The 56,884-nt window shown below is 72.1% G+C and carries 47 protein-coding genes and 1 pseudogene (1 of these 48 cut by a window edge); 29 read left to right on the forward strand and 19 right to left on the reverse strand.

The window, feature by feature from the left end; translation table 11 throughout:
• Positions 1-99: 99 nt before the first annotated feature.
• Positions 100-930 (forward strand): annotated as a pseudogene (locus GXW74_RS22680) (amino acid ABC transporter substrate-binding protein); the annotation flags it as partial.
• A gap of 239 nt (positions 931-1,169) precedes the next feature.
• On the opposite strand, the gene serA reads toward GXW74_RS22680, so the two are convergent.
• A complete protein-coding gene (gene serA / locus GXW74_RS22685) occupies positions 1,170-2,420 on the reverse strand; it encodes a phosphoglycerate dehydrogenase (protein ID WP_211848876.1) in 1,251 nt (416 codons plus the stop codon).
• 141 nt (positions 2,421-2,561) lie between these two features.
• Between serA and GXW74_RS22690 the strand changes: the two genes are divergently transcribed.
• The 5 genes from GXW74_RS22690 (at position 2,562) to uraH (ending at position 6,903) form a co-directional block, all read left to right on the forward strand.
• The gene (locus GXW74_RS22690; RefSeq protein ID WP_211848877.1) at positions 2,562-3,743 is read left to right on the forward strand and encodes a urate hydroxylase PuuD; all 1,182 of its coding nucleotides are present in this window, start codon (positions 2,562-2,564) and stop codon (positions 3,741-3,743) included.
• Between the two features lie 175 nt (positions 3,744-3,918).
• Entirely contained in the window at positions 3,919-4,728 is an 810-nt protein-coding gene (locus GXW74_RS22695; protein ID WP_211848878.1) for a hypothetical protein, read from the forward strand.
• Positions 4,725-5,411 (forward strand): hypothetical protein, encoded by a 687-nt coding sequence (locus GXW74_RS22700; protein ID WP_211848879.1) that lies wholly within the window; start codon positions 4,725-4,727, stop codon positions 5,409-5,411. The genes GXW74_RS22695 and GXW74_RS22700 overlap by 4 nt, the downstream gene beginning before the upstream one ends.
• 8 nt (positions 5,412-5,419) lie before the next feature.
• Positions 5,420-6,427, forward strand: coding sequence for a hypothetical protein (locus GXW74_RS22705; protein ID WP_211848880.1), 1,008 nt, complete (start codon positions 5,420-5,422; stop codon positions 6,425-6,427).
• A gap of 113 nt (positions 6,428-6,540) precedes the next feature.
• Positions 6,541-6,903: a hydroxyisourate hydrolase gene (gene uraH / locus GXW74_RS22710; RefSeq protein ID WP_211848881.1), complete on the forward strand. Its 363-nt coding sequence runs from the start codon at positions 6,541-6,543 to the stop codon at positions 6,901-6,903.
• A 172-nt stretch (positions 6,904-7,075) separates the two neighbouring features.
• Here the strand turns inward: uraH and GXW74_RS22715 are convergent, their stop codons facing one another.
• The 3 genes from GXW74_RS22715 to GXW74_RS22725 form a co-directional block, all read right to left on the reverse strand.
• Positions 7,076-7,744, reverse strand: coding sequence for a hypothetical protein (locus tag GXW74_RS22715; protein WP_211848882.1), 669 nt, complete (start codon positions 7,742-7,744; stop codon positions 7,076-7,078).
• A 64-nt stretch (positions 7,745-7,808) separates the two neighbouring features.
• Complete coding sequence (locus GXW74_RS22720) at positions 7,809-9,011, reverse strand: DUF1501 domain-containing protein (RefSeq protein ID WP_211848883.1); 1,203 nt, start codon at positions 9,009-9,011, stop codon at positions 7,809-7,811.
• Entirely contained in the window at positions 9,008-10,306 is a 1,299-nt protein-coding gene (locus tag GXW74_RS22725; RefSeq protein WP_211848884.1) for a DUF1800 domain-containing protein, read from the reverse strand. The genes GXW74_RS22720 and GXW74_RS22725 overlap by 4 nt, the downstream gene beginning before the upstream one ends.
• Before the next feature lie 230 nt (positions 10,307-10,536).
• On the opposite strand from GXW74_RS22725, the gene fusA reads away from it, so the two are divergent.
• Entirely contained in the window at positions 10,537-12,618 is a 2,082-nt protein-coding gene (fusA, locus tag GXW74_RS22730; protein WP_211848885.1) for an elongation factor G, read from the forward strand.
• Between the two features lie 137 nt (positions 12,619-12,755).
• Positions 12,756-13,001, forward strand: coding sequence for a hypothetical protein (locus tag GXW74_RS22735; protein WP_211848886.1), 246 nt, complete (start codon positions 12,756-12,758; stop codon positions 12,999-13,001).
• 335 nt (positions 13,002-13,336) lie between these two features.
• On the opposite strand, the gene GXW74_RS22740 is transcribed toward GXW74_RS22735, so the two are convergent.
• Together GXW74_RS22740 and GXW74_RS22745 are read right to left on the reverse strand one after the other, a co-directional pair.
• Complete coding sequence (locus GXW74_RS22740; RefSeq protein WP_211848887.1) at positions 13,337-13,783, reverse strand: MaoC/PaaZ C-terminal domain-containing protein; 447 nt, start codon at positions 13,781-13,783, stop codon at positions 13,337-13,339.
• A 372-nt stretch (positions 13,784-14,155) separates the two neighbouring features.
• A complete protein-coding gene (locus GXW74_RS22745; RefSeq protein ID WP_246523915.1) occupies positions 14,156-14,938 on the reverse strand; it encodes an SDR family oxidoreductase in 783 nt (260 codons plus the stop codon).
• 104 nt (positions 14,939-15,042) lie between these two features.
• Between GXW74_RS22745 and GXW74_RS22750 the strand changes: the two genes are divergently transcribed.
• The 4 genes from GXW74_RS22750 to GXW74_RS22765 all read left to right on the forward strand — a co-directional run bounded on the left by GXW74_RS22750 (position 15,043) and on the right by GXW74_RS22765 (position 17,390).
• Positions 15,043-16,047, forward strand: a complete 1,005-nt coding sequence (locus GXW74_RS22750) for an SPFH domain-containing protein (protein WP_211848888.1) — start codon at positions 15,043-15,045, stop codon at positions 16,045-16,047.
• A complete protein-coding gene (locus GXW74_RS22755) occupies positions 16,032-16,457 on the forward strand; it encodes an NfeD family protein (protein WP_211848889.1) in 426 nt (141 codons plus the stop codon). Before GXW74_RS22750 ends, GXW74_RS22755 begins: the two co-directional genes overlap by 16 nt.
• An 82-nt stretch (positions 16,458-16,539) precedes the next feature.
• Positions 16,540-17,031, forward strand: a complete 492-nt coding sequence (locus tag GXW74_RS22760; RefSeq protein ID WP_211848890.1) for a host attachment protein — start codon at positions 16,540-16,542, stop codon at positions 17,029-17,031.
• Between the two features lie 44 nt (positions 17,032-17,075).
• The gene (locus GXW74_RS22765) at positions 17,076-17,390 is read left to right on the forward strand and encodes a hypothetical protein (RefSeq protein ID WP_211848891.1); all 315 of its coding nucleotides are present in this window, start codon (positions 17,076-17,078) and stop codon (positions 17,388-17,390) included.
• Positions 17,391-17,776: 386 nt separating this feature from the next.
• On the opposite strand, the gene GXW74_RS22770 is transcribed toward GXW74_RS22765, so the two are convergent.
• Both GXW74_RS22770 and GXW74_RS22775 read right to left on the reverse strand, forming a co-directional pair.
• The gene (locus tag GXW74_RS22770; RefSeq protein ID WP_211848892.1) at positions 17,777-18,829 is read right to left on the reverse strand and encodes an LLM class flavin-dependent oxidoreductase; all 1,053 of its coding nucleotides are present in this window, start codon (positions 18,827-18,829) and stop codon (positions 17,777-17,779) included.
• 58 nt (positions 18,830-18,887) lie between these two features.
• Complete coding sequence (locus tag GXW74_RS22775) at positions 18,888-19,139, reverse strand: hypothetical protein (protein ID WP_211848893.1); 252 nt, start codon at positions 19,137-19,139, stop codon at positions 18,888-18,890.
• A 420-nt stretch (positions 19,140-19,559) separates the two neighbouring features.
• Here GXW74_RS22775 and GXW74_RS22780 point away from each other — a divergent pair, with 420 nt between their 5' ends.
• From GXW74_RS22780 to GXW74_RS22790, 3 genes are read left to right on the forward strand one after another with little or no spacing between them, the layout of a single operon-like run.
• A complete protein-coding gene (locus GXW74_RS22780) occupies positions 19,560-20,027 on the forward strand; it encodes a nucleoside deaminase (protein ID WP_211848894.1) in 468 nt (155 codons plus the stop codon).
• Between the two features lie 14 nt (positions 20,028-20,041).
• Entirely contained in the window at positions 20,042-20,605 is a 564-nt protein-coding gene (locus tag GXW74_RS22785; RefSeq protein ID WP_211848895.1) for a hypothetical protein, read from the forward strand.
• The gene (locus tag GXW74_RS22790) at positions 20,602-21,117 is read left to right on the forward strand and encodes a hypothetical protein (protein ID WP_211848896.1); all 516 of its coding nucleotides are present in this window, start codon (positions 20,602-20,604) and stop codon (positions 21,115-21,117) included. Before GXW74_RS22785 ends, GXW74_RS22790 begins: the two co-directional genes overlap by 4 nt.
• A gap of 207 nt (positions 21,118-21,324) precedes the next feature.
• On the opposite strand, the gene GXW74_RS22795 is transcribed toward GXW74_RS22790, so the two are convergent.
• A complete protein-coding gene (locus tag GXW74_RS22795) occupies positions 21,325-23,301 on the reverse strand; it encodes a TonB-dependent receptor domain-containing protein (RefSeq protein WP_211848897.1) in 1,977 nt (658 codons plus the stop codon).
• 931 nt (positions 23,302-24,232) lie between these two features.
• Positions 24,233-25,513: a DUF445 domain-containing protein gene (locus tag GXW74_RS22800; protein WP_211848898.1), complete on the reverse strand. Its 1,281-nt coding sequence runs from the start codon at positions 25,511-25,513 to the stop codon at positions 24,233-24,235.
• 182 nt (positions 25,514-25,695) lie between these two features.
• On the opposite strand from GXW74_RS22800, the gene GXW74_RS22805 reads away from it, so the two are divergent.
• The 4 genes from GXW74_RS22805 to GXW74_RS22820 all read left to right on the forward strand — a co-directional run bounded on the left by GXW74_RS22805 (position 25,696) and on the right by GXW74_RS22820 (position 30,237).
• Positions 25,696-26,445, forward strand: coding sequence for a metal ABC transporter ATP-binding protein (locus tag GXW74_RS22805; RefSeq protein ID WP_211848899.1), 750 nt, complete (start codon positions 25,696-25,698; stop codon positions 26,443-26,445).
• Between the two features lie 152 nt (positions 26,446-26,597).
• Complete coding sequence (locus GXW74_RS22810; RefSeq protein ID WP_211848900.1) at positions 26,598-27,467, forward strand: metal ABC transporter permease; 870 nt, start codon at positions 26,598-26,600, stop codon at positions 27,465-27,467.
• 51 nt (positions 27,468-27,518) lie between these two features.
• The gene (locus tag GXW74_RS22815; RefSeq protein ID WP_211848901.1) at positions 27,519-28,673 is read left to right on the forward strand and encodes an NADH:flavin oxidoreductase/NADH oxidase; all 1,155 of its coding nucleotides are present in this window, start codon (positions 27,519-27,521) and stop codon (positions 28,671-28,673) included.
• Positions 28,674-28,737: 64 nt separating this feature from the next.
• Positions 28,738-30,237 (forward strand): DASS family sodium-coupled anion symporter, encoded by a 1,500-nt coding sequence (locus GXW74_RS22820; RefSeq protein ID WP_211848902.1) that lies wholly within the window; start codon positions 28,738-28,740, stop codon positions 30,235-30,237.
• Between the two features lie 144 nt (positions 30,238-30,381).
• Here the strand turns inward: GXW74_RS22820 and GXW74_RS22825 are convergent, their stop codons facing one another.
• Complete coding sequence (locus GXW74_RS22825) at positions 30,382-34,185, reverse strand: translocation/assembly module TamB domain-containing protein (RefSeq protein WP_211848903.1); 3,804 nt, start codon at positions 34,183-34,185, stop codon at positions 30,382-30,384.
• Position 34,186: 1 nt separating this feature from the next.
• Positions 34,187-36,064 carry an autotransporter assembly complex protein TamA gene (locus GXW74_RS22830; RefSeq protein ID WP_211848904.1) on the reverse strand — a complete coding sequence of 626 codons (1,878 nt, stop codon included), beginning with the start codon at positions 36,062-36,064 and terminating at the stop codon, positions 34,187-34,189.
• Here GXW74_RS22830 and GXW74_RS22835 point away from each other — a divergent pair.
• Positions 36,063-37,214 carry an amidohydrolase gene (locus GXW74_RS22835; RefSeq protein WP_211848905.1) on the forward strand — a complete coding sequence of 384 codons (1,152 nt, stop codon included), beginning with the start codon at positions 36,063-36,065 and terminating at the stop codon, positions 37,212-37,214. The genes GXW74_RS22830 and GXW74_RS22835 overlap by 2 nt on opposite strands.
• Before the next feature lie 13 nt (positions 37,215-37,227).
• Here GXW74_RS22835 and GXW74_RS22840 read toward each other — a convergent pair whose 3' ends face one another.
• Together GXW74_RS22840 and GXW74_RS22845 are read right to left on the reverse strand one after the other, a co-directional pair.
• Positions 37,228-37,695, reverse strand: a complete 468-nt coding sequence (locus GXW74_RS22840) for a nuclear transport factor 2 family protein (protein WP_211848906.1) — start codon at positions 37,693-37,695, stop codon at positions 37,228-37,230.
• Positions 37,696-38,150: 455 nt separating this feature from the next.
• Positions 38,151-39,104, reverse strand: coding sequence for an alpha/beta hydrolase (locus tag GXW74_RS22845; protein WP_211848907.1), 954 nt, complete (start codon positions 39,102-39,104; stop codon positions 38,151-38,153).
• 119 nt (positions 39,105-39,223) lie between these two features.
• Here GXW74_RS22845 and GXW74_RS22850 point away from each other — a divergent pair, with 119 nt between their 5' ends.
• Positions 39,224-41,872: a bifunctional acetate--CoA ligase family protein/GNAT family N-acetyltransferase gene (locus GXW74_RS22850; RefSeq protein WP_246523919.1), complete on the forward strand. Its 2,649-nt coding sequence runs from the start codon at positions 39,224-39,226 to the stop codon at positions 41,870-41,872.
• Positions 41,873-42,470: 598 nt separating this feature from the next.
• Here GXW74_RS22850 and GXW74_RS22855 read toward each other — a convergent pair.
• Both GXW74_RS22855 and GXW74_RS22860 read right to left on the reverse strand, forming a co-directional pair.
• Entirely contained in the window at positions 42,471-43,349 is an 879-nt protein-coding gene (locus GXW74_RS22855) for a helix-turn-helix domain-containing protein (protein ID WP_211848908.1), read from the reverse strand.
• 151 nt (positions 43,350-43,500) lie between these two features.
• The gene (locus GXW74_RS22860; protein ID WP_211848909.1) at positions 43,501-44,385 is read right to left on the reverse strand and encodes a 2-hydroxy-3-oxopropionate reductase; all 885 of its coding nucleotides are present in this window, start codon (positions 44,383-44,385) and stop codon (positions 43,501-43,503) included.
• Between the two features lie 411 nt (positions 44,386-44,796).
• Between GXW74_RS22860 and GXW74_RS22865 the strand changes: the two genes are divergently transcribed.
• Positions 44,797-45,258, forward strand: a complete 462-nt coding sequence (locus GXW74_RS22865; RefSeq protein ID WP_211848910.1) for a hypothetical protein — start codon at positions 44,797-44,799, stop codon at positions 45,256-45,258.
• Here the strand turns inward: GXW74_RS22865 and otnI are convergent.
• On the reverse strand, positions 45,246-46,025 hold the full coding sequence (gene otnI, locus GXW74_RS22870) for a 2-oxo-tetronate isomerase (protein WP_211848911.1): 780 nt from the start codon (positions 46,023-46,025) through the stop codon (positions 45,246-45,248). The two genes, GXW74_RS22865 and otnI, sit on opposite strands and share 13 nt — an antisense overlap.
• Positions 46,026-46,243: 218 nt before the next feature.
• Between otnI and GXW74_RS22875 the strand changes: the two genes are divergently transcribed.
• The 6 genes from GXW74_RS22875 to GXW74_RS22900 all read left to right on the forward strand — a co-directional run bounded on the left by GXW74_RS22875 (position 46,244) and on the right by GXW74_RS22900 (position 52,947).
• Complete coding sequence (locus GXW74_RS22875; RefSeq protein ID WP_211848912.1) at positions 46,244-47,332, forward strand: AI-2E family transporter; 1,089 nt, start codon at positions 46,244-46,246, stop codon at positions 47,330-47,332.
• A gap of 61 nt (positions 47,333-47,393) precedes the next feature.
• Complete coding sequence (locus GXW74_RS22880; RefSeq protein WP_211848913.1) at positions 47,394-48,983, forward strand: ABC transporter substrate-binding protein; 1,590 nt, start codon at positions 47,394-47,396, stop codon at positions 48,981-48,983.
• A gap of 52 nt (positions 48,984-49,035) precedes the next feature.
• Positions 49,036-50,019 (forward strand): ABC transporter permease, encoded by a 984-nt coding sequence (locus GXW74_RS22885; protein ID WP_211848914.1) that lies wholly within the window; start codon positions 49,036-49,038, stop codon positions 50,017-50,019.
• Between the two features lie 3 nt (positions 50,020-50,022).
• The gene (locus tag GXW74_RS22890; RefSeq protein ID WP_211848915.1) at positions 50,023-50,937 is read left to right on the forward strand and encodes an ABC transporter permease; all 915 of its coding nucleotides are present in this window, start codon (positions 50,023-50,025) and stop codon (positions 50,935-50,937) included.
• Positions 50,937-51,923 carry an ABC transporter ATP-binding protein gene (locus GXW74_RS22895; protein ID WP_211848916.1) on the forward strand — a complete coding sequence of 329 codons (987 nt, stop codon included), beginning with the start codon at positions 50,937-50,939 and terminating at the stop codon, positions 51,921-51,923. The genes GXW74_RS22890 and GXW74_RS22895 overlap by 1 nt, the downstream gene beginning before the upstream one ends.
• Positions 51,916-52,947, forward strand: coding sequence for an ABC transporter ATP-binding protein (locus GXW74_RS22900; RefSeq protein ID WP_338148307.1), 1,032 nt, complete (start codon positions 51,916-51,918; stop codon positions 52,945-52,947). The genes GXW74_RS22895 and GXW74_RS22900 overlap by 8 nt, the downstream gene beginning before the upstream one ends.
• 391 nt (positions 52,948-53,338) lie before the next feature.
• Here the strand turns inward: GXW74_RS22900 and ggt are convergent, their stop codons facing one another.
• Positions 53,339-55,036 carry a gamma-glutamyltransferase gene (ggt, locus tag GXW74_RS22905; protein WP_246523920.1) on the reverse strand — a complete coding sequence of 566 codons (1,698 nt, stop codon included), beginning with the start codon at positions 55,034-55,036 and terminating at the stop codon, positions 53,339-53,341.
• Between ggt and GXW74_RS22910 the strand changes: the two genes are divergently transcribed.
• On the forward strand, positions 55,035-55,427 hold the full coding sequence (locus tag GXW74_RS22910) for a YraN family protein (protein ID WP_211848918.1): 393 nt from the start codon (positions 55,035-55,037) through the stop codon (positions 55,425-55,427). The genes ggt and GXW74_RS22910 overlap by 2 nt on opposite strands.
• A gap of 42 nt (positions 55,428-55,469) precedes the next feature.
• Here the strand turns inward: GXW74_RS22910 and GXW74_RS22915 are convergent, their stop codons facing one another.
• Positions 55,470-56,884, reverse strand: the 3' portion of a protein-coding gene (locus GXW74_RS22915; RefSeq protein ID WP_211848919.1) for a xanthine dehydrogenase family protein molybdopterin-binding subunit. The gene runs 859 nt beyond the window's last position; 1,415 of the gene's 2,274 nt are visible here — the last part of the coding sequence; its start codon lies off the right edge, out of view; the stop codon is at positions 55,470-55,472.

Below are 56,884 nucleotides of genomic sequence, written 5' to 3' on the forward strand. Positions count from 1 at the left end.
GCGACATCGACTTCCCGCTCCTTTCCTTCACGGTCAATGACACCCGCCGCACCTGAGCAGGTCGCCGGTCCGCCCTCATAGGATCTCGATGCCGATACCTGCCGCGCCATCGCCGCAGCGGCGCTGGGCGATGCGAACAAGGCGCGCTGGGTGGTGCTGTCATCCCAGGCGCGGCTGCCGGCGCTGCAATCCGGCCAGATCGACGTGCTGCCCCGCACCACCACCTGGACGCAGACGCGCGACACGGCGAACGGGCTGAACTTCACCGCCGTCAACTTCTACGACGGGCAGGGCTTCATGGTGCGCCGCGCCGCCGGCGTGCAGCGTGCGCGGGACCTCGCGGGGGCGACCATCTGCGTCACCTCGGGCACCACCAATGAGCTGAACCTCGCCGACTGGTCGCGGGCCAACAACATCCGCGTGCAGCCGCTGGTGTTCGACCAGAACGAGGAGACCCGCAACGCCTACAATTCCGGACGCTGCGACGCCTTCACCACCGACGCCTCCCAGCTCGCCGGCATCCGCACCGCGCTGCGCAACCCGGATGAGCACATGATCCTGCCCGACATCATCTCGAAGGAGCCGCTGTCGCCGGCCGTCCGCCACGGCGACGACCAGTGGTTCGACATCGTGCGCTGGACCGTCTTCGCGCTGATCGAGGCCGAGGAGCTCGGCGTCACCCAGGCGAACGTCGATGAGATGCTGAACAGCCAGAACCCGTCGATCCGCCGCCTGCTCGGCCTGACCGGCGACCACGGGCCGCTGATGGGTCTCGATCGCCGCTGGGCCTACAACGCCATCAAGGCGGTGGGGAACTACGGCGAGATCTTCGAGCGCAACCTCGGCAGCGGCTCGCCGATCGGGCTGCCGCGCGGGGTCAACGACCTGTGGACGCGCGGCGGGCTGATGTACGCGATGCCGATCCGCTGATCCCCCGGCGCCGATCTCCGCATCGGCGCAGGGCGCACGACCGCCGGACCCGGCTCCCGGCCCGGTGCCCCGCATCGGGCCGCTGCCATGGCGTCGGCCCGGCGGGCCGGACATGCGCGCGACGACCGGCGCGCCCGGCCGCCGCCGCAGGCCTGGCCGGCGGTGCGCGTCGTTCCGCGATCCGATCGCGCTGCGCGGGACGAGCCCGGCCGCCGCGGCGGATCGCCCCGGGGTGCGTCCTACCGTCGCTCGTAGATCAGCCGCGCGCGGATGGTGCCGGGCAGGGCGCGGAACTCCTCGAGGATCGCCTCGGCGTCGCGCCGCGCCTCCACGCTGTCCACCACCACGTAGCCGATGCTGCCGGCCGTCTGGTAGTACTGGCCGGAGATGTTCAGCCCGCGCTTGGCGAAGCTCTCGTTGATGCGGGAGAGGATGCCCGGCGCGTCGCGGTGCACGTGCACCCAGCGCGCCCCGGTCGGCCGCGCCGGGAGCTGCACCTGCGGGAAGTTCACCGCGCCGAAAGTCGCCCCGGTGTCGGAGAACTCGATCAGCTTGCGCGAGACCTCCTCGCCGATGCGCCACTGCGCCTCGCCGGTCGAACCGCCGATATGCGGCGTCAGGATCACGTTCGGCAGTCCCTGGAGCGGGCTCGCGAAACGCTCATCCTTGCCGGAGGGCTCGACCGGGAAGACGTCGACCGCCGCGCCCAGCAGATGGCCCTCGCGCAGCGCCGCGGCGAGGGCATCGAGGTCGACCACGGTGCCGCGGGCGTTGTTCACCAGCACCGCGCCCTTCCTCATCGCACGGATCTCGGCCTCGCCGATCATGTTCACCGTGTCGGGCGTCTCGGGCACGTGCAGCGTGACTGCGTCCGCCTCGGCCAGCAGCGCGTGCAGGGAGGTCATCGGCTGCGCGTTGCCGTGCGGCAGCTTGCCGGTGTGGTCCCAGTAGATGACGCGCATGCCGAAGGCCTCGGCGAGCACGCTCAACTGGCTGCCGATATTGCCGTAGCCGACGATGCCGAGGGTCTTGCCGCGCACTTCCCAGGAATTCGCCGCCGACTTGTCCCACTCGCCGCGATGGGCCGCGTTGGACTTCGGGAAGATGCCGCGCATCAGCATGACGATCTCGCCGAGCGTCAGCTCGGCGACCGAGCGCGTGTTGGAAAAGGGCGCGTTGAACACCGGGATGCCGCGTTCGGCCGCGGCGTCGAGCGCCACCTGGTTGGTGCCGATGCAGAAGCAGCCGATGGCGAAGAGGCGATCGGCGGCGGCCAGCACCTCCGCCGTCACCTGGGTGCGCGACCGGATCCCGAGGATGTGCACGCCCTTCAGCGCCTTGGTCAGCGCCGGGCCGTCGAGCGCCTTGGCCTCCCGCTTCACCGTCGCGTAGCCGGCATCGGCCAGGCGTTCGATGGCGCTGTCGGAGACGCCTTCGAGCAGCAGGATGCGGATCTTGTCCTTGGGAAGGGAGAGTCGGGTCGGGGACATCGCCTGGAGACTGCCGGGATCGTTGGGGGGCCGCTTCCTGCGCCTTCGCGCCGCACTGCACAAGAGCCGGGCCTTGCCGCCAGGGATGCTCCCCCGTCATGCTGCGCCGCAGCGGCCGGGCGTGCCGCGCGGGGGTGCCGGATGGACGCTGCCTACCTGTCGGACTGGGCGAACCTCCTGCTGCGCTGGCTGCACCTGATCACCGGCGTCGCCTGGATCGGGACGTCCTTCTATTTCATCGGCCTCGACAACCAGCTCGACCCGCCGAAGGACGGCAACCCCCGCGTTGCGGGAGAGCAATGGTCCGTCCATGGCGGCGGCTTCTATCACAAGCAGAAGTATCTCGTGGCGCCGGAGCGGCTGCCGGAGAAGCTGCACTGGTTCAAGTGGGAGGCCTACTGGACCTGGATCAGCGGCTTCTGCCTGTTCGTGCTGATCTACTGGGGGCAGGCCTCGACCTACTTGGTGGATCCGGCGGTGCTCGACATGGCGCCCTGGGTCGCGGTGCTGGCCAGCGCGGCGCTGCTGGCGGGCGGCTGGGTCGCCTACGACCTGGTCTGCCGGTCGCCGCTGGGGGAGAACGAGGCCACGCTCGGCGCCATCGGCGCGGCTGCGCTGGCGGCGGTGGCCTTCGTCTCCTGTCACCTGTTCGGCGGCCGCGGCGCCTTCCTGCAGGTCGGGGCGATGACGGGCACCATCATGGTCGCCAACGTCGCGATGGTGATCATCCCCGGCCAGCGGAAGATGGTCGAGGCGATGCGCCGGGACGAAGCACCGGACCCGAAATACGGCCGCTGGGGCAAGCAGCGCAGCGTCCACAACACCTATCTGACGCTGCCCGTGCTGTTCATCATGATCTCGCCGCACTACCCGATGACCTGGCAGTCGCGCTGGAACTGGGTGGTGCTGCTGGCGATCGGCCTGTCGGGCGCGCTGGTGCGTCAGTTCTTCGTGCTGCGGCAGAAGGGGCGCAATGCGGTCTGGCTGCCGGCCGGCGCGGCCGCGGTGGTCGCCCTGCTGGTCTGGTCCGGCGCGCCGGAGCGCGGGGCGGGCGCCGCGGACGCCCCGGCCTTCGCCGAGGTGCAGACCATCGTCGCCTCCCGCTGCGTCTCCTGCCATGCGGCGCGCCCGACCATGGAAGGCTTCGCCGCCCCGCCCAAGGGCGTGGTGATGGAAACGCCGCAGCAGATCCGCCGCTGGGCCGCGGCGATGCGCCAGCAGGTGCAGACCGAGGCCATGCCCCCCGGCAACCTGACCGAGATCACGGAGGAGGAGCGGGGGAAGCTGCTCGCCTGGGTCGCGGCGGGGGCGCCGGCGCAGTAGGGCGGCTTCCCCTTGCGCGGAACCGCTCCAGCCCATGTGCGGCGTGCATCTTCACGCAGGCGTCCGACCCCGGCGGCGAGCGATCTGCTCTTGCGCCTCGGTCCGATTGCCGCCCGGCTGGCGCAGCCTGTACACGTGATCCTGTGCATGGCGCCGCGTCCGGCGTCGCGCCCGGATGACAGGGGGAGGGGCGCCACTGCCGCGGAACTGCCTGGCCCTGTTCGCGCTCGTCCTGGTCGCCGGCTGCTCCCTGCCGCCGAACACGGCATTGCGCGACTGGGCGCGCACCGCGAGCATCCTGGCGGACCATCCGGCCGCCGTCGCGCCGGAGCCCGGGGCCGCCCCGCCACGCGCAGCCCCGGCGCCGGACCCCGGGGACGAAGCCGCGCGCGCCCGACGGGATGGCCTGGTCGCCCAGCAGCAGGCCCTGGCTGTCTACCTCTACGCCCTCGGCGTGCTGGCCGAGGAGGAGCAGCCGCTGACGTTCCGCGAGGAACCTTATGCGGCGCTGGCGCCACGCGCCGCGGCGGCCGATCCGGCGGCGGCACGCGCCGTTGCCGAGATCGGTGCCATCCTGCGCGCGGCGCGGGAGGCCAACCTGCCGCCCGGCGCGCGCGCGAACAGCGCCGGGCAGGCCACGGTCGTCGAGGACCACCGCCTGCGCAGCGTGATCCGTGCCGCAGACACCCCGGTGCAGGCGCTGGTCGCGGCGCTCGCCGCCGGCATCGCCGCGGCGCCACCCGCGGGGGCGGAGCGGCGGCCCGGTGCGGATCGCGAGGCCTACCTTCGTGTCCTTGCGGCGATCGGGGAGGGCCATGCGATGCTGAAGGCGCGGGCGCGGCACATCACGCAGGAGGATCTGGCGCGCGAGCTGCGCGCCGAGGAGGACCGGCTGATCCGCGCCGCCTACCGGCTGCCGGCCGATCCGGCCATCGGCGCACGGCGGCCGCTGGGCGGGGTGGTCGCCGAGGTGGTGCAGCCGTGACCCGCCAGCGCGCGCGCAGCCTTGCCGCCGGTGCCCTCGTGCTCCTCACCGGCTGCAACGCGCCGGACTACACGCCGGTGCGCGACTGGGCCCGCGCCGGCAGCCTGGTGGCGGATCATCCGGGCGCCACCCGCGCCGTCGCCGCATTGCCGCCTGACGCCGCCCCGGCCGAGGTGCGCGACGGCATCGTCGCGATGCAGGCGGCGCTGTCCCTCCATCTCGCCGCCCTTGGCCGGATGGCGGATGACGGGGTGCTGCAATATCCCGAGGATCCCTTCACGGATCTCGCCGCCCGCGCGGCGGGGGCCGATGCGGCGGGGGGCGAGGCGGTCGCCGGTCTCGGCCGCTTCCTCCGCTACGCGACGCGCGGCAACCTCCGGGCGCCGCAACTGCGCGACAGCATCCGCGCGACGGATCCGCTCGTGCAGGAGCTCGCCAGGGCGCTGGTCGCGTCGATCCGGCGCGAGGCGACCGCCATGCCGGGCGAGGCCGGGCCCCTGGAAGCCTATGCGGCGGTCGTCGCGCAGATCGGGGAGGGCCATGCCCTGCTCAAGGCACGCGCGAGCGACATCACGGACGAGGAGGTGGTCCAGCTCATCCGCGCCGAGGAGGACCGGCTGCGCCGCGCCGCCCGCGCGCTGCCGTACCCCGCCGCCGCACCCGCCCCCGCAGCGGCCCGATGAGGAGGGCCGTGCGGCAGCCGGGTCTTCCGGCCGCGCTCGCGGTGGTGGTGGCCCTGGCCTGCGCGGGCGGCGCGCGGGCGCAGCCGACCGGGGAACGCGTCGAGGACGTGCTCGACCGCATCGACGCGATCCGCTCCGGTCTCCGTGTCCGGCCCGGCGGCGTGCTCGGCATCATGGGCTACAACGTGACGCCGGACGGATCCTCGAACGCGCTCCAGGTCAACCGCACGACCACGAGCGCGGAGGAGGGTTCCCCCACCATGACGCTCAGCCAGTTCGGCTTCGGCTTCACCTGGAGCGAATCCTTCCCGCTCTTCACCGAGGCCTATATCGGCACCGCGCGCTACGACCCACGGGCGGTCTTCACCAACCTCGGCACCCGGCGCGTTCCGCTGCGCTGGAACAACATCGCCGGCACGATCGGGATCGGTTACGATATCCGCCTCGGCGAATACCTCTGGCTGCGGCCGATCGTGAACATGTCGGCGGGCTATGCGGCCTCCGATGCCTCCCTCTTCGGGGCCTTCGTCAATTACCGGACGGATCGCGACATCCCGGCGCTGACCGACCAGCACGTGAACGTCTGGGGCATCGGCGGGTCGCTGATGCTCGCCTATTACGACTACCGGCCGGCGCGGGACATCGACGTCGAGCTTCGCTACACGCAGATCCATCTGCGGACCTTCGGCGACACCGTGGCGGCCGCGCGCGGCAGCCTGACGGCGCAGACCGTCGGGCTCTGGACCCGCTACCGCTGGCCGACCGGATGGGAGGCCTTCGGTCGGCCGGTCCGCTGGGTGCTCGACGGCTCCTTCACCGCCTATATCGGCGACCAGGCCGACATCATGGGCTTCACCTGGGCGACCAAGATCGGCGGCGGCATCGAGATCGATGTCGGCCGCTACGAGGTCGGCGCGGTCGGCATCAACCTCTCCCGCGTCCGGCTGGTCGCGCGCTACTTCTACGGCGACAACAACATCACAGGCACCTCCGTCGGCCTCGGGTTCAGCTTCTGACGATACCCGGGCCGCGAAGGAGGGAGGGGGACGGGCGAGCCGCGCCGCCGCCCCTTCCATGCGTCGCGGAAATGGAGGATGGAGCGTTTCCGGCCCATCCGGCGAGGCACGACATGGCAGGCAAAGGACCCGGCACGCTCACCACCCATGTGCTGAACACCGCCGAGGGCGTTCCGGGCGAGGGCATCCGCGTCGAACTCTGGCGCCTGGACCCCGAGCCGGCGCAACTGGCCGAGACCGTGACCGACGCCGATGGCCGCACGCCGCAGCCGCTGCTCTCCCCGGGAGCCTTCCGTGCCGGCCGCTACGAGCTGCGCTTCCACATCGGGGCCTATTTCGCGGCGCGCGGCATCGCGCCGTCGCCGCCCTTCCTCGACGTGGTGACGGTCACCGTCGGGCTCGCGGACGGGCGCGGGCACTACCACGTGCCGCTGCTGTGCTCGCCCTGGTCCTATTCGACCTATCGCGGGTCCTGACGGGTTCCGCCGCGGCATCCTTCCGCCGGATGCCGGGCCAAGGGGCGGCTGCGCCCCGGCCACCGGTGGTGCCCCCTCGCTCCGGCCGCGCGGGCGCCGGGCGCGCGGATGGGGCGGGAGGGCGCCTGCGGCCCTTCGAAGAGACGCTGCTCCCCGCAGGCCTGCCCCGGCGTCAGCGATAATCCGTGGCGCGGTCGGCGGTGAGCATGACGTCCCAGGCGTTCAGCACCTCGGCGGGCACGCCGAAGGCGCGCAGATGGGCGAAGAGGGCGACCGCGAGATCCCAGTTGCCGCCCGGCTCGCCATCCGGCAGCGCGGCATAGCCGTCGAAGCCGGTCGCCTTGCCGATCGAGAAGTAGGTCGCGAGCCGCGTGTCCTTCGCCCGCCGTCCGAACTGCGCGTTGCGCCCGACCATCGCCTTCTCGAGCGTCCGCCCGGCGGCCATGTTGGACTCCGGCGGGACGGCGAGCATCCGGACATAGCCGAGCCCGCCCATGGCCGCCGCCCGCTTCGGGAAGACGTGGTCGATGTGGACGTCGGCACCGTCGAGGCCGGGGGCGCCGAGCTCGCGGATCGCGAAGCGCTCGAAGGCGGCGCGATAGCCGGTCTTCCCGGGGTCCAGCCAGAGCTGCGGCAGCCGGTCCGCGGCGGCCGGCCGCCACACGAACCCTTCGGAAGACGAGAGGTCGGGGCTGGTCTCGATCCGGCCGTCGTAGCGGTCCTGCCCGGTCATGTGGGCGCGCAGCAGGGCGGTGGTGGTCTCGGCACCGATCAGCGCGGTGGATCGGGCGAAATCCTGCACGAAATCGTCGATCTGCCGCGTCACCCAGGAAGGCCGCATGAAAGGGCTCCATCACGATCCGCGGCACCCTGGCATGCGGCGGGGCTGCGCGGCGTGACGGTTTTCACACCCTGACCAGGCCGCCCATCGGCGTCGCCGCCTCGCTGCCCGGAAACGCCCGCGCCACCGCCGGCGCGGCGAGGCGCAGGTGGTCGCGCAGCAGCCCCTTGGCGACGCTGCGCAGATCGGTGGTCGGCGCCAGGTCGCGGTCCTGGAACAGGTTGCCGGGCGACAACCCCGGCCAGTCGCCGCCGACCCGCCCGCCCGCCACGGCGCCGCCGGCGAGGAAGGCGACGCCGCCGGTGCCATGGTCCGTCCCGGCCGTGCCGTTCACCCGCACGGTGCGGCCGAATTCGGTGATCACCAGTACCGCGGTGCGCCGCCAGTGCTCGCCCAGCGCTTCCTTCAGCGCCCCAAGTCCCTCGTCGAGCATCGCCAGCGGTCCGTTGAGCCGGTTGACCTGCTGGGCATGGGTGTCCCAGCCGGTCAGCTCGAAGGCGGCGACGCGCGGCCCGTCGGGCCGGGCGAGCAGCCGCCCCGCGGTCAGCGCCAGGGCGCGGAAGGCGCCGCCGGGCGCCGGGCGGCGCTGCATCGCCTCGGCGCCGAGCGCTGTCGCCGCATAGCCGCGCGCGCCGAGCGCCTCGGCCAGCGCCGGCCCGGTCACCGGGTCGGCGGCGTTGAGCTCCGCCACCCGCGCCAGCAGGTCCGGCGGCGGCGTGCCCCCGCCGCGCGGCGCGTAGTTGCCGACCGTGCTCGGCCCGCGCATCAGCAGCGGCACGTCGGTGCCGACCGCGAGCCCGGCATGCTGCGCCCCCGGCCGGTTCGGGAAGGCGACGAGGGCACGGTTCAGCCAGCCGCTCGCCAGCCGCTGGTCGGCGCCCGATTCCAGCATGTCCTGCGCGTCGAAATGGCTGCGCGTGCGCCAGTTGCCGGCGACGGCGTGCAGGATCAGCGCCTCGTTCGCCGCGTACATGGCGTGCAGGTTCGGCATGCGCGGATGCAGGCCGAAGCGGCCGCCGAGGTCGAGCAGCCCGTTCTCCTGCCCGGGCTCGGGCAGGGCGAGGGGGCCGCGCAGCTCTCCGAAGGCAGCTTCCCCGTAGGGCTGCACGGCGAAGAGCCCGTCCAGGCCGCCGCGCAGCAGCACCACGGCGAAGCGCGCCTCCCCGGGGGCCTGGGCGAAGGCGACGCGGGCGCGCGGCAGGGTCAGCGCGGCGGCCAGGCCGAGCAGGGCGGCGCGGCGGCCGAAGGCGGGCAGGTGGGCGCTCATCGGCGGTGGAACTCCGGGCTGGTGAGCACGAGGGTCAGGGCTTCCCGGGCCGAACCGGCGCGCGCGGCGGCGCGCAGGGTCTCCGGCCGGCAGAGCGGGCCGAGCACCGCTTCGGCGAGGTCGGCCGCGTCGCGCCCGGCGCCGCGGGCGGAAATGCCGCTCGCCCATTCCACCCGGCGGAGCAGGGCTTCGGGCGCCGCCCATTCGCTGGCGACATCGGGCCAGCCATTTGGCGCGCGGGCGGCCCACAGCGGCTGGCCGAGGAGCTGAAGGGTTCCGAAGGCGCGCTCGGCGGCCTCGGGCGGGGCCTCCACCGCGCGCAGCACGGCGACGACGTAGTCGAAGGGCGAGCGCAGCTTGGCGAGCGGGGTGGCCCAGGCCTGCGGCAGCCGGACCAGCGCGCGCGACGCGGCGCCGAGGTCCCCGCCGCTGTCGCGCAGCACGCCGAAGATCGCGGCGATCGCCTCGGGCGGCGGGTCGTCGGCGACGAAATGGCGCACCAGCTTGGTCGCCAGGTGGCGATGCGTCGCCTCGTGCCGGCCGAGCCAGGCGAGCAGCTGCAGTCCGCCTTCCTGGCCCTCGGGCCAACTGCGGCCCATCACCGTCTTGGGGCCGGGCTCGTGCGCCGCCTCCCGGAAGATGAAGCCGAAGGGCTCGCGGAGCGGCGCGACGGACCAGCCGGTGAGCACCTTGGCGAAGGCGGTGACGTCGGCCTGGGTGTAGCCGGCGGCCGGGGTGACGGTGTGCAGCTCGAGGATCTCGCGCGCCAGGTTCTCGTTGAGGCCGCGGCTCATGCGCTGGCCGGCGCGGCTGTTCGGCCCGATCGAGCCCTGGTTGTCGAGATAGGCGAGCATGGCCGGGTGGCGGACCACGGCGACCAGCATGTCGTCGAAGCGGCCGGTGACGTGGGGGCGGATCGCTTCGCGGACGAAATGGCCGACGGTGTAGGGCACCTTGCCGCGGGCCACGGTGAAGTGGTTGGCCCAGAAGGCGACCAGCCTTTCCCGGAAGCCGTCGGGGGAGGCGATGGCGAAGCCGATCGCCGCATCCGCCTCGCCGCGCAGGATGCGGCGCTGGTGGGGGCGGCCCATGCCGGCGCGGCTGGTCTGGTTGTCCTCGGCGGCGGCGGCGAAGATCGCGGGCAGGTCGGCCGGCACGCCGTCGGGCAGGGCGGGGCCGGGCAGGCCCGGGGCGAGTTGCGAGTCGAGCCAGGCCGCCGGGTCGGCGGGCGCCGGGTCGCTCGGCCGCCGGCCCATGGTGAAGCGGATGGCGGCGATGGCTTGGGCACGGTCCATGGCGGCAAATCTAGCGCCGGAAGGCTGCGGAGGCATGCAACGAAGCGTGTCGCGCCTCCCGCGCATGGGGCCACGGCCGCGGCCGCGGATCCTCCGACACCATGTTGCGCTTGCAAAGCAGGCCCAGACGTCGCAGATAGCCGCGACCGACTGATCGGCGAGAACCTTTGCGGGCGGCGAGGGGGGGCAGCCCCCGCGCATGCGCCCCTGTCTGCTTATGGAGGCCCATCGTGGCGCGCACCCCGCTCGAGAAGATCCGAAATATCGGAATCACGGCGCATATCGACGCCGGCAAGACCACCACGACCGAGCGCATCCTCTACTACACCGGCAAGAGCCACAAGATCGGTGAAGTCCATGACGGTGCGACGACGACCGACTACATGGAGCAGGAGCGTGAGCGCGGGATCACGATCACTTCCGCCGCCGTGACGGCGGAGTGGAAGGGCCACCGCATCAACGTCATCGACACCCCGGGCCACATCGACTTCAACATCGAGGTGAACCGTTCGCTGCGCGTGCTCGACGGCGCGGTCTTCGTGATCGAGGGCGTGGCCGGGGTGCAGCCGCAGTCCGAGACCAACTGGCGCCTCGCCGACCGCTACAACGTTCCGCGCATCATCTACATCAACAAGCTCGACCGCACCGGCGCGGACTTCTTCCGCGCGGCGGAGACGCTGACCGAGAAGCTCGGCATCAACTGGGTGGCGCTGCAGATCCCCATCGGGATCGAGGACAACCTGCAGGGCGTCGTGGACCTCGTCGAGATGAAGGCGCTGGTCTGGCAGGGCGACGACCTCGGCGCGAAGTACGACATCGTCGAGATCCCGGCCGACCTGAAGGACAAGGCCGCGGAATACCGCGAGAAGCTGCTCGACACCGTGGTGTCGGCCGATGACGAGGCGATGGAGAAGTATCTCGAGGACGGCGACGTGCCGGTCGAGCTGCTGAAGCGCGCCATCAAGAAGGGCACGATCTCGGGCGAGTTCCGCCCGGTCGTCTGCGGGTCCTCCTTCAAGAACAAGGGCGTGCAGCCGCTGCTGGACGCGGTGATCGACTACCTGCCGTCCCCGGTGGACATCGAAGGCATCAAGGTCGCCCCCGAGGAAGGCCAGGACGAGGGCGCCGAGCGCCGCGTCATCCCGGCGACCGAGGACGGGCCCTTCGCCGGCCTCGCCTTCAAGATCATCAACGACAAGTACGGCAACCTGACCTTCGTGCGCGTCTACCGCGGCGTCCTCAAGCAGGGCGACATGGTGATGAACACGACCAAGGGGCAGCGCGAGCGCATCGGCCGCATGTTCCAGATGCACGCCGACAAGCGCGAGGAGATCAAGGAGGTCTTCGCCGGCGACATCGCCGCCTTCGTCGGCCTGAAGGACACCGGCACGGGCGACACCCTGGCCGATCCCGCCGACCCGGTCGTGCTGGAGCGTATGGCCTTCCCGGTGCCGGTCATCGACATCTCCGTCGAGCCGAAGACCAAGGAAGGCATCGAGAAGATGACCCTCGGCCTGCAGAAGCTGGCCGGCGAGGATCCCTCGCTGCGCCTGCGCACCGACCAGGAGACCGGCCAGACCATCCTCTCCGGCATGGGCGAACTGCACCTCGAGATCATCGTCGACCGCCTGAAGCGCGAATACGGCGTGGACGCCAATATCGGCGCCCCGCAGGTCGCCTATCGCGAGACCATCACCAAGCCGCACACCGAGACCTACACCCACAAGAAGCAGTCGGGCGGCTCGGGCCAGTACGCCGAGGTGAAGATCGTCTTCGAGCCGAAGGAGCGGAACACGGGCATCGAGTTCGTGAACGGCATCGTCGGCGGCGCGGTGCCGAAGGAATACATCCCGGCGGTCGAGAAGGGCATCAAGGTGCAGGCCGATACCGGCGTGCTCGCCGGCTTCCCGACGGTGGACTTCAAGTACTCCCTGGTGGACGGCAAGTACCACGACGTCGACTCCTCGGCCCTGGCCTTCGAGATCGCCGCCAAGGCCTGCTTCCGCGAAGGCATGAAGAAGGCCGGCCCGGTCATCCTCGAGCCGATCATGGACGTCGAGGTGACCACCCCGCAGGACCATGTGGGTGACGTCGTCGGCGACCTGAACCGCCGCCGCGGCGTGATCCAGTCGCAGGACATGGCCGGCACCTCGGTCATCGTCCGCGCCCATGTCCCGCTGAAGGAGATGTTCGGCTACATCTCCAACCTGCGTGGCATGACGAAGGGCCGTGCGTCCTTCTCCATGCAGTTCCACCACTACGATCCGGTGCCGCGCAACGTCGCGGACGAGATCATGGCGAAGTCCGCCTGATCCCACCGGTCAGGACCGGGCAGGGGGCGGCGCGGAGGGGCAACCTTCCGCGCCGCTTCCGTTACGGGGGTCACTTGCGGCCGGGGCCGGGCGGGCGCCATCCTGGGAACCGGGTGCCGGACCGGAGGATCGCCGAGATGAGGTTCGTCTTCGCCGCCATGGCCGTGGCCGCGCTGCTGGCGCCTGCCGCCGCGCGCGCCGACTACTACGTCTACTGCGCCAACAACCGGATCGAGGTGGACAGCCGCAACCCCGAGCAGATGCGCATCGCGCGCGGTTCCGGCGTCTGCCAGATGGGGCCGAAATTCGGCTTCCTCTCCTCCGCGCAGGATTTCGCGCGCAACAATTTCGGCGGTGCCGGCCGGCCCTGCTCCTGTCGCTGATGCGAGCGGCACGCGTTCTTGCCTCGTGCCGAGGCCGCGACGGGCACCCGGTCATCTCGCCTTGCAACGTGACCGGGGATCCGGAATGCGGCCCGCCGGTGCTCCGGCGAAGCCAGGCAAACCGGAGGTTTGCGCCCGGCGCCCGAGGGCACGGACAGCCTCATGCCAGCGGTCGCGAATAGCGGCCGCTGGCATGAGAAGCCGTGCGCGAATGCCGGCGCCGGCCCGCACCCCCACCCGGAGACGCAATGACGGTTTCCGGGATGGGTGGCCGGGCGGGGTGCGGGCAGGTGCCGGTCGCGCAGGAGCCGTTCGGCGCATGCGCGTACGGTCTCTCAGCGCTTGAGGAAGTGGGTCCCCACCGCGTCGAGCACGATGACGTTGTCCGCCGTCCGACGCGCCGTGTGGCGCAGCTTCGCGATGCCGAGCGCGCGGCCGGAGCGCGAGGGGCGCACCTCGACCACCTCGGTGCGGATCGCGATCTCCTCCCCGGGGCGCAGCGGGGCGGGCCATTTCGTGTCGATCTGGTTGCCGCCGAGCGAGATGCCGGAGAGCAGCCCGCTGCCCATCAGCCGGCCGAACACGGCGGAGAGCGTGTGCAGGCCGCTCACCACCAGTTCGCCGAAGATGCTCTCCTTCGCCGCCTCGGGGTCGAGGTGGAAGTATTGCGGGTCGTAGCGCGAGGCGAAGGCGACGACTTCCTCGAGGGACAGGGTGAGCGTGCCGAGGTCCCAGGCCATGCCGGCCGAGAGGTCGTCGAGGGAACGGATCGGATGGGTCATCGCGGCGCAATCTAGCAGGCCGCGGCGGATGTGTCGGTGGCGCTTCCGAAAGGGGCGCCGCCCCTCTCGGGCTCTCCCCGCCAATGGCCGAAGGGCCTTTGGGAGCCGATACCTGGCGCTTTGCGCCCCACTGCCGCTGTCACCGCCGTGATCGGCCATGGGCAGCAGTCGCTCCGGAGGGATGCGGTGCCTCCGAGGCGCCCCGCACCCGCTGACCGTTTCCAAAGGCCATTCGGCCTTTGGCGGGGTGAGGTTTGGAGAGGGGCAGAGCCCCTCTCCAATGCCTGCTCACGCGCATGGGACCAGCCCCCCCCTCGCCCCGTGTTCCATGCGGCGCGCGGAAGCATTCTCCGACCGGCCGGCGCCGTGCCGTCAGCCCAGGCGCTGCAGGTCCCCGTCCACCGCCAGCGCCTGGCCGCTGATCGTCGCCCCGAAGGGCGAGCAGAGGTACAGCGCCATGTTGGTGATGTCGTGCTGCGTCACATAGCAGCGCATCGAGACGTCCTTCAGCAGCTCCCCCTCCTTGTCCTTGAACGCCACGCCCTGCGCCTGGGCCTTGGCCTCGATGACGCGGCGGATGCGGTCGCCGGCGACGAGGCCGGGCAGGATGGCGTTGACCCTGATGCGGTCGGGACCGAGCTCGATCGAGAGCGACTTGGTGAACCCCACCACGCCCCATTTCGCCGCGGCATAGGGGCTGCGCAGCGGGAAGCCGAAGCGCCCGGCGGCCGAGGAGAGGTTGACGATCGACCCGCCGCCCGCCGCGCGCAGATGCGGCACGGCGCGCCGCGCGCAGTGGAACATGGCGGCGAGGTCGATGCGCAGCGTCGCCTCCAGCGCCTCCGGCGTCACGTCCTCGACGCGTGCGGTGGGGCCGGCGATGCCGGCATTGTTCACCAGCACGTCGAGGCCGCCGAGATGGGCCGCCGCCTCGTCGACGAAGCGCTCGCACTCCGCCGTCTCGCCCATGTCGGCGCGCATCCTCGGGTGGGGGCAGGTGGCGAGCGCCTCCTCATCCACGTCGCAGACGAAGACGCGGGCGCCGCGGGCGGCGAAGGCATCCGCCATCACGCGGCCGATGCCCCCCGCGCCGGCGCTGATCGCCGCGCGCATCCCGCCGAGATCCACCGGCAGCGGCGTGTTGCAGGCTTCCATCACGCATCCTTCCCCTGAAATGCTTCGCCCATGCTCCTGCGGGGCGGGCGGGGCGGCAAGGGCGACATTCCGTTCCGGCATCGCTCAGGCTAGTGTCCCCGGCCATGAGCCCGTTCGACATCGTCTCCTTCTCGACCATCGTCCTGATCGTCCTGCTGTTCCTCGCGGTGCTGACGGCGCTGCGCGGCATCCGCACCGTGCCCCAGGGAGAGGTCTGGACGGTGGAGCGCTTCGGCGCCTTCACCCGCATGCTCTCGCCGGGCCTGAACTTCATCATCCCCTTCATCGACGGCATCGGCCGGCGGGTGAACGTGCAGGAACAGGTGCTCGACATTCCCGAGCAGTCGGTCATCACCCGCGACAACGCGACCGTGGCGGTGGATGGCATCGTCTATTACCGCGTGATGGATCCGGCGAAGGCGGCCTATGCCGTGCAGGATCTCGGCGTCGCGCTGACCGCGCTGACCATGACCAACATCCGTGCGGTGATCGGCGAGATGGAGCTCGACGCCACGCTGTCGGGGCGGGAACGCATCAACTCCTCGCTGCTCGCCATTCTCGACGGCGCGACCGACCCGTGGGGCGTGAAGATCGCCCGCGTCGAGATCCGCAAGATCGAGCCCCCCGAGAACCTGATCCGCGCCATGAACCTGCAGATGACCGCCGAGCGCGAGCGCCGCGCCACCGTCGCCAAGGCCGAGGGCGAGCGGGAGGCCGAGATCAAGCGCGCCGAGGGCGAGAAGCAGGCCCTGATCCTGTCCGCCGAGGGCCGCCGCGAGGCCGCCTTCCGCGACGCCGAGGCGCGCGAGCGCCTGGCCCAGGCCGAGGCCGCCGCGACCCGCATGGTGGCGGAGGTTGCCGCCGGCGCGGGGACCGACGCGCTGCGCTACTTCATCGCCGACAAGTACGTGAAGGCGTTCGAGACGCTGGCCGGCAACCCTGCGCAGAAGCTGGTGATCGTGCCGATGGAGAGCAGCGCGCTGGCCGGCGGCATCGCGCAGGCGATGGAACTGCTGCGCGGGCCGGACGGGACCTTGCCGCCGCGCACGCCACGCCCGCCCGCCGCGCCGCCAGTACCGGAGATGCCGTCGCCATGGACCCCGCGCTGATCTGGATCCTCGTCGGGCTGCTGCTGCTCGGCGCGGAGACCCTGCTGCCCGGCGTCTTCCTGCTGTGGATCGGCCTCGCCGCGGTCGGCACCGGGCTGATGCTGCTGGTCACCACGCCACCCTTCTGGCTGACCGTCACGGTCTTCATCCTGCTGCTCGCCGCCGGCATCGCCGCGGCGCTGCGGCTGCGGCGCACCGAGCATCCGCGCCCGCGGGTGAATACGCCCGATGCCGGCCTGGTCGGGCGCTTCGGCGTGCTGGTCGAACCCGGCCTGGCCGGCCCGCGCGTGCGCATCGGCGATTCGGACTGGGCCGCGCGGCTGCCGCGCGACGTGGCGGAAAGCCCGGCCGGGACGCGGGTGCGGGTGGAGGGGGTGGACGGCACCACCCTCGTCGTCCGGCCGGAATAGGCATCGCCGCGTCCTTGCTGCGGATCAAGGCGCGCGGCGGAAGGCAAGGCCATGTAGGCTTCATCGACGGAGGGAAAGCCCCATGAGCACGAGCGCAAACACCATCGAAGGCGGCCGCGCGCGCCGCCTCTTCGTCGTGGCCAATGGCAGCCATGGCCGGGCCTATCTGAAGCGGCTCGGGGAGACCGGCTACGACGCGGTGATCGCCTGGGCTTCGCCCGATGCCCGCGCGAAGGATTCCGAACTGGGCGAGGACAAGCCCGGCCGCGCCTTCGCCGGCGCCGGCGCCACCGCCCGCAGCGCCATGGAATACGACAACAAGGACGACAGCCCGAAGGAGCACGCCAAGCGCGACCTCGCCCGCCAGATGGCGGCGGACATCGTCGCCGCGCTCAAGGCCGGCAAGGCCGACAGCTTCTCCCTGGTCGCCCCGGCGACGGTCGCGGCCGCGATCCGCAGCCATGTGCCGCACGAGGTGCAGCGCGCCCTGGTTGGCGAGGAGCACCACGACCTGACCAGCCTGCCGGTCGCCGAGGTCTTCGCCCGCCTGGATGCGCTTCGTCACGGGGTGTAACGGCCCTTGATCCGGGCCCGATCATGGGCCACGTCCTATGGGCCATGGAAACGCACCGCCGCCCGCCCGTGATCGACATGACGCCGGAAGGGGATTTCCGCGATCCCGTCCCGCCGCAGCCCGGCACGCCGTTCGACCGGCTGCTCGCGCGCCTCGGCGGCACCGCCATCCTGGTGGCGGCGGCCGGCGGGGGACTGCTGCTGGCGGGGCTCGCCATCCTGGCCATCGGCATCCTCGTGCCGCTGGTGATCGGTGCCGGGGCGATCGGCGCCGCCTCGCTGTGGTGGCGCGCGCGGCGCGCGCGCAGCCGGGGCGAGGTTCCGCCGGGTCAGGTGCGCTTCGTCGTCATCCGGCGCTGAGGGCGCGGAGGGGATTCGCCCCTCCGGACCTCCCCAACCAAAGGCCCCGGGGCCCTTGGCAGGCTTCCTTTGGCGCCGGGCACCGAAAGCGGTCCGGATTGTCGCAGCCTGCGCAGGCGCAGCTTCCGGCACTGGTCCGGACAGCGGTGCGGGGTGTCATGCCGGCGGCCGCTATTCGCGACCGTTGGCATGAGGCTTTTCGAGCCCTCGGACGCCGGGCGCAAACCTCTGGTTTGCCTGGCTTCGCCGGACCACATTCGCGGCCTCGGCACGAGTCAAGAACCCCTGCCGCTGGTATCGGGTGACGGCTTCCGAAGGCCTTTCGGCCCTTGGCGGGCTGGCTTGCAGGGGCGGCACCCCTCCAACCTTTCCTCGCGCGGTGATCCTCACTCCGCCGCCATCGCCACCCCGCCCTCGCGCAGCCCGAACACTTCCGCCAGCAGCGTGTAGGATCGCCGACGCGCTTGCGCGTCGTGGCAATGGGTGATGACGGCGAATTCCGCCACCCCGCCATGCGCGGCCGAAAGTGCCTCGAGCTTCGCCTTCACCTGTTCCGGCGCGCCGACCATTGCGACCTCCCGCATCCGTTCGAGGCGCGTGAGCTCGAGGTCGGAATACCGGTATTCCTCCGCCTCCTCGACGCTCGGCAGCGGCAGGAAGAGGCCGCGGTCGCGCTTCAGCCGCCACAGCTCGCGGGAGCGGAACAGCCGCCGCGCCTCGGTCTCGGTATCCGCCACCAGGCAATAGACGCCGAGCGCCGGATGCGGCGCCGCCAGCCGCGCGGGCATGTCGGGCTTGGGCTGGAAGGATTCACGGTACACCGCGATCGCCTGCTCCGACCCGCCGCCGTCGCTGAAGAAATGCGCGAAGCAGTAGGGCAGGGCGAAATACCCCGCGACCTGCGCGCCGTAGTCGGAACTGCCGAGGATCCACATCTCCGGCCGGGTCTCGACCGCCGGCTGGGCGATGATGCTGCGGAAGGGGTGGTTCTCCGGCAGCCCTTCGCCGTGCCAGCCGAGCAGCTCCATCACCTGCGCCGGGAAGCGGTCGGCCGCCTGGTTGGCGTTGGGGTTCAGCGCGAAGGCGGTGCGCCCGTCCGACCCCGGTGCGCGGCCGACGCCGAGGTCGATCCGCCCGGGCGCGATCGCCTCCAGCACGCGGAACTGCTCGGCCACCTTGAGGGAGGAGTAGTGCGGCAGCATCACCCCCGCGGAGCCCACGCGGATGCGCGAGGTGGTGGCGGCGATCGCCGCCATCAGCACCTCCGGCGCCGCGCCGGCGTGGGAGGCGGAGTTGTGGTGCTCGGCGCACCAGTAGCGGCGGAAGCCCAGCGCGTCGCAGTGCTTGGCGAGGGCCAGCGTCTCGCGGATCGCCTCCCCCGGCGAGCGGCCGGAGGCGACGGAGGACTGGTCGAGGACGGAAAGGGTGAAGCCGCTCATGCCCACCAAGGTAGTGCAGCCGCCCGGCTGCGGGAGGGGGCGCCGCCGCGGCCTGGCCTCAGGCGACCTCGACGGATCGCGCCTCGCCGTGCAGCAGGATGACCGGCTGAGGCGTGGAGACGCGGCGCGGCGCATGGGCCGGAGGGCCGGCGAGCACTGCATCCAGCTCGGCACCGACCGGGGGTTGATCCGCATACAGGTCGAGCAACCGGCGGAGTTCCTCCAGCCGGCGGAACGTGATGGACTCGCGGAGTTCCGCGAGGATGGCGTGCTCCTCCATGCGGAGCGCCGCGATCAGGGATCCGCTCATCTTGCCCCCTCGAACTGTCCTGTGATGTTAAGCTAGCGGTAGAGAGTCTTTCTTATCAAGAAGTTGCAGGTCGAGGTCGCCATCGCGTGGCATCCGCCATCTTGTATCGGGACCGACGCGCATACCCTATATGTTGTTCACCTGATGGTTGCCATGGCACCGGGATGCTGCACGCGAGGGGCTTCCGATCACGATGGCGGCACTTTCCTGCCGGGGCTGTTGCCGCCGCGCCACGGTGGACAGGCACCGGCGGCGGCACGCAGTCAGGCATCACAGGCGATGGCGGCGGATCCCGTTCGCGCGCCCTTGCCCAGGCTGGTGACGCCTGTCCGGAAAATGAGGATGCCTCGGCGGTTTCCGCGCGCCAGGGAGGACCCGGGCCGCATTAGGCTGGCATGACACCGGAGCAGGGCAGGGCGGATGGACGAGGCGGACTTCATGCGACGGGCGATCGCCCTGTCATGCCAGGGCGTGGAGGAGGGCGGCGGCCCCTTCGGCGCCGTCGTGGTGAAGGATGGCCGCATCCTCGGGGAGGGCCGCAACGCGGTGGTCCCCGCCCGCGACCCCACCGCGCATGCGGAGATCGTCGCCATCCGCGCCGCCTGCACGGCCCTCGGCACCCACGACCTGACCGGCGCGGTGATCTACACCAGCTGCGAACCCTGCCCGATGTGCCTCGGCGCCGTCTGGTGGGCGCGCATCCGGGAGATCGTCTACGCCAATGACCGGGCCGACGCGGCGGCGATCGGCTTCGACGACGCGGCGATCTACGAGGAGGTGGCGGCGCCGGTCGCCGCCCGCCGGCTGCCCCTGCGCCGCCTGCTGGCAGCCGAGGCGATGGCCGCCTTTCGAGCGTGGGAGGCGAAGCCCGACAAGGTCCCGTATTGACGATGAGAGCCTTCATGCCCTGCGCTAGGCTGTCGGCATTGACCACCACGGGGGAGCGCGATGGGCGGCATGATCCGGCGCTGCGCCGCGCCCCGGATGCGCCGATGACCGGCCATCCGCCGCCTGATGCGGTGATCCTCGCCATCACCGGCCTGCACGGGCCGGCGGACGGCGCGGCGATCCGGGCCGCGCTGCTGCGCTGCGACCCCGCGGCAAGGCTCTGGACCGACTGGCCGCGGGCTCTGGTGGCCGTGCAGTCGGCGGCGCCGCCCGAGGCGCTTTGCGCGGCCGTGCAGGGTGCCGGCTACGGTGTCCTGGTCCAGGGCGGGCCCGGCGCGCGGGGCAGCCTGGCCGGCATCTTCGGGCGCGTGGTGCTCTATGGCCTGCTCGGCCTGATGGGCGGGATGGCGATCGGCATCGCCATCGGGCTCGGCAATTCCATGTTCAACCCCAACTGCCGCGGCAGCGGGAACTGCGCCATCGGTGTCGGCGTCTTCGGCGGCCTCGGCGCCTTTGTCGGACTGCCGGCCGGTGCCGTGGTCGGGCTGCTGGCGGGGCTCGCGCGGCGATGGCGGTGAGCGGCGGCGAAGGCGCCGGGATGGCGGGATCGGCGGTGCCGCCGCCCGGCGCGGTGCTGCTCTCGGTCAGCGGCCTGCGCGGGCCCGAGGACCACGCCGCCGTCCTGGCCGCCCTCCGCCAGCGCGATCCCGCCGGCGTCGTCTGGACGGACTGGCCGCGCGGCCTGGTCGCGGTGCAGACGGACCACCCGCCGGAGGCGCTGCGCGTGGCCGTGCAGGATGCCGGCTTCATCACCGCCTGGCTGGCCCATCCCCCGATGGAGGTCAGCGCGGGCGGCGTCGGCGCGGCGATCGTGCGATTGATCGGCTACGGCTTCGTGGGGCTTGTCCTTGGCATGCTCCTGGGGGCGGCGCTCGGCATCGGGAATGTCATGCTCAACCCCGTATGCGGCAGCCCGGGCGATTCCGGCGCCTGCGCCATGGGCATTCCGGCGATTGCGATCGGCGCGGGGCTTCTGGGCGCGGCGGCTGGCGCGGTGCTGGCGTTGGCGCGGATCGCGCGCCGGCGCTGATCGGGCGCGCGCGAGGCAGCGGAATTGAGGGGGCGCCGCCCCCTCAAGCTCCCCCGGCAGGGGACACGGTCCCCTGCACCCGCGGTGACGTGACGCCGCGGGTCCCGAGGGCGCTTCACCGGCCTCGTGGCCGGTTGAATGACGCGGCAGCCGCGTCGGTCCGGCGGTCGTTCATCGCGCCTCCATGGCGCATGTCCAGGCAGGCCGTCAGAGGCGGGCCTGCAGGCCGAAGTAGATTGTCCGCCCCTGGCCGGTGCCGGTCGTGCTCAGGAAGGGCGTATAGGCCACGTCGAAAAGGTTGGTGACGCGCGCGTTGAGGTCGAGGTTCTCGGTGACCCGCACGCTCGCGAAGAGGTCGAACAGGTTGTAGGGCTTGCCGCCCTCGCTCGCGACGCCCCCGGTGACGCTGCTGTTGTAGCCGGCGACCAGGCCACCCGAGACGTAGGTGTAGCGTGCGCCCAGCGTCAGGCGTTCGTCGAACAGCCGCCCGCCGCCGGTGATGGCGACCACGTCGTCCGGCGTGTACTGGCTCGCGCCGAGGCCCGGCATCTGGGACGGCAGCTTCGAATCGGTGTGGGTGTAGTTGATGGAGCCGAAGGCGACGCGCGCATCGTAGTTCGTCTCGAACTCGAAGCCCTGGACCCGCGAGCTGCCCGCCACGTTCTGGAATTGATAGGAACGATAGGCCGGGACATAGGTGGCGACGATGTAGTCGTCGACGTCCATGATGAAGTAGTTGGCGCGCATCCGCAGCGTGTCGTTCCCGGTGAACAGGCGGTTCTGGCGGATGTTCACGCCGAATTCCCAGCCCTGCTGCGTCTCGGGCTTGAGGGCGGGATTGGGGATGTAGGCGCCGCTGGTGGTGCCGGGATGGGTGCCGCCGAGCATTGTCTCCTGCAGCGTCGGGGCGCGCATCGACCGGCTCCAGGTGACATAGGGCTGCAGCCAGTCAAGGGGCCGGATCGCAAGCGTGATCCGCGGATCGAGCGAGCTTTCCGAATTGTCGACGGTGTAGGTCCCGTAGCGGCTGTTCGGGATGCCGGTACCATCCAAAGTATAGTAATTGTAGCGTAGCCCCGGCGTGAAATCGACGATGCTGTAGGAGAAGGTCGTGTCGGTGAACACGCCGAGCAGGGCCGAGGTGCCGTCGGCCGGGTTGACGCCGCCATTGTTCGACGTGACCGAGTCATGGAAGTACTCGACGCCATTGTTGCTTCTCACCTGGACCGGACCGATCGAGAATCGCGACACATTCGAGATATCGAATCCGGTGCCCTCATCCTCGATGGTGCGCCCGACAGAGGAGCCGGTGCCGCCGGTGTACTTCATCGTGAGATCGTTATAGTAGGCATTCGCGCTGATGTCGAACCAGGGATTTCCGGTATTGTACCGGTAATTGACGGTGTAGGTGCGGTTGTTGATCGTCTGGTAATAGGAATTGGCGTAGAAGTCGTTGTCGTAGAGCACCATGCCGAGGCCCAGGCTATGGCCCTCGCCGAGGTTGAAGTTCAGCCGCCCGAGGCCCGAAATCAGGTCCTGCCCGGTGCCGGACACGCTGTTGCCGTAGCCATCCTGGTAGTTGCGCGAACTGCGGCGACTGATCGCCGCGGCGACGCCGACATGTTCGGTCCGCGCGCCGGCCGCCGCCATCTCCGAGAAGTCGACGCCGTTGGAGCCCCAGCCGAGGCGCGCCAGCGCGCCGTAGGTCTGCCCCTCCCGCACGATGTCGTCCACGTTCAGGGTGCGGAAGTTGGCGGTGCCGGCCAGCGCACCGCCGCCCACGCCCACCACCGCGCCGCGGGTCACGTCGATGCCGGCGAGCAGGGCGGGATCGACATAGGTGAAGCCCGCCGCCTCATGGCTGGTGAAGCGGAAGCTCTGGCGTACGCCGTCGATCGACATGTTGACGCGGCCCGCCCCCTCGAAGCCGCGGATGTTGACCGCCACGCCGGGTTGCTGGGCGTTCTGGCGCGTGAAGACGCCGGGCAGGGTGCGCAGGAGGTCGTCGACACGGTTGCCGGCCTCGAGGCGAAGCTGTTCGCCGTCGACCGTGCTGGTGTTCTCGTTGGCGCCCTGGCCGGTCACCTGGATCGGATTCAGCTGCACGGTGCCGCTGCCGCTGGTCTGGGCGACCGACGCCGTGGTCAGGGCGAGCACCACCGCCCCCATGGCGGATCCCGCCATGAGAATATTGCGATACGCAGACATTGCATGCCTCTCTTGTTCGGCCGGACTTGGCCAATACTGCAAAAATTCGAGACGGACTAAGGAAACAACAATATAAAGTCAGCCGGCGTGGAGAATGATAATATTCGGAGTCCTATAGGCGATTGTTTTCATATGATTGTCGCTTTGATGGGCAGATCAAGGCCCGGAATGAACAGCAAGTTCATGACTCGTGACGATTTCGATGAAACGATTCTTGACCAGCTCCATTCTCCTGAACTGGACGGAGTTGTAATGCGAATGCGAGTCACTTGCAAGTTAGCCGGAGGCACCCCGACCCATCATTCCGCATGCGTGGTCCGCCGCCCGGCATCAACGAATGGCGTCCCGTCGCCGAAGCCCCCGGAAAGCGGGGCAGCCCGATGCCGGTCAGCCGTTCCGCCGACCCGGCATCAGCATCACGGTCGCGCGCATGCCCGCCGCACCGACTCCGCGCAGCCTGCTCGCCTTGCCGTTGACCCCGTCGGCGACCGGCCGAAGGCGATGGCCGGGCAGCCCACGCAGCGGGTGTCCGCAAGCTCTCGTCGACGGGGCAGGGCGGCTGACGGCGGCGCCATCGGCGGACCGGACGATCCCCGGACCGCAATTCGCCGTGGAGGCCCGCCGCCTCGGCCCGGCCAGGGGCCGGAAGACCCGGCAGGAGGGCACACCCGGGGGGGCGGGGAACGGCCGCAATCGTGGCGCCGACGGCAGCGCTGCGGATCGGGCACACCCGGGGGGCGGGGAACGGCCGCTTGCGAACCCCGCCGGACTGCGCCGGCGAGGGCAGGTCCCGGTCAGGCGCAACCACCTGATCGGGTGAAGATGCTCCCGCAGATGGGAGGCGGGAACGGCTGCCCCGAGCCGGGGCGAACGGAAGCCGCCCTGGCGGGACGTCAGGCGGCGGCCGTCAGCTCGCCACCCGCCCGAACACCGCCGTCAGCAGCGCGAACAGCACGCCACCGGCCAGGAACCCCACCAGCGTCCCGTTCATCCGCACATATTGCAGGTCCCGCCCGACGCGGAGCTCGATCTTCTCGGCCACCGTCGCCGCGTCCCAACTGCCCACCACCCCGGCGATGAAATCCGAGAGCTGCGCCGTGGCGCTCGGCAGCAGCGTCATCAGCACGCCTTCCGTGGCGCGGTTCAGCCGCTCCCGCGCCGCCGCATCCTCGGCGAGCAGCGTGCCGGCATTGGCGAAGACGCCGGAGAGCAGCGCCACCGTCCGCCCGTCCGGCCGTGCCGCATCGGCCACCAGCGCCGCGCGCAGCCGTGCCCATACATCCAACAGCCAGACCGCGACGGAAGGGTGCGCCAGCGCCTCCCGCAGCACGCGGCCGATGGCGGCGGCGCGCTCCGGGTCGGTCTCCAGCCGCTCGATCTCGTGTCCGAGCCATTCGGCGAAGGCGGCGCGGAGGTTGGAATCCTCCGGCTCGACCTTCTCGAGCTCGGTGTTGATGGCGTGCAGGATGCGCTTGGCGACCGTCGCGCCGGCGAGCCAGCCGAGCACCGCACCGCCCTCGGCGCGGATGCGGGCCTCGATCGCCGTGCGCAGCGCGTCCTCGCGGGCTTCCAGCAGCACCTTCAACTGGCCGATGGCGAGCGAGAACACCTCCTGGTGCCGGCCCGAGGCGACGAAGGCGCGCAGCACGCGCGCCACCAGCCGCGCGCCGGCGGGGCCCGAGACGATGCGCGGCAGCAGCCGCACCAGCAGCCGCTTCGCCCGCCCGTCCTCGAGGCTCGCCACCACCCGCGGCAGGCTGCCTGCCAGTGCCGCCGCGGCGGGCTTCGACGCCGCCGGGTCGGCGAGGAACCGCTGCACGATCCGCGCCAGGTCGAGCCGCCCCAGCACGCGCCGCACCTCGGCCTCGGTGAAGACGTGGGAGGAGACGAAGCGCCCGAGCGCCCGCCCCAGCCTCTCCTTCTGGTTCGGCACGATGGCGGTGTGCGGGATGGGCAGGCCGAGCGGCCGGCGGAACAGCGCCGTCACCGCGAACCAGTCCGCGAGCCCGCCGACCACCCCCGCCTTGGCCGAGGCCTGCAGGAGGTCGGTCCAATAGCCCGGCGGCATGTGGTAGGTGCCGACCAGCAGCCCGCCCATGCCCACCAGCATGCCTGTGGCCAGCGCCCGGTGGCGCGCGAGGCCGCGGCGGAGGTCGGCATCGGGATCGATCGGAGGGCTGCCCTGCATGGAACGCGCAGATAGGCCGCCACGCCGCCCTTGCCCAGCCGGGACCGTATGTTACATCATAACGTTATGGTTCCCCGCATGCCCGATCCCCTGGCGCTCGCCTCCGGCGCGCTCTCCCGCCTGATGCTGGCAGGGGGCGTGTCGACCGTGCTGTGGGCGGCCGCGCTCTGGGCGATGGCGGCATGAGCGCGACCCGCAGCCCGGCCGGCATCCGGCTCGAGAACCTGACGCTCACCCATGGGCGCCATCCGGCGGTGCATCATGTCTCCGGGCGTTTCGCGCCCGGCAGCCTGACCGCGGTGGTGGGCCCGAACGGCGCCGGCAAGACCACGCTGCTGCGCGCGCTGGCGGGCCTGCACAAGCCCGAGAGCGGCCGCATCGCGCACGAAGGCACGGCGCGCATCGCGCTGCTGCCGCAGCTCGCCGCGCTGGATCGCGCCTTCCCGATCGCCTGCCGCGACGTGGTGATGCAGGGGCTGTGGCCGCGGCTCGGCGCCTTCCGCGGCGTGCCGCAGGCCGAGCGCGACCGCGCCGCCCGGGCGCTCGCCGCCGTGGGCCTGTCGGGCTTCGAGGACCGGCCGGTCGGCTCGCTCTCCGCCGGCCAGACGCAGCGGCTGCTGTTCGCCCGCCTGCTGGTGCAGGACGCCGACATCCTGCTGCTGGACGAGCCCTTCAACGCGGTGGACGCCAAGACCTCCGCCGACCTGCTGCGGCTCGTGCGCGAATGGCACGGGGAGGGCCGGACGGTGATCGCCGTGCTGCACGACCTCGACCTGGTGGCGCGCGATTTCCCCGAGACGCTGCTGATCGCCCGCGACGCCATCGCCTGGGGCCCGACCGGGCAGGCGCTCTCCGCCGCCAACCGGCTCAAGGCGCGGATGATGGCCGAGGCCTGGGCGGACGAGGCCGAGCACTGCCATATTGCTGCGTGATCGTGCCTCAGGCGCCGGCGCACGCATCCGCGTGCCTGGCTTGCGCGCGGTGCATTGGCGCATTGGGTGGTCCGGGCGCGGTCGCGCCGTGCGCTCCGGGCCCGATGCGGGGCATGGGGCCGCCTTGGTGGCGGGTCTGACGCGGTAGCGACATGCACGATCTGCTGATCGCCCCCTTCGCCGAGTTCGGCTTCCTGCGCCGCGCGCTGGTGGGCTGCATGGCGTTGTCCGTCTCGGCGCCGGTGCTCGGCGTCTTCCTCGTGCTGCGGCGGATGAGCCTGACGGCCGACGTGCTGGCGCATGGCGCGCTGCCGGGCGTGGCGCTCGGCTTCCTGCTGGCGGGGCTGTCGGCGCCGGCGCTGTGGCTCGGCGGGCTGGTCGCCGGGCTGCTGGTGGCGGTCGGTGCCGGTGCGCTGTCCCGCGCGACGGGCGGGCGGGAGGACGCGACGCTCGCCGCGCTCTACCTGCTCGCGCTCGGCGCGGGGGTGGCGATGATCTCGATGGGCGGCGGCGGGGCGACGGACCTTTCGCACATCCTGTTCGGTTCCGTGCTCGGCGTGGACGACGCGGCGCTGCTGCTGATGGCGGGCGTGGCGACGCTGACGCTGGTGGTGCTCGCCTTCGGCTGGCGGCCGCTGGTGCTGGAATGCTTCGACCCGTCCTTCGCCGCCGCGGCCGGCGCGCGCGGCGGGCTGTGGCACCTGGTGTTCCAGGCGCTGGTGGTGCTGAACGTGCTCTCGGCCTTCCAGGCGCTCGGCACGCTGATGGCGGTGGGGCTGATGATGCTGCCGGCGATCGCCTCGCGGCATTGGGCGAGGGAGGTCTCCGGCATGACCTATGCGGCGGTGGGCATCGCGCTGGCGGCGTCGGTCGTCGGGCTGCTCGTCTCCTATCACGCCGATGTGCCGACCGGGCCGGCGATCGTGCTGGTGGCCGGGGCGGCCTGGGCCGTCTCCGTGCTCGCCGGGCCGGTCGACGGGCTCTTGCCGCGGCTGGTGCGGCGGGGACATCTGGCGGGGTAGGCCGGGCCGTTCCATCCTGCGCGCAACCGATCGCCCAGGAGGATGTCCCAGATGGGATCGCTGCTGTTCTCGCCGCTGACGCTGCGCGGCCTGACCCTTCCCAACCGCGCCGTCGTGCCGCCGCTTTGCCAGTATTCCGCGACGGAAGGCATGGCGAATGACTGGCACATGGTCCAGCTCGGTCGCTTCGCGGTCGGCGGCTTCGGCCTGGTGTTCAGCGAGGTCGTCTCCGTGCTGCGCGAGGGCCGCATCACCCATGGCGATCTCGGCCTGTGGTCCGACGACCACGTCGCGCCGCTGAGGCGCATCGCGGGGTTCATCAAGGCCCAGGGCGCGGTGCCGGCGATCCAGCTCGGCCATGCCGGCCGCAAGGGCGCGATGCAGCGCCCCTGGGAAGGCAACGGTCCGCTCGGCCCCGATCAATTCGCCAAGGGCGAGACGACCTGGGACATCGTCTCCGCCGTTGCCCGGCCGATCGCGGAAGGCCACCTGACGCCCGCCGCGCTCGATCCCGCCGGCATGGCGAGGATCGCCGAGGCCTTCGCCACCGGCGCGAAGCGCGCCCGCGCCGCCGGCTTCGACGCCGTGGAGGTCCACTGCGCCCACGGCTACCTGCTGCACCAGTTCCTCTCGCCCATCTCGAACACGCGCAACGATGCCTTCGGTGGCGACCTTGCCGGCCGCATGCGCTTTCCCTTGCAGGTGATCGAGGCCGTGCGCGCGGCCTGGCCCGAGGACCGCCCGGTCTTCGTGCGCATCTCCGCCGTCGATGGCGTGGACGATGGCTGGACGATGCAGGACAGCCTCGCCTTCGCGCGGGCGATGAAGCCGCTCGGCGTCGATGTCATAGACTGTTCTTCCGGCGGCATCGGCGGCTCGGCCACGGGCAGCAAGCGCGTGCCGCGCGGCTACGGCTTCCAGGTGCCCTACGCGGCGCAGATCCGGCGCGATGTCGGCCTCGCCACCATGGCGGTCGGCCTCATCATCGGCCCGCACCAGGCCGAGGCCGCGCTCGCGGCCGGCGAGGCCGACCTCATCGCCATCGGCCGCGAGGCGATGAACAACCCCAACTGGGCGCTGATGGCCCGCGCCGCGCTGGAACCCGGCACGACGGAGGAGGTCTTCGCCTGCTGGCCGCCCCAGCATGGCTGGTGGATGGAAAAGCGCGCCGCCGTCATGCAGGCCCTCGGCGCGCCGCCTGCTTGATCCGCGTCAAGGCCGTGGCCGCGGCCCGAGGCGATCCTTGCCTCAGGTCACCGGAGGGGCGGGCATGGCGACGGCAGCGGCGGAGAGCGGCGACGGGGCGCGGCGATGGATCGGCCTCGTCATCGCATGTGCGGTGCTGGCGGCCGTGGTGCTCGCGCCTCCGCTGGCCGGGCTGCCGGTCGCCGGGCAGCGCGCCATCGGCATCCTGCTCTTCGCCGTGGTGCTGTGGGTGACCGAGGCGGTGGACCTCACCGTTTCCGCCTTCCTGATCGCGACGCTCATCATCCTGCTGGTCGGCAGCGCGCCGGACATGCAGGACCCCACGAAGATCATCGGCATCGCCCGCGCGCGCGACTGGGCGATCGCGGGCTTCGCCAACAACGCCGTCGCGCTGGTCGCCGCCGCGCTGGTCTTCGCCGCGGCGGTGACGGCGACGGGGCTCGACCGGCGCATCGCGCTCGCCACCCTCTCGCGCGTCGGCACCAGGCCGCGGGGCATCTTCGCCGGCACGCTCGCGGTCGGCATCATGCTCGCCTTCCTGGTGCCCTCGGCGACCGCGCGGGTTTCGGCGGTGGTGCCGATCGTGCTCGGCATCATCGCCGCCTTCGGCGTGCAGCGCGACAGCCGGCTCGCCGCGCTGCTGATGATCGGCTCGGCGCAGATCTGCTCGGTGATGAACATCGGCGTGCTGACGGCGGCGGCGCAGAACGCCACCTTCCTCGGCCTGATCGGCCGCGCCATCCCCGGCGCGACGGTGACCTGGCTCGACTGGCTGATCGCCGCCGCGCCCTTCTGGCTGATCATGGCGCCGGTGGTCTTCGCCGTGCTGTGGCGCTTCCACACGCCGGAGGCGGAGGTCGCCGCCGGCGGCGCCGAGGCGATCGCGCGGGACCTCGAGGCGCTCGGCCCGATGAGCGGGGCAGAGAAGCGCACCCTGCTCGCCGGCATCCTGCTGCTCGGCTTCTGGGCGACGGAGGGAAAGCTCCATCCGCTCGACACCGCCTCCTCCACCATCATCGCCGTCACCGTGCTGATGCTGCCGAAGATCGGCGTGATGACCTGGAAGCAGGCGCAGGCTGCGCTGCCCTGGGGCACGCTGATCCTGTTCGCGATCGGCATCGCCCTCGGCACCGTGCTGGTGCAGACGCGCGGCGCCGGCTGGATGGCGAACCAGATCGTCGATGTCTTCGGCCTGCGCCAGGCCACCCCCTTCATGGTGGTGGCGGTGATGGCGGCCTTCCTGATCGTGGTGCATCTCGGCTTCGCCTCGGCGACGGCGCTGGCCGCCGCCTTCATCCCGATCGTCATCTCCGTGCTGCAGGAGGTGTCGCGCCACGGCGTGCCGGTGAACGTGGTGGGCCTCACCATGATCCTGCAGTTCGTCGTCTCCTTCGGCTTCATGCTGGTGGTGAACGCGCCGCAGAACATGGTCGCCTTCGGCACCGGCTGCTTTCGGGGCCGGGACTTCACGCGGTCGGGCGTGGTCATCACCGTGATCGGCTATGGGCTGATCCTGCTGCTGACGGCGACCTGGTGGGATTGGCTGGGCTACGTCAAAGGGTGAAGGGCGGGGGAGGGGAACCTCCCCCGCACCCCCTCCCTTCCTTGTCTGTCAGCCAGGCGCAGCCGGCGCGCCAGGCCCGCCCCTCCAGGTGATCAAGGAAGGAGGGGGGATCGGGGGGAGTTCCCTCCCCCCGACCTTCCTGCCTCAGTACTCGTACTCGAACGACAGCCCCACCCGGTCGCCGCCCGCGCTGTTGCCGCCCGTCTCCGCCTCCACGCGCACCCGCGGCAGCAGGTCGACCTGCACGCCGACGCGCGGCGCGCCGCCCTCGGCGCCCTGGCGGATGCCGAGATACACCCCGTCCGCCACGTATCGCCCGGTCTCCAGAGTTGCCCCCTGGCTGCGGCTGCCGTCCCGGCTGCGCTCCTCCCCCACCGCGAGCCGGTCGAGCGCCAGCGTCCGCCGGATGCGGTCGAGGATGCCGCCCGCGCCCGGCGTCTCGATCCCGGCCGCGCCGGCCAGCACCTGCGCAAGCTGCGCCAGCTGGAACGGGCTGAGCTCGTTGGCCCGCCGGTCGAACAGCAGCCGCGACAGGATCTCGTCCTGCGGCAGTTCGGGCGTGGAGGAGAATTCCAGCTTCGGGTCGGTCGCCGGCCCGGTGACGGTGACGTTCGCCGTCACCTCCCGCGCCCGCGAGGTCGCCAGGAAGTCGAGCGTCGGCACCAGCGTGCCGGCGTCGAAGGAGACGGTGCCGCGGCGGAAATCCAGCCGACGGTCGAAGACCGAGATGTTGCCCCGCCGCAGCGTCAGCCCGCCGGTCATCGTCGGCGCCGCGATGTTGCCGCCGACCCCGAGGGTGCCGCCGAATTCCGCGTCGATGCCACGGCCGCGCACGAAGACCGCGCGCGGGGCCTCGACCGCGATCTCGAGCGCGATGTCGGGCATGCCGGAGGGCGCGCCCGGCGGCGGCGGCGGCGCCAGCGGCGGCGTTCCGGCCGGGCGGCGGCCGCGTTCGCGCACGCCGTCCAGCCGCTGCACGCTGGCCGGCAGGCGCTCGGGCACGGTGATGTCCATGCGCTGCACGGCGATGCGGCCGGCGAGCCGCGCCTGCTTCAGCACGCGGCCGGCCAGGCGCAGATCGGCATCGAAGACCGAGGAGACCAGGTCGGAGCGCAGCGGCCGCGCGCCGCGCGCCGTCACGGCGATCTCCGCCGGCAGGCCGGGCGCGAGGGGCGAGAGCGTGCCCGTCACGCCGAGCGTCCCGCCACCGGGCGTGCGCGCGTCGATGCGCTCGATCGTCACGCGATCCCCGTCGCCGCGCAGCGCGGCGGTGATGTCGGTGAGAGTCACGCCCTGGGCGAGGTCGCGGAAGGACCCGTTGGCCAGCGTCGCGCGCCCGCCGATGCGCGGCGCGCCGACCGTCCCGCCGACCTCTGCCTGCACGCTCACGCGCCCGGTGACGCGCTGCGCGCCGGCCGCGAGCAGCGGCCCGGCCAGCGCGCCGACATCCGCATTGGCGTCGAGCTGCACGGCGAGCGGCGCATTCCCCGCGAAGCCGCCCGGCAGCCGTGCCGTGCCGCTCGCGCGCAGCGCCGTGCCGGCATTGGCGTCCAGCCGTACGTCGGCGGCGCGCGCGCCGGCGGTGCCCTCGACCAGGATGCGCGCCGCCGGCACGCCGCGCATCGCCGGGTCCGGGCTGCGCAGGCCGGTGGCCTCGATGCGGAAGCGCGCGGCGGGATCGGCGACGGGGCCGGTGAGGCGCGCCTCGCCGCCGATCATGCCCTCCACCGCGACATCGGGCGCGGCGAGCGCGGCGACGGCCGCGACCGGCAGCGCCGCGAGCGTGGCGCGCAGATCGGCGGTCTCCGGCCCCCAGCGACCCTCGGCGCGCAGGGTGCCGCCGCGGCTGGTGGTCAATGCGACGCCGTCCAGGCCGACGCCGCCATCCTGCGCCAGCGTCACCCGCGCGGGCGAGGTCAAGCGCAGGGAATCGGCACCGCGCCGCAGCAGCAATTCGGCGATCTCGACGCGCCGCGCCGCGCCGTCCTGGGTCATGCGGGCGCGGGTGTTCAGCCGCGCCCCGGCGGCCTGCGCCTCGACCACGGCGTCCAGCGCGGCGAGCGTGCCCCGCGCCGTCACCCGCCCACCGAGCGCCGTGCCGCCGGCGCTCGCCTGCGGCACCTCCAGCGTCGCGTCGATCCCCTGCACGCCGTTGGGAACGGTCAGCGCCGCGCGCAGCCCGATCCGCCCGGTCAGCGGCATGCCGGCCAGCGCGGAGAAGGGCGCGAGCTCCGGCACCTCCAGCGCCGCCTCGCCGGCGAAGGTCGCCGCCTGGGGGTCGAGCAGGCCCTGTGCGTCCAGCCGCGCCGGGCCGAAGGCGGCGGCCAGGCGTTCGAGCCGCACCTTCTCGCCCTCCGGCAGCGCGTGCAGGTCCAGCCGCGCCGCCAGCCCGGCATAGGTTGCGCGCAGCCGCCCCTCGGCGCGCGGGGCGGTGAGCGGCGTCGCGACGGTCAGTTCCAGTTCCGGCGCCTCGATCACCTGGCCGGCGCTTTCCACCCGTTCCCCGCGCGCGGTCAGCCGCAGGGAAGGATCGGTGCGCGGCCCGGTGGCGCGCGCCTCGGCCTGCAGGGCGCCGGCGAGGCCCGGCACCAGCGGGGCGAGATCGGCGACGCTCGCGCGGACCGTGGCATCGAGCGTCTCGCCGACATCGCCCTCCGCGGTCATGCGCAGCGTGGCGCCGTCGAGCGACAGCGCCTCGATGCGGTCGGGCAGGGCGGCGCGCAGGGATAGCCGCGGCGCCGCGCCGAAGGCCGCCGCCAGCGCCGGCGTGTCGCTGCCGAAGGCCTCCATCGCCAGGTCGAGCGCGACCCGCGGCGCCGCCATCGCACCGGTCGCGCGCGCCTCGGCGCGCAGGGCATCCCAGCGCGCGGTGGGCGGCAGCAGCGGGCCGAGCGTGCTGCTCGGCCCCAGCGCGACGCGCGCCGCGACATCGAGCGTCGATCCGGCGAGATCCGCGCTGCCTTCCGCCTCCACCCGCCCGGCCGGCGCCTGCACGGCAAGCCGCCGCAGCGCGAGCCGCCGCGCCGCATCGAGCGCGGCATCGAGCGTCACCTCCATCGGCATGGCGGCGCCGCGCAGGTCCTCGGGGAGCAGGGGGGCGGCGGCCAGCCGCAGCGTGAGATTCGCCCCCGCCGCGCCATCCGCCGCGGCGCGCACCTCGCCCTCCGCCGAGAGCGTGACGTCCTCGCCGAACGCGGCCTCCAGCGCCAGCCGTGCGCCGCTCGCCGGCCCGTCGAGCGACAGCCGGGCCCGCGCCGCCCGCCCTGGCAGGCCGAGCGCCGCCGCGAGCAACCCGTCCGGCGGCTCGCTGGCGTCGAGCTGCGCCGTCAGCCGGTCCGCCCCCGGCGCGAGGTCGAGGACGAGCCGCACCTCCGCCGGCGCATCGAGCCGGCGCGCCTCCAGCCGCGCCGACAGCCGCCCGGCGGCGAGCGCTGCCTGGCCCTCGACCGCCAGCACGGCGGCCACGCCGATGACCGGCGCGCCGAGCTCGATGCGCTCCAGCGCCAGCCGGTCGAGCCGCAGCGTCACCGGCAGGTCGGGCAGGGCCGGGATCAGCGGCGCGTCGGGGTCGGGCGGCGGCGGCGGCGCGCCGTCGCCCGGCGGCAGGCGGTGCAGCGCGACGCGGCGGGCGGTGACGGCGGTGATCCGCGCCTCCCGCCGCAGCAGGGCCATCAGGTCGAGCGCGACCTGCGCTTCCTCCAGCTCGATCCAGGCGCCCTCGTCGTCGGCCATGACCAGCCTGGCCACGCCGATGCGCCCGGGGAGCGGGCCCGACAGACCCTCGATGGTCAGGCCCGGGACGAAGTCGCCCGCCAGCCGCGCCAGCATCGCCCGGCCGCCCGCGCCATTCGCCCAGACCAGCACGCCGGCCACCAGCAGGAGCAGCAGGACCGGCAGCGCCAGGACCGTGACGTACAGGAGGCGACGGAATCGCCGGAGGCTCCGCATCTCAGAACGCCTGCCCGATGCCGACATAGAGCGCATAGGACGGATCGCCGCGCTCCGTGCTGAGCGGCACGCCGACATCGACGCGGATCGGCCCGATCGCCGTCAGGTAGCGCAGCCCGAGGCCGACGCCGACACGCAGGTCGCCGCTGCCGGGGTAGGACTCCTCCCCGACGCTGCCGGCATCGACGAAGGCGACCGCCCCCCAGGGGCCGGAGATGCGCTGGCGCCATTCCACCGCGAATTCCATCAGGCTCGCCCCGCCGAGCGGCCGGTTGCCGGCATCGCGCGGCCCGATCGACTGGAAGGTGTAGCCGCGCACCGACCCGCCGCCGCCCGAATAGAAGCGCTTGTCGAGGGTGATCTCGTCCCGCGTCGCACCCACCGTGGCGCCGAGCGCGGCACGCAGCGCCAGCACGCCGCGCGCGTCCCCGGTGACGTCGAGATAGGTGCTGCCCGTCGCCAGCAGCCGCGTGAAGGTCCTGCCGTCCTGGATCGACCAGAAGGGCGTTGCGGTCACGGCGCCGCGCCGCCCGCTGGTGGGGTCGAGCAGACTGGTCGTGTCGTCCCAGCGCAGTCCGGTGACGAAGCCGAGCAGGGAGAAATCCTCCATCACGCCGTAGCGGCCGATGCGCCCGGTCTCGTAGAGCGGCCCGGCCTGCACCGCCAGGCGTTCGGACAGGCGACGCTCGGCCAGGGCCGAGGTGACGATCGCGTCGCGATCATAGGCTTCGAGCATTTCCCGCACGGCGCCGACGCGCGCCGTCAGCCGCGCGTCGCGGCGCCAGATCTCGGGCAGGGTCAGGGTGGCGAAGGCGCGGTAGGTGGCGTTGCCGAGGCTGCTCTCGGTCAGCCGTGCGGCCTCAGCGTCCAGGCGCAGCCGTTCGGCGCCGCCGAACAGGTTGCGGTGCTCCCAGAAGGCGCTGATCCCGGCGCCGTAGTTGGTTTCGTAGGAGACGGTGCCGCCGATCGCCCGCAGCGGCCGCTCGGCGACGACGAAGGTGACCGGCAGCCGGTTGTCCGGCGTCAGCGCGGCGGCGGGCTCGGCGCGGACGCTTTCGAACACGCCGAGGGCGACCAGGGCGCGGCGCGCGCGTTCCAGCGCGGCGGGCGAATAGTCGCGCCCGTCGAGCTGCCGCGCCGCGGTGCGCTGCAGCAGGCCGCTGCTGGTGCGCACCTGGCCGGTGACCTCCGGCGTCGCGAAGGTGGCGCGGGGACCGGGGGCGAAGCGCCAGGCGACGTCCATGCTGCGGCGGTCGTGGTCGACCCAGATCTCGCGCCCGGCGACGGTGGCGAGCGGATGGCCGGCGCGGCGCAGCGCGTCGCGGATCGCCGTTTCGGCGGCGAGCACGGCTTCGGCGCGGGCCGGGTCGCCCTCGGCGAGGCCGGCCTCGGCGGCGGCTGCGCGTACCGGGGCGGCGGCCGCGGCCGGCTCGGCGGCGACGCTGATGCGCCCGATCCGGTAGCGCGGCCCGGGCACCAGCGTCAGGACCACCGGCACCGGCTCCGTCGCACGCTGCAGCCGCCCGGGCAGGCTGGGGTCGTCCGGCGGCAGGCCGGCGATGGTCGCGGTGACATGCCCGCCCCAGAAGCCCTCGGCGCGCAGCGCGTCCTGCAGGCGCGGCAGGTCGGCACGCACCCGGCCGATCAGGCCGAAGGCATCCGTCGGCGCGCGTTCGCGCAGGCGGATCGTCTGGGCGACGGCCTCGGCGGTGGCGCGCAGGCCGGAATCGTCCAGCGGCGCGACCTCCGCCGTGTAGGGCAGGGCGGGCGGGTCCTCCTGCCCGGCGGCGGGCCAGGCAAGAAGCAGCGACAGCACCGCGCCGGCCGCGCCGGCGGCGGTGGTGCGCCGCGGCCCGGCGGGATAGGGTTCGCGAATCATGCACACCGATCTTTCCGCGACCCTTACAGCCTGGCGACGCCATCTGCACGCCAACCCTGGATTGACCCTTCACGAGGGCGAGACCGCCGCCTTCGTCGTGGCCCGCCTGAAGGAGATGGGCGTCGCCGACATCGCCGAGAATGTCGGCGGCCACGGCGTGGTCGCGACGCTCCGGCGGGGCGGGGGCAACCGCTCGGTCGGGCTGCGCGCCGACATGGATGCGCTGCCGATCCAGGAGCAGAACGAGGACATCCCCTGGAAGTCCACCAATCCCGGCGTGATGCATGCCTGCGGGCATGACGGCCACACCGCGGCGCTGCTCGGCGCCGCCAAGGTGCTGCTCGACGACCCGGCCTGGACCGGCACGGTCCGCCTGGTCTTCCAGCCGGCCGAGGAAGGCGGCGGCGGCGCGAAGTCGATGATCGCCGACGGGCTGTTCGAGCGGTTCCCGATGGAGCGCATCTTCGGCTGGCACAACTGGCCGGGCCTGCCGGCCGGCACCATCGCCGTGCATGACCGCGCCGTGATGGCGGCCGGGGCGCGCTTCGAGATCGTCTTCGACGGCCATGCCGGCCATGCCGCGCTGCCGCACCTGACGCGCGACCCGATGATCGCGGCGGGGCACGCCATCGTCGCCGTGCAGTCGATCGTCGCGCGCAACCTCGACCCGCTGAACGGCGGCGTCGTCTCCATCACCGTGGTCGAGGGCGGCGAAGCGCAGAACCAGATCACCGCGCGCGTCACGCTCAAGGGCACGGCACGCTGGCTGCGCGACGAGGACGGCGCGACGATCGAGGAAAGCCTCGACCGCATCGCCCGGGGCGTCGCCGCCACCTTCGGCGTGCATGCCAGCTTCTCCTTCCGCGCCGGCGTGATGGTGACGGCGAACAGCCCGGCGGAGCGCGATCTGGCCGCCGCCGCCGCCGCCGCGGTGACGCAGCTCCGGCGCGACGTGCCGCCGGCCATGACCGGCGAGGATTTCGCCTGGTATCTCAAGATGGTGCCCGGCGCCTTCGTCTGGATCGGCAACGGGCCGGCGGAGAACGGGCGGGAACTGCACCACCCGCGCTACGACTTCAACGACGAGATCCTGCCGACGGCCTCGCGCTTCCTCGCCGAGGCGGCGAAGCGGGCGCTGGCGGGGAGCTGATCCCGGCCGGCCCTCAGCGTGCCGGGGCGGCCGGGTTGTGGAACGGCCGCCCCGCCCAGCCCTCGTGCAGCGGCGCGAGGAAATAGAAGGTGATGCGCCGCGCCGCGAAGCGCCACACGCCGTCCTGCTTGATCAGTTCATCGTCGTAATGTCCGGCGGAGACATAGGACACGCCGTTCATCACCGAGAGGTATTCCATCGAAATCCGCCCCGTCGCGCGGTCCCCGTCCAGCTCGACCGTGCCGTTCGAGCAGAAATGCCAGAATTCCTCGGTCATCGCCGGCACGCGCCGCGAGAAGAACTCGGTCAGCGCGGCGCGCCCGCGCACGGCGGTCAGCCCCTCGAAGACGCCGTCCTCGGTGAAGAGGTCGATGAAGGCGGGCCAGTGCCGGCCGTCGAGCAGATGGCAGTAGCGCGCGCGCAGGTCGGCGATGGCGAGCCGGTCCTCCACCGCGCGAAGGCGGTCCTCAAGGCAGATCATCGGGCGTTTCCTCCGGGTTTCCGGACAGGATAGGCGGGCCTGGCGCAGGCCGCCCAGGGGCGGGCCCGGGCAGGGGCGGCCCTCGCACGGCCGGGCGATGCGAAGGGCGGTCGGGTTGCCCGCCCGGGCGGCGCGGGGGACGGATCAGCACCGTACCGGACGGGACGCCGCCGCTTCCAGAGCAGATCCCGATCAGGTGGAATCGCCCGATCGGGTGATGACGCCCGCAGGAACGAGAGGCTGGGGCGGCTGCGGCGAGCCAAGGCGCACGAGAACCGCTCTGGCGCGCAAGGGCGTATCCTGACCGAGCGGAGCTGGATCACCGACCGGCCTCGCCGCCGCGGCGGCCTCCTTCTTCGAGGCTCGCGCCGCCATGGCTGCCAGCCGGGAAGACCCTTGGCCGGGGCGGTGAATGCACCCGTCGCTCGGAAGATCAATGATTTAAATTCAATATTTTATGCCATGATTCTTCGGAGCCAGCTTCCGGCTTCGGCGACCGCGCGATCCGATGCCCGGACATGCCCGAGCGCGCGCAGGAAGCCATGCAGGACGCCCGGGAAGGTGGTCGCCTCCACCTCCACCCCGGCCTCGCGCAGCCTCTTCTCCATGGCGAAGTTCTCGCTCGCCAGCACGTCGAGCTCGGCGACATGCATCAGGCAGGGGGGCAGCCCGCGCAGATCCGCGCGCAGCGGCGCGGCGAGGGGATGCAGCCGGTCCGCCTCGCGCGGCGCGTAGCAGCGCCAGTAGAAATCCATCTTCTCGCGCGTCAGCGTGTGGCCGGTGGCGAATTCGTCGTAGGAGGCCGTGTCCATCCGGGAATCGAAGACGCCGTAGTTCAGCAGCAGTCCGCGCAGGGGCAGGCCCGGGTCGGTTTCCCGCAGCAGCAGCGCGGCGGCGACGGCGAGGTTGCCGCCGGCGGAATCCCCGCCCACCACGATGCGCGTCGGATCGAGCCCCCATTCCGCCCCGTGCTTCGCCACCCAGCGGATGACGGCGGCGCATTCCTCCAGCGCCTGGGGGAAGGCCGCCTCGGGGCTCAGCGCATAGTCCGGTCCCACCACGGCGCAGCCGGCGGCCTCGGCATAGCCGCGCATGATGTGGTCATGCGTGTCGATGCTGCCCCAGACCCAGCCGCCGCCGTGGATATAGACCATGACCGGCAGCGGTGCGTCGGTGCGCGGCCGGTGGACCCGGCAGGCCAGCCGCCGCCCGCGGATCGGCAGCCAACGGTCGCTGCTCTCCGCCATGCGCGGCCCGCCGGCCGCCGCGAGTGCCAGGCCGGGCCCGTCATTCGACGCCCGCGCCGCATCCAGCGGCGGCACCATCACCACGGGCGGGAAGGCGCGGCCGCGCTCCTCCATCATCGCGGTGAAGGCGCGCATCTCGGGATCCCAACGGTCCTGGCTCATGCCGTGCTCCTTGCTGGACGGCGCCAGTGGACCGGCAGGCGTGCCGCCCGGCAAGGGGGTGGCATCGTTGCCCCATGGCTGCCACGTTTCCGCCGTTGCGGCGACCGGAGGCCGAGGGCATGTTGCACCGCACAATGCCCGATATGTTCACCCTGCCGCCGCGCGCCGGCGGCTTCCGCGACCAGGCGCTGCTGCGGCCGCAAAGCGTCGTGCTGCTGGCCGCGGAGGGCAGCGCGGAGGCGCCGATCCTGGCGCGCAACCTCGCCGCCGGCGGGTTCCGCGGCCGGCTCTTCGCGGTCGGAACGGCACCGGACGGATTCGAGGCCGCGCCCACGGTCGCCGCGCTGCCGGTCGCTCCCGACCTCGCCGTGCTGTGCCTGCCGCCGTCGGAGCTCGAAGGCGCCATGGCGGCGCTCGCCGCGCGGGGCTGCTTCGCCGCCGTGGTGCCGGGCCCGGCGCCGGACCTGGCGGAAGCCTCGGCGCGGACAGGCGTGCGCGCGCTCGGCCAGGGATCCTTCGGCGTGGCGGTGCCGGGGATCGGGCTGAACGCCACGCTCAGCCACATCCCGCCGGCCAAGGGGCGGCTCGCGCTGGTGACGCAGTCCTCGGCGATCGCGCGCGCGGTGCTCGACTGGGCGGCGGCCGAGGCGGTGGGCTTCAGCCACGTGGTCGGTATCGGCGGCAACCAGGAACTCGGCTTCGCCCGGGTGCTCGACTGGCTGGCGCGGGATCCGGCGACGGGGGCGATCCTGCTCGACCTGCGGCGGATCAAGAACCGGCGGATGTTCGTCTCGGCGGCGCGGGCGGCGGCGCGCACCCGGCCGGTGGTGGCGATCCGCGCCGGCGGCCGGCTCGCCGACGGCTCCGGCCTCGCGGATGAGGTGATGGAGGCCGCGCTGCGCCGTGCCGGCGTGCTGCGCGTCGCCGGGCTGGAGGATTTCCTCGGCGCCGCCGAGACCCTGGCGCGGGTGCGTGTCTCGCCGCGCGCCCAGGGCGGCCCCGGGGACCGCATCGCCGTGGTCACCAACGGCATCGGGCTCGGGGCGCTGGCGGCGGATGCGGTGCTGTCCGGCGGCGGGCGGCTGGCCGAACCGGGCGAGGCCGGCCTCGCCGCGATCGCCCTCGGCCTGCCGGAGGGCTGGAGCGGGCGCAACCCCTTCGCGCTCGGTCCCGTCGCCGCCGGCCGGCTGGGCGAGGCGGCGGCGATGTTCGCCGCCCTGCCGGAGGTCGATGCCGTGGTCGCGCTGCACGCCCCGGCGCCGGAGGAGGACGCGCTGGTGGTGCGGGAAAGCCTTGCCGCCGCGGTGAAGTCCAACCGGGGTGCGCCGATCCTGGTCGGCTGGGTCGGCCAGGCGACGGCGGGGGCGCAGCGTGCCGGCCTCGCCCAGGCCGGCGTCGCCGTCTTCGCGACACCCGAGGGTGCCGTGCGCGGTGCGCTCCACCTCGCGCAGGACCGCCGCAACCGCGCCACCGCGGCCGAGCTGCCGGCGCGTGACGTGCTGGACGTCGCCCCCGACCGCGCGCAGGTCAGGCGTGTCTTCGCCAAGGTGCGCGCCGCCGGCCGGCTCGAACTCACCGAGGAGGAGGCGCTGTCGGTGCTTGCCGCCTATGGCGTGCCGACCGTGCCCGGCCGCGCGGTGGCGGGGGCGGAGGAGGCGGCGGCGGCGGCCGGCATGCTTGGCTTCCCCGTGGTGCTGAAGATCCTGAGCCCCGACCTGCCGCGCAAGACGGAGGTCGGCGGCGTGGTGCTCGGGCTGATGTCGGCCGAGGCGGTGCGCGCCGCGGCGACGGAGATGGCCGCGCGCGTCGCCGCGGCGCGCCCGGAGGCCCGGCTGACCGGCTTCCTGGTGCAGCGCCAGGCGGGCAAGGGCCAGGAGCTGCGACTGCGGCTCGGCGACGATGCGATGTTCGGCCCCTGGATCGGCTTCGGGCGCGGCGGCACCGCCGCCGACATCGACCCCGACGAGGGCTTCGACCTGCCGCCGCTGAACCTCGCCCTCGCGCGGGGGCTGATCGGACGGACGCGCACGGCGCGACTGCTCGAAGGCTGGCGGGACCACGCCCCGGCGAATGTGCCGGCGATCGCCGATGCGCTGGTGCGCCTGTCCCAGGTGGCGGTGGATTTTCCCGAGATCGAGGCCTGCGGCGTCAACCCGCTGCTCGCGGATGGGCAGGGCGTGCTGGCGCTCGACGCCTCGGTGACGCTGCGGCCGGCGGGGCAGGCGGCGCTGCTGGCCATACCGCCCTACCCGGCCGAACTGGCGAGGCCGTGGCGCGCGCGGGACGGCCGGATGCTGCTGGTCCGCCCGATCCGCCCGGAGGACGCGGCCGCCCATGCGGAAGCCTTCGCGCGCCTCTCGCAGGAGGATATCCGCTACCGCTTCTTCTCCGCGCTTGGCGAACTCAGCGCGGCGCAGATCGCCCGCATGACGCAGATCGACTACGACCGGGAGATGGCCTTCGTCGCGGTGGAGAGCGTGCCGGACGGGCCGGACCGGACGGTCGGCGTCTCCCGCCTCATTCGCGAGCCGGGCGGCGCGGAGGCGGAATTCGCCGTCATCGTGGACCCGTCCTGGAAGGGGCAGGGGCTGGCGCGCCACCTCATGGAGCGGCTGTTCGAATGGGGCAGGTCGGTCGAGGTGCGCGAGATCGTCGGCCAGGTGCTGGCGGAGAACCGGCCGATGCTCGCCTTCGTCCGCGCGCTCGGTTTCCAGGTGAGGCCGAGCGCCGAGGATACCGAGGTCATGGAGGCGCGGCTGACGCTGTAGCGCGGCCGCGCGCGAAACCGGGCCTCTGATCGGGTCATGCCAATGGGCCGTTTGCCTGACCTGTGGAACCGAGAGGGGCCTTGCCCCTCTCGGGCTCTCCCCACCAAAGGCCGAAAGGCCTTTGGAAGCCGATACCTGGCGCCGTGCGCCACTGTCAGGATCAATGCCGAAACCCGCCCTTGCGCACGAAACGCGCTCCGAAACGATGGGACTGCCTGAACCGCGCGGCACCAGATGATGGTTTCCAAAGGCCTCGGGCCTTTGGCGGGGTGGCTTGGAGGGGCAGGGCCCCTCCAATCCCGCCCTCACCGGTCATTCCGAAGGGCCGTTGGCATCGGTCGAAAGGCTGGCATGAGGCTTTTCGAGCCCTCGGACGCCGGGCGCAAACCTCCGGTTTGCCAGGCTTCGCCGGGCTGCCGGCGGGCCGCATTCCGGATCCCCGGCCACCTTGCAAGGCAAGGTGGCCGGGTGCCCGTCGCGGCTTCGGCACGGGTCACGAACTCGTGCCGCTCGTATCAGGCCGCCGGAGACCGCGATCGTCGATTGAGGCCGCACATGGCATGGCAGCGGGCAATGGCTTGGGTCGCTGGCATTCTGCTCATTCGGGGAAGGCGTCCCGGATCAGGCCGCGCAGCCGCGCCGCCGCTTCCGCGCCTTTGAGCGCATCACGCCAGGCGGCTTCGGCAACGCGCTGGTGGGTGCCGATGGCCTCGTCCGCGGCGGTGATGAAGGAGACGCCGTGGGTGGCGTTGGGGTGGGCGTCCGGCGGGAAGGCGCTGCCGACGATATGGGCGCGTTCCCGCCCGCGCAGCACCATGAAGGGCCCCGCCGGCTCGGCGCCGGAGATCAGCCCGAGTTGCAGGCCGATCGGCACGCTTTCCATCTGGTCGGCGATCGCCTCCGCCTCGGCGCGGGCGGCAAGGCGGCAGCGCATCCGGGCGCGCTCGGACAGCGCGAGGCCGGGCGCGACGCCCTCGGTCAGCATCCGGCGCAGCGACCCCTCGCCCAGGATGGCGATGATGTTGGGCTTGCGCGCCTGCTGCAGCTTCTTCCGCGCGATCAGCAGGCCGAGCATCTGCTCGACCTGGGTGCGCGCGAGCAGCCGGTCGGGCGAGGCGTCCGCGGCCTCGGTCCAGGCTTCCGCCAGCGCGCCGTCGAAGGCATCGGTCGAGACCGGGTAGCAGAGGGCGCCGCCCACCTGCAGCACCTGGTCGGCCTGTTCCTCGACCTGGCGCAGGCGCTCCTGGAAGGCGGCAGGGCGGCCGAAATACTCGACGCCGATGCCGAGCAGGGAAAGCGGCGAGATCTTCAGCAGCTCGGCCAGGCGGCGGATGGTGTCGAGCTTGATCACCTCCCCCTTCTCGTAGCGGTAGAGGGCGGCACGCGAAACACCGAGGCGGGCCGCGATCTCTTCCGCCCGCAGACCGGATTCCAGCCGGTAGGCCCGCAACTGCTGTCCGATTTCCGCGAAGCGCATGAATCACTCCCGAGCCATGGGGAGTGTCAAGCTACATGAGGCGACTTCCGATTTCGAGACAGTTTCGCACGAGAGGCGCTTCAGGCTCGGAAACGCGCATCGGTTTCATGCGGTGGCACGGGCCTCCCGAACGGGGGAGGCCCGCGACGCGTCAGGCGTCCTCGGCGACCTTGTGGGCGGCGAGCGTCTCGAGCGCCTTCACGAGGCCGGAATGGTCGAGCTCCGCCCCGCCTGCCGCCGCCACCGCGGCGAAGAGCTGCTGGGTCGAGGCGGTGTTGGGCAGCGCCACGCCGAGATCCCGCCCGGCGGCCAGCGCGAGGTTCAGGTCCTTCTGGTGCAGCCGGATGCGGAAGCCGGGGGCGAAGGTGCGCTTGATCATCCGCTCCCCGTGCAGTTCGAGGATGCGGGAGGTGGCGAGCCCGCCCATCAGCGCCTGGCGCACCTTGGCCGGATCGGCGCCGGCCTTGGAGGCGAAGGTCAGCGCCTCGGCCACCGCCTCGATGGTCAGCGCCACGATGATCTGGTTGGCGACCTTGCAGGTCTGCCCGGCGCCGACCGGCCCGACCAGGGTGATGTTCTTGCCCATCGCCTCGAACAGCGGCTTCGCGCGGGCGAAGGCGGCCTCGCTGCCGCCGACCATGATGGTGAGGCTCGCCTGCTTCGCGCCGACCTCGCCGCCGGAGACCGGCGCGTCGAGGTAGTCGCCGCCCTTGGCCGCGATCTTCTCGGCGAAGGCCTTGGTCGCGGTCGGGCTGATCGAGGACATGTCGATCACCAGCGTGCCGGCCTTCAGCCCTTCGGCGACGCCGCCGGCGCCGAACAGCACGGCCTCCACGTCGGGGGTGTCGGGCAGCATCAGGATGACCACCTCGGCGCCCGCCGCGGCGGTGCTCGCATCCGGGGCGACGGCGAAGGCGGCGCGGTCCTCGGCGGTCAGGCTCCTGCGCTCGACGACGGTGATCTCGTGGCCGGCGGCCTTGAGGTGGCCGGCCATGGGGCGGCCCATGATGCCGAGGCCGATGAAGGCGATCTTCATGCGCTTCTCTCCGAAAACCGCGGACGGGTCCGATGCGGGCAAGGGCGCCGAGCCTGCCGTCCGAGCCTGAGACATAGCCGACCCCCGGCGCCGCGAACATGCGGCGGGCCGGGCCTGGCGGGCGATGAGGGATGGGCACCGGCACCGCCCGGCGGAAAGCCCATCACGCCCGGAGCTGTCGCCCGGTGACGGATCCCCGGCGGCGCGCGGCACGACTCGGAAACCTGCGATCGGGTGGTGCATGTCAATAGGTTTCTTGGTAATGATATGCGTGAGGTGGTCGTAAAAATGATGCATCCGCCCGTCCCGTGCCGCCTGGCTGGCCCGCGCCGAACGATCGCGGCGCTGCTTCTGGGCCTTGGCCTCCTGGCCCCGCCACACGGCGCGGTTGCGCAGGACAGCTTCGTTCGCGTGGCGGATGCGGCGACCGGGCAGCCCATCCTCTCGGTGATCGGGACGGGGCTCGGCGATCCCTTCTCGAGCCTCAGGCTCGACCTTGCCTGTCCGGCGCGGTTCGTCTGGCCGCTCGATGTCACCGGCGGGGCGTTTCCGCTCGGCGCGCCCGTCCGCTTCGGTCTCGGCGAGCGCCGGGGGGATTGGTACGAGGTGCACCTGCGCGCCGCGGAACTCGAACCGGGTGGCCGGCTGCGCCTCGATCTCGATCGTGCCTCCTTCCGCGGCGCGCTGGCCCGGGCACGGGGCGGCGAGCCGGTCTCCCCGGGCGCCGAAGCCATCCTGCTGATCGGCGAGACGCAGGGCCTCGTCGTGAACCTCGATGCGCTGGTCGAGGAGATGTCGGACTTCGCCCGTGCCTGCGAACCGGCACTGGCCGATCCGCGGCAGGGGCCTGGCCCGGTCGCCTATGCGCGATAGGGCTTGAACCACCCGAGGCCCGCCGCCGTCTCCCCGGCCGGGCGGTATTCGCAGCCGATCCAGCCGCGGAAGCCGAGCGCGTCGATGCGTTCGAACACGAAGGGCCAGTTGACCTCTCCGGTGCCGGGTTCGTTGCGCCCCGGATTGTCGGCGACCTGCATGTGGGCGATCAGCGCCAGGTGCTTCTCGACCCGCTTGACGATGTCCCCCTCGGTGATCTGGCAATGGTAGAGGTCGAACTGCATGCCGAGCTTCCCGGGGCCGACCGCGGCGATGATCGCCGCCGCCTGGTCGGTGGTGTTGAGGAAGAAGCCCGGGATGTCGCGGTGGTTGATCGGCTCGATCACCGGCTTCACGCCCGCCTTGGCGCATTCCTCCGCCGCCCAGGCGAGGTTGGCGCCATAGGTCGCGGTCAGCGTGTCGTGCGGCACGCCCTCCGGCTTCAGCCCGGCCATGAGGTGCAGCCGCGGGCAGGCGAGGGCGGTGGCGTAATCGAGCGCCTTCAGGACGGCGTCGCGGAATTCCTGCTGCCGGCCGGGCAGGGCGGCCATGCCGCGCTCGCCCTTGGTCCAGTCCCCCGGCGGCGCATTGAACAGCACCTGGGCGAGCCCGTTGTCCTTCAGCCGCGCGGCGATCTCGGATGCCGGGAAATCGTAGGGGAAGAGGAACTCCACAGCCTTGAAGCCGGCCTTCGCGGCCAGCGCGAAGCGGTCGAGGAACGGCACCTCGTTGAACATCATGGAGAGGTTCGCGGCGAAGCGAGGCATGGCGGTTCCCCCTGGTCTGCGGTGCGCGGAGGCTAGAGCGGTTTCCGCGGGAGTGGAAACCGGGCCGGAACCGGAGCGCGGGCGGGGGCCGGGCGAAGGGATGAGTCCCGGCCCGGCGATCCGCTTCCGGCATGGGGGTGTCGCTCCCTCGATCCGCGCCTGCCGGCGGCCGTGCCCCGCGCCTCGCGCCGCGGCCGGGCTTGGGGCAGGATGGCGCCATGGCCATGAACACCCCACGCGCGGCGCGGCTCATCGGGATCGCTGCCCTGGCGGGCCTCGCCATCGCCTGCCTGCTGGTGCTGCGGCCGTTCATCTCCTCGCTGCTCTGGGCGGTGATCCTCGCCTTCTCGACCTGGCCGCTCTTCGCCTTCCTGCGCGAGAGGACGCGGCTGTCGCCGAGCTTCGCCGCGGCGGTGATGGTGGCGGCGATGTTCCTGCTGGTCGGCCTTCCCATCGTGCTCGCCGCGCCGACGCGACGGGAGGAGATCGAGGCGCTGAGCACCTCCATCGAGGGCCTGCTGACCGAGGGCCTGCCCGGTCTGGGCGCCTGGCTCGCCGGGTTGCCGGTGGTCGGCGGCTGGATCCGCACCTGGATCGGCGATGCGGAATTCGACCTGCTCGGCCTCGCCGGCCTGCTGCGGCCGCATACCGGGACGATCACGCAGCAGGCGGTGGCGGTGCTGCTGGCGGTGCTCTCGGGGATCGCCGAACTGTTGCTGGCGATCTTCCTCGCCTTCTTCTTCTATCGCGACGGCCCGGCCATCGCCGGGCGGGTGAAGGCGCTGATGGGGCGCCTCGGCGGGGAGACCGGCATCCGGATGCTGCGCCTGGCCGCGAGCGTGACACGGGGCGTGGTCTGGGGGCTGGTGGGCACGGCGGTCGCGCAGGGCGCGCTGACGGCGATCGGGCTCTGGATCTCGGGCGTGCCGCAGCCTCTGCTGCTCGCGGTGGTGGCCGGCGTGATCTCGATTTTCCCGGTGGGGGCGCCGCTGGTCTGGATCCCGGCCAGCCTTTGGCTGCTCACCCAGGGGCAGACGGGGTGGGGGATCTTCATGGCGCTGTATGGGGGCCTCGTCATCTCCTCGGTGGACAATGTGATCCGGCCCTGGATGATCGCGCGCGGGGCGGACCTGCCGCTGCTGCTGACCCTGCTCGGGGCGCTGGGGGGCGTGCTTGCCTTCGGCTTTCTCGGGCTTTTTCTGGGGCCTGTTGTGCTGGCGGTGGGGTTCACCCTCATGCTGGAATTCGCCGGTGGCGCGGAAGACGGCCCCGAGGCCCCTTCCGCGCTGCCGCCGGCAGCCTTATAGCCGCCGGCTTCTGGGAGAAGGGCTGGCCCATCGGGGGGCCGGCGGAACGGGAGATCAGGGAATGCGGAAGCTGCTGATGGCGGCGGCGCTGGCCATGGGGTTGGGCGTCGTCCTGGGCGGGGCGGAGGCGCACACCGTGCGCTGGGCGGCATCGGGCGATCCGAACACCATGGATCCGCACAGCCAGAATGTCGGCACCGTCACGATGGTGTTGCAGCAGATCTACGATCCGCTGATCGCCCGCGACCAGAATCTCGGCCTGGCGCCGGGCCTGGCGACGCGCTGGGAACAGCAGGAACCGAACCGCTGGCGCTTCTGGCTGCGGCCGGGCGTGAAGTTCCACGAAGGCCAGGCCTTCACCGCGGACGACGTGGTCTTCACCATCACGCGCGCGCAGCAGCCGACCTCCAACTACGCCATCTACGTGGACACGATCGAGCGTTCCGTGCAGGTCGAGCCGCTGGTGGTGGACGTCATCACCCGCGTGCCGGATCCGATCCTGCCGAACAAGATCGCCTCGATCCTGATCATGTCGCGCAGCTGGGCGGAGCAGAACAACTCCACCCGCCCGCAGAACACCCGCGCGCGGGAGGAGATGCACACCACCCGCAACACCAACGGCACCGGCGCCTTCCGGCTGCAGTCGCGCGAGCCCGACGTGCGCACCGTGATGGCGCGCAACAACGACTGGTGGGGCTGGCAGGAGCCGGCGAGCCAGGAAGGCAACGTCACCGAGATCGTCTACCGGCCGATCTCCTCCGACGCGACGCGCATCGCCGCGCTGCTGTCGGGCGAGGTGGACTTCGTGCTCGACCCGCCGCTGCAGGACCTGAACCGGCTGCGCCAGGCCCAGGGCATCCGCGTGCTCGAAGGACCCGAGGTGCGCACCATCTTCATCGCGATGGACGTGCACCGGGATGAGCTGCAGTATTCCGACGTGCGCGGGCGCAACCCGTTCAAGGACCTGCGGGTGCGCCAGGCGCTCTATCACGCGATCGACATCCAGGCGATCCACCGCACGACCATGCGGGGCCAGTCGGTGGTGACGGGCACGCTGTTCCCGCCGCAGGTCAACGGCTACACCCAGTCCGAGGATGTCCGGCTGCCCTACGACCAGGCGCGCGCCCGCGCGCTGCTGGCCGAGGCGGGCTATCCCAACGGCTTCGAGATCACGCTCGACTGCCCGAACAACCGCTACATCAACGACGAGCAGATCTGCCAGGCGATCGTCGCCATGTGGGCGCGCGTCGGCGTGCGGGCGCGGCTGAACGCCATGCCGCTCGGGCCGTTCTTCGCCAAGATCCAGCGCGAGGACAGCTCGATCTACCTGCTCGGCTGGGGCGTGCCGACGCTCGATGCGCTCTATTCCTTCCAGTCGCTGCTGCGCACCCGTGACGGCGGGCATGGCAACGGCATCTGGAACTACGGGCGCTATTCCAACCCGCGCATGGACCAGCTCATCGAGATCATGGTGAACCAGTCCGGCGAGGCGCGGAACGCTGCGATCCGCGAGGCGCTGCGCATCTACCGCGAGGACGTGCCGCATATCCCCCTGCACCACCAGATGATCCCCTGGGCGATGCGCTCGAACCTCGCCATCCCGCACATGGCGAACAACCAGCCCTACTTCCGCTGGGCGCGCATGAACTGAATGAACCGCGGGCGCGGCGGCCATCCCGCCGCGCCCGCGCCGGAGTGATGCAATGTTCGCCTTCATCATCAGCCGTATCCTGCAGGCAGTTCCGGTCATGCTGACCGTGGCGCTGATCTCCTTCGCCATGTTCGCCTATGTCGGCGACCCGGTGGCGATCATGCTGGGGCAGGACTTCACCGAAGCGCAGCGCGACGCCCTTGTCCGCGACCTCGGCCTGGACCAGCCCTTCTGGATGCAGTTCGCGCATTTCGTCGCGAACGCCGTGCAGGGCGAGTTCGGCCTGTCCTACCGCCTGTCCCGCCCGGTCGCCGACCTGATCGCGGAACGCGCGCCGGCGACGCTGGAGCTTGCGTTCTGCGCCGCGGGGATCGCCCTGCTGGTGGGCCTGCCGATGGGGGTCTACACCGGCCTCTACCGCAATTCCTGGCTGTCGCGCTTCTTCCTCACCTTCAGCCTGATCGGCGTGTCGCTGCCGACCTTCCTCATCGGCATCCTGCTGATCCTGGTCTTCGCGGTCTGGCTCGGCTGGCTGCCCTCCTTCGGGCGCGGCGACACCGTGCGCATCGGCTGGTGGACCACCGGCTTCCTCACCTGGTCGGGCATCAAGGCGCTGATCCTGCCGGCGATCACCCTGGGGCTGTTCCAGCTCACGCTGATCATGCGGCTGGTGCGGGCGGAGATGCTGGAGGTGCTGCGCACCGACTACATCAAGTTCGCCCGCGCCCGCGGCCTGCCGAACCGGGCGGTGCATTTCGGCCATGCCCTGAAGAACACCATGGTGCCGGTCATCACCATCGTCGGCCTGCAGCTCGGCGCCATCATCGCCTTCGCCATCGTCACCGAGACGGTGTTCCAGTGGCCGGGGATGGGGCTGCTCTTCATCCAGTCCGTCGGCGCGGCCGACATCCCGGTGATGAGCGCCTACCTGATGCTGATCGCCCTGGTCTTCGTCAGCATCAACCTGATCGTGGACCTGCTCTACTACGCCGTGGACCCCAGGCTGCGCATCGGCCGCGGGCAGGGGGGGCACTGAACCATGACCGCCGCCATGAAGCGCTTTCTCGACTCCGACCTCTGGTGGTCCTTCACGCGGTCCCCGGTGACGGTGCTCTCCGCCGTGGTCGCATTGGTGTGTGTCCTCGGCGCGGCGCTCGCGCCCGTGATCGCGCCGCACAACCCCTTCGACCTCGCCTCGCTGAACCTGATCGACGCCTTCAAGCCGCCCGCCTGGGACGAGGAGGGGGTGCGCGAATACCTCCTCGGCACGGATGACCAGGGGCGGGACGTGCTCTCGGCCATCATGTACGGGGCGCGGGTGTCGCTGCTGGTGGGGCTTTCGGCCACGCTGTTCGCGACGCTGCTCGGGGTCTCGCTCGGCCTGCTCGCGGGCTATGCCGGCGGCGCGCTGGACAGCCTGCTGATGCGCATCTGCGACATCCAGCTCACCTTCCCCTCGATCCTGGTGGCGCTGCTGGTGGACGGCATCACCCGCGCGGCCCTGCCGCGCGAGCTGCACGACCAGATCGCGCTCTTCGTCGTGATCTTCGCCATCGGCATCAGCGAATGGCCGAAATTCGCCCGCACCGTGCGCGGATCGACGCTGGTCGAGCGCAACAAGGAATACGTCCAGGCGGCGCGCGTCATCGGCGTGCCGTCCGCGCGCATCATGGTCAGCCACGTGCTGCCCAACGTGGTCGGCCCCGTGCTGGTGGTGGCGACGCTGAACCTCGGCCTCGCCATCCTGTCGGAGGCGACGCTGTCCTTCCTCGGCGTCGGCGTGCCGCCGACCCAGCCCTCGCTCGGTACCCTCATCCGCATCGGCAACGACTTCCTGTTCAGCGGCGAGTGGTGGATCACGATCTTCCCGGGCCTCGCGCTGATCGCGATGGTGCTGTCGGTCAACCTCCTGGGCGACTGGCTGCGCGACGCCCTCAATCCGAAGCTCCGCTGATGTCGAACGCTCCTCCTCTCCTCCAGGTGAAGAACCTGCGCGTCGAGTTCCCGACGCGGCGCGGCACGCTGGTCGCGCTCGACGATGTCTCCTTCGACATCGCGCCGGGCGAGGTGCTCGGCGTCGTCGGTGAATCCGGTGCCGGCAAGTCGATGACCGGCGCGGCCATCATCGGACTGCTCGAACCGCCCGGCCGCATCGCCAGGGGCGAGATCCTGCTGAACGGAAGGCGCATCGACAACCTCCGCTACGAGGAGATGCGCCGCATCCGCGGCAAGGAGATCGGTGCGATCTTCCAGGACCCGCTGACCACGCTGAACCCGCTCTACACGGTCGGCCGGCAGTTGGTGGAGACGATGACCACCCACCTGCCGATCGGCCCGGCCGAGGCCCGCAAGCGCGCCATCGGCTGGCTCGAGATGGTGGGCATCCCGGCCGCCGCGCAGCGCATCGACAGCTACCCGCACGAATTCTCGGGCGGCATGCGCCAGCGCGTGGTGATCGCGCTGGCGCTGTGCGCCGAACCCCGCCTGATCGTGGCGGACGAGCCGACCACCGCGCTCGACGTCTCCATCCAGGCCCAGGTCATCGCGCTGCTGAAGACGCTGGCGCGGGAGAAGGGCACGGCGATGATGCTGGTGACGCACGACATGGGCGTGATCGCCGAGACCGCCGACCGCGTCGCCGTCATGTATGCGGGCCGCATCGCCGAGATCGGCCCGGTCCGCGAGGTGGTGAAGCACGCCAACCACCCCTATTCCGAGGGGCTGATGGCATCCATCCCGCCGCTCGACCGGCGCGTCGAGAGGCTCGCGCAGATCGACGGCGCCATGCCGCGGCTGTCCGCGATCCCGCGCGGCTGCGCCTACAACCCGCGCTGCCCGCAGGTCTTCGACAAGTGCAGGGCGCTGCGTCCCGATCTGATCAATGCCGGCACGACCCAGGCCGCCTGCTGGCTCTATGACACGGAGACGGCCCGTGACTGACGCGACGCCGATGTTCGAGGCGCGCGACCTGACGCGCCACTTCGACGTGTCCCGCCCCTTGCTCCAGCGCATGGTCGCGCGGGAGGGCAGGCGCATCCTGCGCGCGGTGGACGGCGTTTCCTTCGCCATCCCGCGGGGCACGACGCTGTCGCTGGTCGGCGAATCCGGCTGCGGGAAATCCACCGTCGCTCGGCTTTCGGTCGGTCTCTACGGCCCGACCGCGGGCAGCGTGATCTTCGACGGGCGGGATCTCGCGCAGGCGCGCGCCATGGCCGACCAGCGCCGGCGCATGCAGATGATCTTCCAGGATCCCTACGCCTCGCTGAACCCGCGCTGGCGTGTCGCCGACATCATCGCCGAGCCGATCCGCGCCTTCGGCCTGGTGCAGACGCGCGGGGAACAGGAGCTCCGCGTCGCGGAGCTGCTGACCCAGGTGGGGCTCTCCCCGCTCGACGGGCAGAAATTCCCGCATGAATTCTCGGGCGGCCAGCGCCAGCGCATCTCCATCGCGCGCGCGCTGTCGTCGAACCCGGAATTCCTGGTCTGCGACGAGCCGACCTCGGCGCTCGACGTCTCCGTGCAGGCGCAGATCCTGAACCTGATGAAGGAGCTGCAGCAGCGGCTGGGGCTGACCTACCTGTTCATCAGCCACAACCTGGCGGTGGTGCGGCAGGTCAGCGACCGCATCGGGGTGATGTATCTCGGGCGGCTGGCGGAGCTCTCGCCGGCGGAGAGCCTGTTCAGGCGGCCGCGCCATCCCTACACGCGGGCGCTGATGGAAGCGATCCCGGACCTCGACATGACGGGGCGTGAACGCATCCCCGTCGGCGGCGAGGTGCCGTCGCCGATCTCCCCGCCATCCGGCTGCGCCTTCCATCCGCGATGCCCGCTGGCGAATGACCGCTGCAAGATGGAACGGCCGGACCTCAAACCGGCGGGGGACGCGATGGTGGCGTGCCACGCGGTGGAGGAGGGGCGCGACGACGCCATGCCGCTGCCGGCGATCGCGCGGGACGCGGCGTAGGGGCGTATTCCCCGGGGAAGGGCTTTGCCCTCCCCCGGACCCCCCCACCAAAGGCCGAAAGGCCTTTGGAAACCATGAGATTCATCGGGGAATTCGGCGGGCATGGCGCCCCGGCAACGCCGGTTGCGCCGGTGATGCCCTTCGCCGAATTTCCCGACCGGGTTCCGGTGTCCAGAGGCCTTTCGGCCTCTGGCGGGGTGACACGAGCGGCACGAGTTCTTGACTCGTGCCGAGGCCGCGAATGCGGCCCGCCGGTGGTCCGGCGAAGCCAAGCAAACCGGAGGTTTGCGCCCGGCGTCTGAGGGCACGAAAAGCCTCATGCCAGCGGTCGCGAACAGCGGCCGATGGTATGAGGTCCGGAGAGGGGCGGCGCCCCTCTCCGGGAGCGGCCCTACTCCCCGATCGCCACGCCTTCCCGCCGCGGATCCGCCCCGCCCAGCAACCCGTCCGGCGTGACGCGAATGATCTGCAGCCCGGAATTCATCTCCCGGATCTGCACCTCATGCCCCCGCGCGCGCAGCGCCGGCGCGAGGCCGGCTGCCGGCGTATCCGCCTCGAGTTCCACGGCCCCGCCGAGCGTGCCGACATGCGGCAGCGACGCTGCCTCCTGCGGCGACAGCCCCCAGTCGAGCAGCGCCACCAGCGACTGCGCGACATAGCCGATGATGCGCGCCCCGCCCGGCGAACCCGTCACGGCGTAGAGCTTGCCCTCGCCATCCAGCACGATGGTCGGCGACATGGACGACCTCGGCCGCTTGCCGCCCTCCACCCGGTTCGCGACGGGCCGCCCGTTCTGTTCCGGCGCGAAGGAGAAATCGGTCAGCTCGTTGTTCAGCATGAAGCCGCGCACCATGACGCGCGCGCCGAACAGCGCCTCGATGGTGGTGGTCATCGCCACGGCGTTGCCGTCGCCGTCGACGATCGAGACATGGCTGGTCCCGGCCTCGAAATCCTGGAGCTGGGGCGCGTACCTCGCCTCCCGCCAGGGCGGGTTGCCGGCGCGCGGCGATGCCGCGGCCCGGTCGCGGTCGATGAGTTGCGCCCGCGCCGTCAGGTAGCCCGGATCCACCAGCCCCCGCACCGGCACCGAAACGAAGTCCGGATCGGCGAGGTAAGCCGCCCGGTCGGCGAAGGCGAGCCGCCCCGCCTCCGCCACCAGGTGCGCGGCATCCGCCCCGCGCGGGTCCATGCGCGGCAGGTCGAAATGCCCGAGCAGCCCGAGGATCTGTGCCACCGCCACGCCGCCCGAGGATGCCGGCGGGAAGCCGCAGATCCGGAAGCGCCGGTAGCCGGTGCACACGGCCTCGCGCCGCCTTGGCGCGTAGGTGGACAGATCCGTCGCCGCCATCACGCCGGGATTGGCCGGATGGCCGGTGACGGCGGCAAGGATGGCTTCCGCGACCGGACCCTGCGCCAGGGCGAGGGCGCCCTGGCTCGCGATGGCGCGCAGCGTCTCCGCCAGCGCCGGGTTGCGCAGCCGGTACCCCGCCGGCAGCGGCAGCCCCTGTGCGTCGAGGAAATACGCCGCCGCCCCGGGGTCGAGCCGCAGCCGCGCCATGTCGGAAGCGATGTCCCGCGCCAGCCGCTCGCTGATCGGGAAGCCTTCCTCCGCCAGGCCGATGGCGGGTTCGACCAGCCGTGCCCATGGCAGCCGCCCGTGTTCCCGGTGCGCCGCCTCCAGCATCGCGACCGTGCCCGGCACGCCGACCGCGCGTCCGCCGACCACGGCCTGCATGAAGGGCATCGGACGCCCGTCGCGCAGGAAGAGGTCCGGGCCCGCGGCGGCGGGCGCGGTCTCGCGCCCATCCCAGGCCGTCAGCCGGCCGCTGCCGCCGGCGAAATGCAGCAGGAAGGCGCCGCCGCCGATGCCGGAGGATTGGGGTTCCACCAGCGTCAGCACCATCTGCACGGCAACGGCGGCATCCACCGCGTTGCCGCCGTCCCGCAGCACGGCAAGCCCGGCCGCGGCCGCCAGCGGATGTCCCGCCGCGACCATGTGGCGGCGCGCGGGCTGTGCCTCCGCGATGCCGGTGAGAAGCAGAAGGACCAGGATGGCGCGGCGCAGGATCATCGCGACAGGATAGCGCATGTTCGAGTCCGCAGACCGCACCCGCCGCCTGCTGCGCGGCCGCCGTGCCGAGGCCTCCGGCCGCGATGCCGAGGCCATCGCCGCCGCCGCGCTGGCGCGGGAGGGCTGGTCCGTCCTCGCCCGCCGCGTCCGCACGCCGGCGGGCGAGATCGACCTGGTCGCCGAACGCGAAGCGCTGCTGGCTTTCGTCGAGGTGAAGGCGCGCCCGTCCCTGGCCGAGGCCGCCCATGCGCTCGGTGCGCGGCAGCGGGCGCGCCTGGTCGCCGCGGCGGAATGCTGGCTCGCGGCGAACCCCGGCCATGGCGCGGCCGGCATGCGCTTCGATGTGCTGGTCGTGGCGGCGGATGGCAGCACGCGCCGCATCGCCGATGCCTTCCGGCTCGGCGATTGAAGGGCAGGCGGGGCGCCCGCGACGGGGCGCCCCGCGCGGCGCTTACGGCTGTTCCAGCCGTTCCAGCACCTTCGGCGGCGACATCGGCAGGCTGGTGAAGCGCTTGCCGAGGGCGTCGTACACGGCGTTCGCGATCGCCGCGAGCGGCGGCACGATCGGCGCCTCGCCCACGCCGCGCACGCCCTGCGGGTGCTTCGGGTTCGGGATCTCGAGCATGATCGGCTCGATCATCGGCACGTCGGAGCAGACCGGCATGCGGTAGTCGAGGAAGCCCGCGTTATCGAGCTTGCCGTTCCGGTCGTAGAGGTATTCCTCCGACAGCGCCCAGCCGATGCCCTGCACCACGCCGCCCTGGATCTGTCCCTCCACATAGCTCGGGTGCAGGGCGCGGCCGACATCCTGCGCCGCCGTGTAGCGCAGCACGCGGATGATGCCGAGATCGACATCCACCTCGACATCCACGCAATGCGTGGCGAATCCCGGGTCGGCGCCGGTGGTGTTGAGCTGCACCTGGGTGCCGATCGGCCCGCCCATGTCGTTCGCGCGGGCGGCGAGTTCCTTGAGCGAGAGCGGGGGGAACTTGCCGGCATTGTCGCCGGCCGGCAGCGCCATGCCGTCCTGCCACTTGATCGCCTCGGCATCGATGTTCCAGATCTTCGCCGCGCGCTCCTTGAGCTGGCCGATCACCTTCTCGGTGGACAGCGTCGCCACCATGGCCGAGGCGAAGGTGACGCGGCTGCCGCCGGTGAGGTTGGAGAAGCCGATCGTCGCGGTGTCGCCGATCAGCACCGAGACGCGCTTGTGCTCGATGCCGAAGAGCTCGGCGACGACATTGGCGATGGAGGCGCGGCTGCCGCCGACATCCGGGTGGCCGGTCGTCACCACCACATTGCCGTCCTCGGTGATGTTCACCTGGACGGAGCTTTCGCCGCCGGCATTGTACCAGAAGCCGGAGGCGACGCCGCGGCCGCGCTTCACGCCGGGGCGGGGGTTCCGGTCGAGAGGCGCCGTGTAGTGCGGGTGCCTGCGGATGGCGTCCACCGTCTCGGCGAAGGTGACGTGGCCGAAGACCGGTCCGTAGATCGCCTTGTCCCCTTCCCTGGCGCTGTTCTTCAGGCGCATCTCCAGCGGATCGAGCCCGAGCTTCTCGGCGATCTCGTCGAGCACGCATTCGGTCGCGAAGGCGCCGAGCGGCGCGCCGGGCGCGCGATAGGCCGCGACCTTCGAGCGGTTCGACACCACGTCGTAGCCCACCGACAGCACGTTCGGGATGGCATAGGCCGCGAAGGAACAGCCCACCGGGCCGCGCAGCGGCGACCCCGGCAGGCCGCCGGCCTGGAGGTAGAAGGTGCCCTGCGCGGCGACGAGCGTGCCGTCCTTCTTCGCGCCGATCTTCACGGTGCTGAGCGAGCCCGGCGCCGGGCCGGTCGCGCGCATCACCTCCTCGCGCGTCATCA

This window comes from Neoroseomonas eburnea (assembly GCF_018129005.1).
In the GTDB taxonomy this organism is placed as follows: Bacteria; Pseudomonadota; Alphaproteobacteria; order Acetobacterales; family Acetobacteraceae; genus Neoroseomonas; species Neoroseomonas eburnea.

Coding starts and splice junctions, on each gene's coding strand:
- GXW74_RS22695 (WP_211848878.1), top strand. CDS start 3,919: ATGACAGGGGGAGGGGCGCCACTGCCGCGGAACTGCCTGGCCCTGTTC.
- GXW74_RS22855 (WP_211848908.1), bottom strand. CDS start 43,349: ATGCGCTTCGCGGAAATCGGACAGCAGTTGCGGGCCTACCGGCTGGAA.
- GXW74_RS22745 (WP_246523915.1), bottom strand. CDS start 14,938: ATGGAAGCCTGCAACACGCCGCTGCCGGTGGATCTCGGCGGGATGCGC.
- GXW74_RS22800 (WP_211848898.1), bottom strand. CDS start 25,513: ATGCAGGGCAGCCCTCCGATCGATCCCGATGCCGACCTCCGCCGCGGC.
- serA (WP_211848876.1), bottom strand. CDS start 2,420: ATGTCCCCGACCCGACTCTCCCTTCCCAAGGACAAGATCCGCATCCTG.
- GXW74_RS22825 (WP_211848903.1), bottom strand. CDS start 34,185: ATGCGGAGCCTCCGGCGATTCCGTCGCCTCCTGTACGTCACGGTCCTG.
- GXW74_RS22740 (WP_211848887.1), bottom strand. CDS start 13,783: ATGACCCATCCGATCCGTTCCCTCGACGACCTCTCGGCCGGCATGGCC.
- GXW74_RS22880 (WP_211848913.1), top strand. CDS start 47,394: ATGCGGAAGCTGCTGATGGCGGCGGCGCTGGCCATGGGGTTGGGCGTC.
- GXW74_RS22895 (WP_211848916.1), top strand. CDS start 50,937: ATGTCGAACGCTCCTCCTCTCCTCCAGGTGAAGAACCTGCGCGTCGAG.
- GXW74_RS22775 (WP_211848893.1), bottom strand. CDS start 19,139: ATGAGCGGATCCCTGATCGCGGCGCTCCGCATGGAGGAGCACGCCATC.
- GXW74_RS22845 (WP_211848907.1), bottom strand. CDS start 39,104: ATGAGCCAGGACCGTTGGGATCCCGAGATGCGCGCCTTCACCGCGATG.
- GXW74_RS22820 (WP_211848902.1), top strand. CDS start 28,738: ATGGCGACGGCAGCGGCGGAGAGCGGCGACGGGGCGCGGCGATGGATC.
- GXW74_RS22770 (WP_211848892.1), bottom strand. CDS start 18,829: ATGAGCGGCTTCACCCTTTCCGTCCTCGACCAGTCCTCCGTCGCCTCC.
- GXW74_RS22890 (WP_211848915.1), top strand. CDS start 50,023: ATGACCGCCGCCATGAAGCGCTTTCTCGACTCCGACCTCTGGTGGTCC.
- GXW74_RS22735 (WP_211848886.1), top strand. CDS start 12,756: ATGAGGTTCGTCTTCGCCGCCATGGCCGTGGCCGCGCTGCTGGCGCCT.
- GXW74_RS22785 (WP_211848895.1), top strand. CDS start 20,042: ATGCCCTGCGCTAGGCTGTCGGCATTGACCACCACGGGGGAGCGCGAT.
- GXW74_RS22795 (WP_211848897.1), bottom strand. CDS start 23,301: ATGGCGGGATCCGCCATGGGGGCGGTGGTGCTCGCCCTGACCACGGCG.
- GXW74_RS22765 (WP_211848891.1), top strand. CDS start 17,076: ATGGAAACGCACCGCCGCCCGCCCGTGATCGACATGACGCCGGAAGGG.
- uraH (WP_211848881.1), top strand. CDS start 6,541: ATGGCAGGCAAAGGACCCGGCACGCTCACCACCCATGTGCTGAACACC.
- GXW74_RS22885 (WP_211848914.1), top strand. CDS start 49,036: ATGTTCGCCTTCATCATCAGCCGTATCCTGCAGGCAGTTCCGGTCATG.
- GXW74_RS22690 (WP_211848877.1), top strand. CDS start 2,562: ATGGACGCTGCCTACCTGTCGGACTGGGCGAACCTCCTGCTGCGCTGG.
- GXW74_RS22720 (WP_211848883.1), bottom strand. CDS start 9,011: ATGAGCGCCCACCTGCCCGCCTTCGGCCGCCGCGCCGCCCTGCTCGGC.
- GXW74_RS22715 (WP_211848882.1), bottom strand. CDS start 7,744: ATGCGGCCTTCCTGGGTGACGCGGCAGATCGACGATTTCGTGCAGGAT.
- ggt (WP_246523920.1), bottom strand. CDS start 55,036: ATGCGCTATCCTGTCGCGATGATCCTGCGCCGCGCCATCCTGGTCCTT.
- GXW74_RS22835 (WP_211848905.1), top strand. CDS start 36,063: ATGCACACCGATCTTTCCGCGACCCTTACAGCCTGGCGACGCCATCTG.
- GXW74_RS22750 (WP_211848888.1), top strand. CDS start 15,043: ATGAGCCCGTTCGACATCGTCTCCTTCTCGACCATCGTCCTGATCGTC.
- GXW74_RS22875 (WP_211848912.1), top strand. CDS start 46,244: ATGGCCATGAACACCCCACGCGCGGCGCGGCTCATCGGGATCGCTGCC.
- otnI (WP_211848911.1), bottom strand. CDS start 46,025: ATGCCTCGCTTCGCCGCGAACCTCTCCATGATGTTCAACGAGGTGCCG.
- GXW74_RS22725 (WP_211848884.1), bottom strand. CDS start 10,306: ATGGACCGTGCCCAAGCCATCGCCGCCATCCGCTTCACCATGGGCCGG.
- GXW74_RS22860 (WP_211848909.1), bottom strand. CDS start 44,385: ATGAAGATCGCCTTCATCGGCCTCGGCATCATGGGCCGCCCCATGGCC.
- GXW74_RS22755 (WP_211848889.1), top strand. CDS start 16,032: ATGGACCCCGCGCTGATCTGGATCCTCGTCGGGCTGCTGCTGCTCGGC.
- GXW74_RS22805 (WP_211848899.1), top strand. CDS start 25,696: ATGAGCGCGACCCGCAGCCCGGCCGGCATCCGGCTCGAGAACCTGACG.
- GXW74_RS22910 (WP_211848918.1), top strand. CDS start 55,035: ATGTTCGAGTCCGCAGACCGCACCCGCCGCCTGCTGCGCGGCCGCCGT.
- GXW74_RS22780 (WP_211848894.1), top strand. CDS start 19,560: ATGGACGAGGCGGACTTCATGCGACGGGCGATCGCCCTGTCATGCCAG.
- GXW74_RS22840 (WP_211848906.1), bottom strand. CDS start 37,695: ATGATCTGCCTTGAGGACCGCCTTCGCGCGGTGGAGGACCGGCTCGCC.
- GXW74_RS22830 (WP_211848904.1), bottom strand. CDS start 36,064: ATGATTCGCGAACCCTATCCCGCCGGGCCGCGGCGCACCACCGCCGCC.
- GXW74_RS22760 (WP_211848890.1), top strand. CDS start 16,540: ATGAGCACGAGCGCAAACACCATCGAAGGCGGCCGCGCGCGCCGCCTC.
- GXW74_RS22815 (WP_211848901.1), top strand. CDS start 27,519: ATGGGATCGCTGCTGTTCTCGCCGCTGACGCTGCGCGGCCTGACCCTT.
- GXW74_RS22810 (WP_211848900.1), top strand. CDS start 26,598: ATGCACGATCTGCTGATCGCCCCCTTCGCCGAGTTCGGCTTCCTGCGC.
- GXW74_RS22850 (WP_246523919.1), top strand. CDS start 39,224: ATGTTGCACCGCACAATGCCCGATATGTTCACCCTGCCGCCGCGCGCC.